Raw genomic sequence first — 56,893 nt, 5'->3', positions numbered from 1 at the left:
CGGGTCGATCGCGCGGATCGCGGCGGTCAGGTCACGGTAGAGGGCGACAAGCTCCGTTGGGTAGACGTGCTGCCACTCGTTCGGCAGCGGCTCGTTCAGCAGGTCGTACCCGAGCACCACGGTGCTGTCCCGGTACCGCCGGGCGATCTCCTCCCACAGGTGGATCGTCAACTCCCGGTTGCGGTCGTCCATGAACAGTTCCGGCTTGCCGTTCGGGGAGTCGTCGATGTTGGTGCCCGTCTGCCCGCCCGGCGCTCCGTGCAGGTCGAGCAGCACCCACAGGTTGTGGGTCTCGCACCAGCGCAGCAGGTCGTCGATGTGCGCGAAGCCGTCCAGGAAGACCCCGTCCTCGCTGACCAGGCCGCGGGAGTTGAGCGGCAGCCTGACATGGTCGAACCCCAGCCGGGCGATCTCGGCGATGTCCTCCTCCGTCACGTAGCTGCCGCGGAACCTGGCCCAGAACTCGGCGGCCCGGCCGGGCCCGACGAGGGATTCCACCCGCCGCTCGATCTGACGGGCCGAGTTCATCTCGTCACCGAACTTCCACATGTAGCCCTCGGCGAGCAGCCAGTTCCCGAGGCCGATGCCGCGCAGCAGCAGCGGGGCACCCGAGCCGTCGATCAGCCGGGAGCCGCTGGCATGGACGAAACCGGCGAAACGATCAACCATGGACTTACCTTGCTTTCTAACTTGAGGCTTTCTTACTTGAGGCCGGACAGGGTGAATCCGCGCACGATGTGACGCTGGAACACGACGAAGACGATCAGGACCGGCACCACCATGAGGGTCGACCCGGCCATCTGGAGCGACGGGCTGGTCGCGATCTGCCGGTTCAGCAGCGACACCGCGACCGACAGGGTGTAGAGCCGGTCGTCGCCGGCGATGATCAGCGGCCAGAGGAAGCTGTTCCAGGCGCCGATGAAGGTCAGCACGATCTGGACGGCCAGGATGGGCCTGGCCAGCGGCAGCACGACGCTCCAGAAGATGCGCGCCTCACCGGCCCCGTCGATCCGGGCCGCCTCGACCATCTCGGTGGGTACGGCGGACATGAACTGCCGGAGCAGGAAAACCCCGAATCCGGACACCAGCCCCGGGATCGCGATGCCGACCAGGGTGTTGGTCAGCTTCAGGCCGTTGAGAAGGAGATAGGTGGGGATCATCGTCACCTGCACCGGGATCATCATCGTGGCGAGCACCAGGAAGAACAGGAATCCCCGGCCCCGGAAGCGGAATTTCGCGAAGCCGTACCCGGCCATCGCCATGAACACCACCCCGGCCATGCTGATCAGCACGACCGCGATCGTGTTGACCAGGTAGCGGCCGAAGTCCAGCTGCCCGAACAGCTGCGTGAAGTTCTCCAGGGTGGGCGCTTGTGGCAGTAACCGGGGCGGGTACTCCACCGACTCGGACCGCGGCTTCACCGAGCCGAAGATCATCCAAAGGAACGGGAACGCCGTCAGCAGGGCCCCGGCACCCAGGACGCCTCCGACGATCGCGGGGCTAGCGATCCGCATCGGACCTCCGCGCGCGCAGTTGAAGGAGAGTCACTCCGGCGATGATCAGGAACAGCACGAGGGTTCCGGCGGAGGCGTAGCCGAACCGGCTGGCGGAGAATCCCTCCTGGTAGAGGAAGAGGGACACGCTCGTCGACTCGCCGAGCGGCCCGCCCTTGGTGAGGACGAAGGGCTCGTCGAAGAACTGCAGCCAGGCGATGACCGTGGTGACGGCGACGAAGAAGAACGCGAACCGCAGCAGCGGGATGACGATCGACACGATCTTGCGCAGCCCGGAGGCGCCGTCGAGCTCCGCGGCCTCCAGATACTCGCGGGGAATGCCCTTCAGCGCGGCCAGGAAGATGATGATGTTCAATCCCGTGCCACGCCAGACCGCGACGAGCGCCACCGAGAGCTTCACCAGCACGGGATCGCTCAGCCACTGCGCCGGCGGCAGCCCCACGGTCGACAGCAGGTGGTTGACCAGGCCGAACTGCGTGTTGAGCAGGTAACCCCAGACGAGCGAGACCGCCACGATCGCGGTGACGGCCGGGGCGAAGTAGAATGCCCTGAGCGTGCGGAAGAAGCGGTTCTCGCTGCGGTGGAGCAGGAGCGCGACCACGAACGAGACGACGATCACGGTGGGGACGCCGAGCAGCGCGAAGATCCCGGTGTTGGTGAGGGCCTGCCAGAAGGCGCGGTCGGCGAACAGCTCGCGGTAGTTCTCCAGGCCGACGAAGTCGATCCTGGACCAGTCGGCCAGGCCCGCGAGGTTCATGTCGGTGGCGCTGACGGGCAGGGCGATCAGAATCGGAAGTACTCCGAAGGCGAGCAGCAGGATCATCGCCGGAGCGATGAAGGCGTAGGGGGCGAGATGCCGTCTCAATTGACGGCCGTGCCGTCAGTCGCCGCGTACAGGCCGCGGAGGGCGGTGTCGCGGTCCGCGCCGGTCAGCACGATGGAGTTCAGGGTGTCCAGGAGCGCCTTTCCGGTCTCGCCGTCCCAGTTGGGCACCAGCGGCAGGGGTACGGCGTCGCCCAGCTGCTTGACGTACACCGAGACGAGCGGGTCGGCGGTGAGTTTCGGATCGGTGAGCGCGGCCTTCGTCACGGGCAGCTGGCCGTCGAGCTCGAACCAGTGCAGCTGGGTCTGCGGCTGGGCGAGGAAGTCGAGGAGACGCAGGGCGCCGTCCCGGTTGTCGCTGGAACCCCACACGCCGAGGTTCGAGCCGGCCAGCAGGGAGGTGTGGGCGGCGTCGCCGGGGATCGGTGCGACCGACCACTTGCCGTTGAGCTGCGGGGCGGCCGAGGCGACCGCGCCGGCCAGGTAAGGGCCGGAGACCAGCATCGGGGTCGCGCCGGAGACGAAGCCCTGAATCTGGTCGAAATCGGCGTTGGTGGGCACACTCCCGTCGGCGTACAGGCCGACGTAGATGTCGACGGCCCGATGGAACTCGGGGGTGTCGAAGTCGACCTCGCCGCTGTCACCGACGATGCCGCCGCCCTGGGTCCAGGTCATGATGACCGGCAACGCGCTGTCCCACTGCGGGACGTAGTAGCCGTAGGAGCCCTCGCCCCGGCCGGCCAGGATCCTGGCGTCGGCGCGGACCTCGTCCCAGGTCACCGGTGGCCTGCTGATGCCCTGCGCGGCCAGGATGTCGGTCCGGTAGAACAGCACGCGGGTGTCGCCGACCCACGGAACGCTCACCTGGTCGCCGCCGGGCCCGGCCATGCCGTCGAGGAACTCGGCCGCGGCGAGACCGGGATGGTCCCGCAACGTCTGGTCGTCCAGCTTGAGCAGGGCCCCGGAGTCGGCGAAGGTACGCAGCTTCGACAGGCCGATCTGGAGGACGTCGGGCCCTTCGCCCGACGCCACGGCGGTGGTGAACTTCTGGTCGATGGAGTCCCACGGGATGGCGACGGGGTCGACCCTGATGCCGGTCTGATCCGCGAACGGCCGGACGAGTCGCTGGAAGGGGACGGCGCTGTCACCCATGATCCACACGGTCAGCGCGCCGGTGTCGCCGGCGGCGGACACCGAACCGGAGCAGGCGGCGAGCACGAGTGAGCACGCCGCGACGATGGGCGCGGCGAGCGCCAGGCGAGGTCTTCTCATCAGAGGTGATCCCTCTCAGACAGCGGCGCCAGAGTGTTTGGAATTGACTTAGCCTAAGACATAGACAAAGTATCTCCGAGGACGGACCATCGCAAGTGTCAGCTTCGAGGAGGTCCGAATGAACCGTCGATGGCCCGCCGCCGCCCTCGTCTCCGTACTTACCGCCACCACTCTCGTGATGACCGCGCGACCCGCGTCCGCCTTCGACTCGGCCGACTTTCTCAAGGTCAGCGGCTCGGTGCTGAAGAAGGACTCCGGCGCGGGGGCGACCGTCAACCTGCGGGGCACCAACCTCGGCGGCTGGCTGACCCAGGAGGAGTGGATGTCACCCCTCGGGGAGTTCGCGCTCGACCGTACCGGCTGGACGGCCACCGCCTCGGCGGGGAACGCGGCGCTCGCCGTCGACGGCGACGACGGCACCCGCTGGACCACGGGGGCCGCCATGAACGGCGGCGAGTGGCTGAGGGTGGACCTGGGCGCGCTGTCGCGCTTCAACCGGGTCACCTTCAACTACACCGGCTTCGCGGGCGGGGACTTCGCCCGCGCTTTCACGGTCGAGGTCTCCACCGACGGCTGGAACTGGACTCCCACGTACACCGGCGCGGGGAGCCCCGCGAACACGGTCACGACCGCCCGCCTGTCTTCGGTGACCGCCCAGTACATCCGGGTCAGGCAGACCGGGAGCGCCGGAGACTGGTGGTCGGTCGGCGAGCTCAACGTGTTCAACGACGCGGATTCTTTCGATCGAACGCAGTGGACCGTGTCGGCGTCGGGCGGCTCGGGTGCTCCCACCGTGCTCGACGGCAATCCCGCCACCCGGTGGACCTCCGAAGCCGTCCAGGCGCCCGGCCAGTGGGTCAAACTCGACCTGGGCGCGCGGATGACGATCAACAACGTCTGGCTCGACACGGCGAAGAACACCACCTCCGAGGACGACTATCCCCGCGGCTACACCGTCGAACTGTCCAACGACAACACGACCTGGACGCAGGTCGCCGCCGGCGCCGGGACCTTCAAGGCCACCAACATCAACTTCCCCGCCGCGAGCGCCCGCCACGTCCGGGTGACCCAGACCGGCACCAGCTACCGATGGTGGTCGATCGGCGAGATGTCGGTCGCGCTCAACAGCGACGACTACAACCTCCAGCTCAGCCTCGACCAGCGCTTCGGCCGCGCCGGCGCGCAGACGATCCGGGACACGCACGAGGACACCTGGATCACCACGGCCGACTTCGACAAGCTCGCCGCCATGGGGCTGAACTACGTCCGCCTGCCCATCGGCTGGACCACGCTGCTCAACACGGACGGCACCTGGAAGTCCGACCCCTGGAGCAAGATCGACTGGGTTGTCGATCAGCTGTCCAGCCGCGGCATGTACACCCTGCTCGACCTGCACACCGTCCCCGGCGGTGGCTGCCCTTGGGCCAGTTGCGGCCGGATGGGTCCCAGCCCCGGCGGGTTCTGGGGCAGCGCCGCCTACCAGGACTGGACCGAGGACATCTGGCAGGCGATCGCCACCCGCTACGAGGGCAACCCGGCCGTCGCGGGCTACGACCTGATCAACGAGCCGCTGCTGGACATCCAGGAGGACGCCGACGACGTCACGCAGAAGAGCGCCTACTACGACCGGCTCTACGACGCGGTCCGCGCGATCGACTCCGACCACGTCATCGTCATGGGCGCGTTCTTCGGCTACAACGGCATCAGCCCGCCGTCGGTGCACGGCTGGAGCAATGTGGTCTACGAGCTCCATCCGTACGACATGGACCACGCCACCGACTGGGACCGGCAGAACCAGCTGGTGACCGACAACCTGAACACCCTGACCGAACTGCTGTCCGATCCCGGCGTTCCCGTACTGTACGGCGAGTACTCGCTCTACTACTACGACGACGTGTGGGCCCGGTGGATGGCCGGCCTCAACGCCCAGCAGCAGTCCTGGTCGAACTGGACCTACAAGGTCCGGGGAACCGACGCCGACGGGCAGGGCTACTGGGGCTTCTACTACAACCGCCCGGCCCCGATCCCAGTGATCAACAACGACGGTGCCGCCACGTTCGCCGGGAAGCTGCTGCGATTCGGCACGAACACTTTCACCGAGAACGAGCGTCTCGTGGCGACCGTCGCCAAATACGCCGGGGGCCTGTCCACCTTCAACCCCGTCGCCATCAGCAGGACCGGCTGGACGGCCACCGCTTCCTCGACCGGGCCGGGCGGAACGTTGTCCGGTGGCATCGACGGCAACAGCGCCACCCGCTGGAACACCGGCGCCGCGCAGGCCCCGGGGCAGTGGTACCAGATCAATCTGGGCTCACCGCGGACGATCGCCCAGGTCACTGTGCAGACACCGACCGGCGCCCTCGACGACTACCCGCGCGGCTACCAGTTGCAGTTCTCCATGAACGGCACCACCTGGACGACGGTCGGCACCGGAATCGGCTTCGGCTGGAAACGCCCGATCACCGTCACCCCGCAGAGCGCCCTATACGTCAAGATCACCCAGACCGGCGCGACACCCGAGAAGTGGTGGTCGATCGACGAGGTCACGATCTACTCGTCGTACTGACGGCGGTTCCCCGCAAAACAAAGAGAACCTAGCTCACCGCATGTGTGAGCTAGGTTCACCTGAGTGCGCCGCCAGGGACTTGAACCCCGGACCCGCTGATTAAGAGTCAGCGGCCCCGCGTGATCAACCGTCCGCCAGCCCGCCTGGGCGTCCCGTGTTGTGCCGTTTCGTCCCCGACTCCGCTGATTTTCATGCCGGTCCGTCCGCACCCGTGCCGGATAGGTTCCCGACATCCGAGCACACTACGAGCACACTGAAACCCACCTGATGTGGTCGTGATCTGTCACCGAACGTAGGGATGCAGCTTTCGCCCGGCCGCCGCCGGCCCGATGGGGCGTGACAGACACTCCATCGGCCTACCGTCAGGCCCAGGGCTGTGGACTGGACGAAACCCTCGGCCACACCTCCACCACCTTCACCCGCGACACCTACACCAGCGTGTTCCCCGAGGTCGCCAAGGCCGCCGCCGAATCCACCGCCGCCCTCCTCACCCCGCTACGAGGCACACCGTGACCAGCATCGACACGCTCATCCACACCCGCAGCAAGCTGACCCGGACCGAACTCCTCCGCGAACTGGCCGACCTGTCCGACACCGGGGCAGGGTCGCCGACCAGCTCAACACCGCCGTCCACCACGCCGAGAACCTGGAACTCCTGCTCCGGCAGGCAATCACCCAGGCCATGAACGACCTCACCTACGCCCGCGTCGCCCTCGACGAGGGACGGACCGTCAACGAACTGGGCGTCCTGCAGCGCAACGGGCAGAACGTCGACCTGTACGCCGCGAAGCTATCCGAAGCACGCATCCGCATCCAGGCTGTCCTCGCGCTCAGCCTCCAGGTCCTCGGCATCGAGTAGCCCGGTCACCCCACCACCAACAATGAGGTCGAGCCCCTTCGAGCCCTGGCCCGCCGAGCCGGGGCTCCTCTCGTTGAACGAGGTGATCGGCTGCGATATCACCGCCTTGGCGCAGACCTTGCCCCCGCCCGTGCTACACGAACTCCTCACCAGGTTCCGCGAAATGCGCGCCGAACAAGCGATCGAGCGAGACGAACCACGCCGCGAGATCACCGATGTCACATTCGGCAGGGGGGCGAGAAACCCTGACCGCCCAAGCTCGACCGGGGATCTGGAGGGCAATCTCTTCCCCGAACATAGCTGCTATTCCGTTCATGTCCAGCCTGGCCCGGACGGACGAACGGACGCCCTGGTCGGCCTTCCGCGTTTCAGCAATAGAGCAGCTCAGATGATCGTCTGCCCGGATATCATCTGGCCTTATGACCGGAAGCGTTGCCGTCCTGCTCGGCGACGACGCTGACCGGGAGGCGGGTGACCGTGCGGGGGCAACACTTACCGGCGCGGGCTGTCATCGACTGAAGGCGCGTTGGAGGCATCGTTGGTGGCCATAGCGCAGACGATCGCGCTTTACCGTCGCGCGGAGACGTTATGCCGGAAGGGCATCGGTTTGGGGGTTGCACTACTCTGCGCCATCGCCGCGCTGACAGGGTGTCGTGATCGTGCTGGTGACGCGCCCGCACGGCCTACGGCGTCGGTGGTGTCCCAGGAGATACGCAAGGTCGACTTCTCGAATCTTGAGTGGTTCGATTCGGTGACGGCTTCGACTGTAAAACTGGTCGATGGTGCCGCCAGACGCGACGCGGATAACGAGTCCGGAGGATTCAGCTGGCAACTGTCGGGACCGCCCCGGTACGCCGACGCCGACGGGGACGGCCATGAAGACGCCGCAGTGGGCCTGCGAGCGAATGGCGCTCAATTGGGAGCGGAGGCATGGTATGTCTGGCTGTGGCGCAACGGCCAGGCCCAACAGCTACGGTTGCCGATCGCCACGACATCACGGTGCGACCGGCCCATCGAGGCGGTGACGGCCGTCCCGCACGGCTTCATGGTCCAGAAGTTCATGTCCGTGAGCGAGGACAGCTGTGCTGGCGGCGGCTCCGTGCCGATCACGCATGTGGTGGGGGTGCGGCATGGCTGGCCCGTGCGCATCCACCCCTACTACGGACCGATAGCCTCGTGCGATCCCCGGGACCTCTCCGTAGCGTTGTACCCAGCGGGCAAGGTCTTGCTGTACACCTCGCCGGACGTTCGCTCTCCCTCGGTGGAGCCGACCGCCACCTATGACAAGTTTCTTGTGGACGAGTACAGCGCCGATCCTGAGCTGACCCCCGAATGGGACTGGATTCTCGGCATCGCGGTCAGTGGCGCCCGCAGAGTGTGCGGGTGGGCTCGTGCGGATCAAGTCCGAGCGTCGTCGAGATGAGTCGGCGGTGGGTGGCACCGGGTTGGCGTTGCCGCTGGACGGCACTACCGGGGTCGGTACCTCGACCATAGCTCGACGAGGTCGGTGCGTGGGCTGTCCGTGACGGCGACCGCGATCAAAAACGCCCCGGCATCCGTCCACACCAACGCCCGTTGGGTGGGACTCCATGCGAAGACGTGAAGCCCTGGTGGGGGTGTCTTCTCGCCACCCACCGGCTGGACAGGTGGTGCGGCATCGAAGTAGGCGCGCGCGACCTTGTTGTAGCCAGCCGGTCTGAAGTCGGCGAACAACATCGTGAGGTTCCCGTCGTTGGTGCAGTAGCTGCTGTGGACTGGTAGCCCGGCTTGGGTCTTGTGGGCTGGGAAGCTACCGGTGAGGGCAGTGTCTCCAGAGCCGGACCGGCATCGACTCCAGCTCGGATAAAGATCCCACGCCTCAATGAACTCCCGCATAGTCGACGAGTCGGCCAGCTCGCTGGGGACACCGGGAAGGCCAGCGAGGGGGTTCTCGCTGGGGACACCGGAAGGACTAGCGATGGAGTTCTCGCTGGGGCTCGCGGTGGGGTCTCCTGGTTGGTTGGATGCGTCGTTCAGAAGCGTAATGATCAGGATTAGTACGGCGGCGATGACGCCGACGGCGGACAGCAGTGTCGCTCGTCGTCGTGCCACTGGCCGGCGCTTGCCGACGTGGTCCCGATTGTCGGCCTCAGGATTGCCGCTGGCGCTTATGGGGGTTTCGGCTGGTGGCCGCGGGCGCAGTGCCAGGCGGATCCGATGGTCCAGCGCGTCGCCGTCCGTCAGGCCGGCCAGATGCGGACGGGGCGTGTAGCGACGCAGCACCGCGGCGATGACGGAGGCAGCGGTTCCCGTTGCGGAGGTCAGCCACGCGATGACTTTGCCGTGGACATCTGGACTCACCTGTTCGTTTGCGTCCAGGTGCAGGATGGCGTCGGAGGCGTCGTCGAGCAGATCCCATTGGGCCAGGCTCTCCGCGTGGTCAGCGATGGCCAACAGCCAAGTGGTGGCACGACCGTAGTCGTCGAGTTCCCGCCCGGCCGATCCGTTCGTCGAGTCCAGGAAACGGATCGCGCGCACCACCTCCCCGACGGCCTGCGGATCGGCCGACACCGCAGCCCGTAGCCAGTCATCGTCGAGAGCGACGAGAACGTCTTGGAAGAAGTCGTGATCAAGGTCGGACCGCGCCGCAAGCCGGAACAGCTCGACGAGTGCTGCCCGGTCCCCCGCGCGTACGGCGGGGAGAAGCCGCCCACCACGGGCCGCCAACTCCGTCGGCGCGTCGAACTCTGCCGCGACCATGGAAAGAAGCTCATCGACCGTCCCGATACGTCGATGGGGGTCGTGCATTGTCGCGGCCCGGACGATGGCGCGCCACGGCCCGGACGGAGGCAGCAAGGGAAGGTTCGGCTGCGGCCATGCACCCTTGAGCGCCCAGCCGATGATCTGCCCGATGCTGTAGATGTCGGCTGGGGGTCCGGCCACGTGAGCGTCGACCGCGAGCTCTGGTGCCGCGAATCCCTCGGTCCCGAACTGGACACCCACCTGTGTACGGCGAGGATCCGTGGTCTGGCCACGGGGCCGCCTGCCCAGCCCCCAGTCCGCGACCACCCACCGGCCAGCGAAACGCAGAACGTTGTCCGGCTTGAGGTCTCGGTGAATCCAGCCCTGCCGGTGCGGTTCACGCAACGCCCTGCATACGGCCGTCACCAAGGCACGCACTACCGCCGATTCTGAAGGCCCGGCAGCGAGGATTCGTGCCGTGCCATCCGCCAGCGGCATGACGAACCAGTCATACGATCGGCTCCAGTCCAGGACAGGAAGCACATGTGGATTGCCCCCGAACAGGCGAGCCGCCTCCACCTCGCGCCGCATCCGCGCGAGAGCATCGGGGGAGCGCCAGTTGAGTCTCTTGAACGCGACACGCACACCGGTGGGTTTGTGGACGGCGCCGAAGACCGTCGCCTGACCGCCCCCGGCGATCGGCCTAGGGTCGAGGGCGAAGTCCCTACGCGAGCCCCGAGCCGCGAGTCGGACCACCTCAAGCGCGGCGGTCAGGCCAAGACTGGCCACGTCGTCCGTCCCCGGCCCCTCCGATTCCGAGGCCTTGCCGTTGGCGTGTGCCGACATCAGCGGCAGGCGACGGATTCGCCGTACTGACAGCCGATCTGCCTCACTCCGAGCTACCTCCATGCCTGTGCTAGAGCGGGACCTAGGGGCCGGGTCACGGGGCCGATATCGGCAACAAGGTGATCCGGTCGCTTCGTGGCAAGACGACCGACATTGACCAGCATTGCCTAGCCAGCAGACGGAGACTATCGCGAGTCATACGAGCAGTTTCAGCTCAATCGCAAGCTCGTCGGCAAGTCCCGCCCCCGCATCGGTAGCGAAGCGGGGAGGGTTATGGGCTCTCGTTGGCGATGCGTAGCCAACGCCGGGTGTGGTGATGATGGCGGGGGTTGGCCGAGTTTGCGGTGGAGGCGGCCGATGGTGACGGTGACGGTGTTGGTGAAAGGGTCAGCGTGTTCGTCCCAGACCTGTTCGAGTAGGGCTTCGGTGCTGAGGTGGGCGGGGTTGACGCGGAGGGCTTCGAGGAGTGCGAATTCCTTTACCGAGAGGTCCAGCGGGCGGCCGTCTCGGGTGGCGGTGCGATGGGGTTCAGTTCGATGCCAGCCACGCACAGCGTACGAGCCTGGACGGAAGGCTGGTGGCGGGCCAGGGAGCGGATGCGCAGGATCAGCTCGGGGAAGTGGAACGGTTTCGTCAGGTAGTCGTCGGCGCCGACATTTCGGCTGACGGAGATCTACACCCCGTGAGGCCCTACCTATCACGTAGCGTAACTATGCTGGTGAAGATCAACGATCTCCGTGAATACGGCGCCGATACGGCCGAGCACACACGGAGCACACCGAAGATCAAAAACGCCCGCAGGAGCCCGATTCGGCCACGCAAATTCGATCACGAAGCAAAGAAACCCCAGCTCACAGCATGTGAGCTGGGGTTCTTCCAGGGTGCGCCGCCAGGGACTCGAACCCCGGACCCGCTGATTAAGAGTCAGCTCCCTGACGTGCTAAACCGCGCGGGACGTCGACATCCTCAAGCGGGCCACGGCTTTCTTCGCACCACGCCTCGCGCGGCACGACGAGTGGGAGCAGGTCGTTCTTGGCCTCCTGACGGCCGCTTCGACGTCCCCACCACCATCGCCCCCTTCCGCGACCGCCTCTACCTCCCCAACGCGCGTTTCACCACAACGCCCACCCCGACGACCACGTACAACGTGGTGGCCATTAGCGTCACCGATCGTTCTTTCATGATCGGTCATTGCTGATCGTCGTGCCCGCGGTGACGGCGGGCACGCTCTCATACGTCCATGGTCGCGGGTCCCTGCCGGGGAGTCCTGCCCAAGCCAGGGACTCCCTGGTGGCTTCGGATTTTGCCGGGCGGCGGGCGGATGTGCTCGTTTGGTGTCTCGCGGGAGCTTGAACTTTGGCGTCTCATCTCAGGAACCGGGCGGCTGCTAGCGCAGTGTCATCGAGCGCGGCATCGAGGTCGAGTGATCCGCAAAGACCCTACCCGGAAGGGCTTCTACCCCACGATCGCCAATTGGCCCGAGACTTCGAGGCTCTCCAGAACACTTCCGGACGATGATCCACCGGGCGATGATTGACACTATGAGCCGACCCGAAGTTCCTGTGTCATCGTCCATCTTCCTCAGTACTATGTTCCATGGTACGTATCGACGATAAAACTTGACGGAACGCTGCAACAGCGGACGGGACGCGGCCCCATGCGAGTTCTGAAGCAGACCAACCTCCGGGAGCAGGCCAAGGAGGTGATCCGCGCCAGCATCGTCGGCGGGGAACTCGTATCGGGACAGGTCTATTCGGCCACGACCCTGAGCGGTCGCCTCGGCGTCTCGCCGACCCCCGTCCGGGAGGCCCTGCTCGACCTGGCCAATGAGGGCCTTGTCGAGCCGATCCGCAACCGTGGATATCGGATCCTCACCATGGCCGACAAGGATCTCGACGAGATCAGCGAGCTGCGGAAGATGCTTGAGATCCCGGCGATGCGACTGGTGGTCCAGAAGGCCGGCGATGCCGACCTCGCGGTCCTGGAGAGCAGCGTGGTCGCGATAGACGAGGCCGCTGCGGACAAGGATCTGGTGGCCTTTCTCAACGCCGACCGCACCTTCCATCTCGCGCTGCTCGGCCTCACCGGAAACAGCCGGTTGGTACGGCTTGTCGGGCAGCTGCGCGACCAGACCCGGCTGGTGGGGCTGAAGCGGATGGCCGACGTCGGCAGTCTTGCCGAGTCTGCGGCCGAGCACCGCCCGATCCTCGAAGCGCTCCGCGCCCGCGACGCGGACCGGGCCGAGTCCCTGGTGCGTCATCACCTGGATCAGACCCGGGGGATCTGGGCCGGGCGAAGGGAGACGTAACCCGCTTCTACCCGACCACCCGTCACGGCGCTACCCGCCCGTCGGCCGCGCGCCCGGCCAGCCGGCGCAGCGCGGTTCGGGCGACGACCAGGTCTTTCAGCGCCAGCCCCACTTGAAGACCGTCACCGTCTCGTCGGTGCGGCGACAGGCCGGTCCACACACGACATCCCGCAGCTCGACCTGCTCGCCGGCGCCGGAGACGACAAGGCGCCGGGCATCCGCGGAAGAGGTGTCGCGTCGCGAGAGCCGACACGGCGGCGGTACGCATCGCGGTCGGCGCGAGTGCCCGGGGCGAACCTGACGTAGATGCCGTGTATCAACGGCAAGGCCTTGGCCCCGGTTGGCCGGGTTGAGCGTGACGCCGACGCCCTCCGGGCCGTGCGTCGGCACGAGCAGAGATCGCCGTCGGGCACGGGAGATGCTCCCGGCGTAGCGAGTCGTAGTCACCTAGCCATCCGAAGGCCGCCTCAAGGGCGATGACCGCGTCGCGATAGTGAGCCAGATCGAACTCCGACGCCGTCGATGTGGCGGGGTGAGGTCGTGGTCATCAGGCGGCTCGTTGGTCGCGAACCCCAGTACCACCACCATGTCATGTGTAGCATATTATATGTCCTCGACCCGTGCGGGCGGGGCAGCATCCTGAGACAAGGAGCAGGCAGATGGCCGAAATGCCATACACCGGTGGGCCGCTGGAGCACGGCACGCAGGCGCAATACGACGAGTTCATTGCCAACGGCACCGGGAAGGCGGAGGCGTGGCGCGAGGAGCCGGCTCCCGTCCCGGTGGAAGGCGTAGCGGCATGAGCGCGGTGGACCTCACCAATGTCACGGCTCCGCTCGACCCGGATCTGCTGGACTACGTCCGCGAGCAGATGACCGAGCTGCAGATTCCCGGCGTCGCCATCGGCGTCGCCCACGGCGAGGCGGTGGCGGTCGGCGGCCTCGGTGTGACGAGCATCGAGAACCCGCTGTCGGTCAACGGCGACACCACCTTCCAGCTCGGCTCGATCACGAAGACGATCACCGGCACGGCGATCATGCAGGAGGTCGAACGCGGCCGGATCGACCTGGACGCCACCGTCCGCACCTACCTGCCCGACTTCGCGGTCGCCGACCCCGACATCTCCGCCCAGGTCACCGTGCGCCACCTGATGACCCACACCTCGGGCTGGGAGGGCGACATCTTCGAGGCCGCCGGATGGGGCGACGACGCGCTGGCCACATTGGTCGGACGGCTGAAGAAGCTGCGGCAGGTCACCCCGTTCGGCACGATGTGGTCATACAGCAACGCCGCGTTCTACCCGCTCGGGCGAATCCTCGAAGTGCTCTACAACGAGTCCTACGAGACGATCATCCAGCGTGAGCTCTTCGAGCCGCTCGGCATCAAGCACGCCGGCCACTTCGCCCACGACATCATCCTCGGGCGCTTCTCCGTGGGCCACGCGATCGGTCGCCACGGCCTGCAACTTGCACGGCCGTGGGCGATGGAGCGCTCGGCTTCACCGGTGGGGACGACCATGATGAGCGTCCGGGAATTGCTGCGCTACGCACGGTTCCACCTCGGCACGCTGGAACCGTCGCGGAACATCCTGACTCAGGAGACCCGGGAGCTGATGCGCCGGCCCGGCATGCCCGGCGTACGCAACGGCGAGCCGAATGGTCTGAACGGCGGCATGGGGCTCACGTTCATGCTCGGCAACCGCGGCGGCCTACACATCGCGGGCCACGGCGGTAGCGCCAACGGCCAGCCGGTCGACCTGTCGATGCTGCCTGACCACGGGTTCGCCATCGCCATCTTCACCAACCTGCAGAACCCCGGTCACACGCTCGCCAAGCGCGTGATCCGGTGGGCGCACAAGCAGTACTTCGGCATCGATGAGCCCGCGCCCGAACCGGCCTCGTTCGGAAATCTCGACGAGGCCGTGGGCACCTACGACACGTACGGGGGCGTGGCGCATGTCCGCCGTGAGGGCGACGAGCTGCGAATCGACAGCTTTTCAACCAGGGACTGGCTGGACAACATGGATCCGTCGAAGCCGGCCTCGCTCAACCAGCGATTCACCCCGGTCGGTACCGACACGGTCGCCGCCGAGCCGCTCAACGACGAAAACAAAGCGGTGTTTCTGCGCGACGACACCGGGGTCATTCGCTGGTTCCTGTTCAACCACCGGGCTGCGCTGCGCCGGGACGCATAAGGGCGCTTGATCCCAAGTTCCGGTTTGATGCCACGCCAGATCGAGGGATCCGCTGACGAGACGGCGGGGCCGTGATTCAGCCCCGGCTGCCGGGATCATATTCCCGCATGTCAGATGGATCGCTGAGATGGGCCGGCGCTCGGTTCGGCCCTCCAGGCCGGCGGCACGGTGCGTCGGCCGCCCGGCCCCGGAGGGTACCCGCCCCAATGTCCACATGATCGTCGTCCTTGCCCTTGGGTTCGGCACGAACGCCTTCAAGGAGCCGGTCACCTGCCCGCCCATCGGTGCTAGCCAGCACGGCCCAGTTCGTCGCGAAACAGCCGCACCACGTTGGCCCCGAGCACCTTTACCACGTCCGCCGCCGCCCAGCCGCGGCGGACGAGCACCTCGGTGACCAGGGGTAGCCCAGAGGGGCCCTCCAGACCGGGAAGGTAGGGGATCGGACCGTAGTCGTCGGGCTCGCAGCAGGGTGGGGTCGTGTCGGCGAACACCTCCTTGATGAAGTCGGGGCCGAGACCGACGTGGTCGATGCCGGCGACGGCGACCACGTGCTCGAGGTGGTCGACGAGCCGGTCCAGGGTGTGATCGGTCTCGTGCAGGTAGGGCGCGTAGAAGTTGACGCAGACCACACCACCGAGCCGGGCGATGCCAGCGATCTGGTCGTCGGTGAGATTGCGGTGGTGGTCGCGCAGCGCTCGGGCGGAGGAATGGGTGGCCAGCACCGGGCGGGTCGAGATCTCCAGGACGTGCTCGACGCCCGTCGCCCCGAGATGGCTGACGTCGAAGATCATACCCATGCGCTCCATCTCGCCGACGGCCTCGACCCCGGCCCGGGTGAGCCGGCTGCCGGTGCCGTCTTCGGCGCTGCCGTCGGCGAGGGCCGTACGGCCGAAGTGTGCCAGGGAGGCGACCCGGACACCGAGCCGGTGCAACGTCTCCAGCAGTTCGATGTCGTCACCGACTCCCGGAGCGCTTTCCAGCGCCAGGACGAGCGCGATCCTGCCGGAGGTCAGGGCGGCGTCCAGCTCGGCGCCGTCCCGGCACAACGCGACGGAGTCCTGGTTTCCATCGGCCAGCCGATGGGCGGCCTCGATCATCCGCAGCGTCTGGCGGAGCGCGCCCTCGGGCCGGTATGCGTCGGCGATGAACACCGGGAGCACCTGCAGGTCCACACCGCCTGCTCGCAGTTGGGGCAGCCAGCGCTCACGGAAGTAGGACGCCCATCGCGGCACCGGCCGAGCGACCACGGCCATGAGCAGATCATTGTGTGTGTCGGCCACTACGGCACCGCTGTGCAGGCCATGCCAGTCGTTCCTGGTGTCCACGGTAACCTTCACTTCCTTCGACAATGACTCACAAGACCGGGACGGCTTCGGCGAAGTGACACGCCACCGGATGGCCCTGCCCACGTTCGGCGAGTTCCGGCATCTCCCGCTGGCAGCGCGTCCGCTCAGTTTCGTCAAGCCGGTTGGCGAACAGCGGGCAGCGAGTCCGGAACCGGCACCCGGACGGCGGGTCGGTCGGACTCGGCATCTCCCCGCTGACGACGATTCGCCGGCGTGCCCTTTCCTTGCGGGGATCCGGGATCGGGATGGCCGAGATGAGCGCCTGCGTATAGGGGTGCGCCGGGTTGGCGAACACCTCCTGGCACGCGCCGGTCTCGACGATCCTCCCGAGGTACATGACCGCGACCCGGTCCGCGACGTGACGCACCACCGACAGGTCATGCGCCACGAACAGGTAGGCGAGGCCGAGCCGGTGCTGCAGATCTTCGAGCAGGTTGACCACGCCGGCCTGGATGGACACGTCGAGCGCGGACACCGGTTCGTCGAGGACCAGGAGCTTGGGTTCGAGCGCGAGAGCGCGGGCGATGCCGATGCGCTGCCGCTGCCCGCCGGAGAATTCGTGCGGGTACCGGTTGCCGTGCTCGGAGTTGAGCCCGACCGTCCGCATGAGTTCGGCGACGTACCGGGCCCGGTCCGCGGTGTGCAGCCCGTGGATGCGCAGCGGCTCGGAGATGATCTCATGGACCGTGAGCCGGGGGTCCAGCGAGGCCATCGGGTCCTGGAACACGATCTGCATCTGCCGGCGCAGCCGCCGCATCCGGTACGTGGACAGATCCGCGATGTCCTGGCCGTCGAAGACAACCTGACCCGAGGTCGCACCGCGCAACCCGAGCACGGCGCGGCTGGCCGTCGACTTGCCGCAGCCGGACTCCCCGACCAGGCCCAGCGTCTCGCCCGGATAGATCTCGAACGAGACGTCGCACACGGCGTGCACCGTGCCAGTCGTCCGGCCCAGCAGGCCCCGGCCGCGCACCGGGAAGTGCACCACCAGGTCCCGGACCGACAGAATCGGCTGAGAAGGGCCGGACCGCCCAGACGGTGCGGCGTCGGGGACGGTCACATCATGATCGAGCGAGGTCACGGGAGGTTCCCTTTCCCGGTAGGCGCCTCGGCCGGCGGCCGATCGGGGCGGTCTGGGGTCCGCGCGTCCGCCGAGGTGGGCGCGTACAGGTCGTGCGGCCGCACGCCGGCCAGGTTCTCGGAGAAGTGGCAGGCGGCGGAGTGCCGGGGCGAGGTCGCGTCCATGAGCACGGGCTCCTCGGTTTCGCACCAGTCCTGGGCGATCGGGCACCGGGGGGTGAAGGGACAGCCGGCGGGCAGGTTGAGTAGCGAAGGCGGCGACCCGAGGATCGGCAGTAGCCTCTGCGACCTGCTCGCGTCCAGGCGGGGCACGCTACCCAGCAGGCCCAGCGTGTACGGCATCCGCGGCCGGTAGTAGATGTCCTCCACGTCGCCGATCTCCACCGGCTTGCCGGCGTACATCACCAGGACCCGGTCGGCCTGCCCGGCGACGACACCGAGGTCGTGCGTGATGAGGACCATGGCCGCGCCGGTCTCCTGCCGCGCGGTCCGGAGCGCGTCGAGGACCTGCGACTGCACCGTCACGTCGAGCGCCGTGGTGGGCTCGTCGGCGATGATCACATCGGGCCGGTTGGCCATGGCGATGGCGATGACGACCCGCTGACGTACCCCGCCGGACAGCTCGTGCGGGTAGCTGTCCACCCGCTGCCCCGGGTTCGGGATGCCGACCGCGTCGAGCAGCTCCACCGCCCGCCTGCGGGCCTGCGCCTTCGGCACGTCGTTGTGTGCCCGTATGGCCTCGGCCACCTGGTAGCCGATCGTGTGGACCGGGTTCAGCGAGGTCATGGGGTCCTGGAAGATCATGGCGATCTTGCTGCCGCGGAACCTGTTGAGCTCTTTCTCCCGGAGGCCGAGGAGCTCCTGCCCGCGGAATCGGATCGAGCCGGTGATCCGCGCCGACCGGGGCAGCAGCCCCATGATGGCCATCGACGTCACTGACTTGCCCGACCCCGACTCGCCGACGATGCCGAGGATCTCGCGCTCGCGAAGGCGGTAGCTCACCCCGCGGACGGCCTGGACGAGCCCGTCGTCGGTGGGGAAGCTCACCGTGAGATCCTCGACGACCAGGACGTCCGCGGTCTCGTCCGCGGTCTCGTCCGCGGCCGGTGTCGCGGCGGTTGCCTCAGTGCTCATGAGCGCACCCTCGTCGTGGTCGGGTCGAAAGCATCCCGCAGGCCGTCACCGATGAAGTTGATACTCAGGACGATGAGGATGATGAAGGCTCCGGGGAAGTAGAACAGCCATGGCCGGGTCGACACGGCGGTCTGCGCCTGGCTCACCAGCAGGCCCAGGGAGGTGTCCGGCGGCAGCACCCCGAACCCGATGAAGGACAGACCTGTCTCGGACAGGATCGCCCCCGCGACCAGGATCGTGACGCTCACGATGACCGGGCCCATCACATTGGGAACGAGGTGACCGAAGATGATCCGCCGATCCCGGGCTCCGAGCGCGTGAGCGGCCTCGATGAACTCCTTCTCCCGCAGGGACAGGACCGAGCCGCGGACGACTCGCGCCACGATCGGCCAGGTGAGCGCCGCGAGGATGATCCCGATGAAGAACCAGCTGCCGGCGGACGCCCCCACCTGGGCGCCGAGGATGGCGGCGACCGCGATGGTGGGGAAGGTGAGGACCAGGTCGACGAACCGCATCATGAACGTGTCGAACACGCCCCGGTAGTAGCCGGCGATCGCCCCGTAGACGGTGCCGACGCCGGTCGCGGTGAGGGCCACGAACAGCGCGATCTCCAGCGATCGCTGGGTCCCTCGCATCACCATGGCCATCAGGTCCATACCGGTCGAGTCGGTGCCGAACGGATGCCGCAGCGAAGGTGGCGCTGAAATGTCCGGTGTCAGCTGATCGTAGGAGTAATGCCAGAACGCCCCGCCGGCGAAGGCGAACAGCACCACCGCGATGAAGACGAACAGGCTCGCCACCGCGAGCTTGTGCCGCAGGAAGCGGCGAAGGATCAGGTGTCCTTGCGACCGTGCCTTGACGGTGAACTCGCGGTCCAGGCGGGCGGGCCCGTGGGAGGCGCCGGTGGTCGACGTCACCTCCGCCCCGTGTGGCACGTGATCCTCCCGCGGCTGGGAGCTAGGCATAGCGGATCCTCGGATCGAGTGCGGCATAGAGCAGGTCGGCTATCAGATTCATAAGGATCACTGCGCTACCCGCGATGAGCAGCCAGGCCAGCACCGGATAGACGTCACGAAGCCGGATGGAGGTGAGCAGGAGGTCCCCCATGCCGTGCCACTGGAAAACGGTCTCGGTGACGATCGCGCCGGAGAAGAAGGCCGCGAAGTCCAGCGACATCACGGTCACCATGGGCGCGAGCGCGGTGCGAAGCGCATGGCGCACCAGTACCTGCCGGCGGGGCAGGCCCTTGGCCCTGGCCAGCCGGACGTAGTCGCTGCCGAGCACTTCAAGCATGGATGCGCGGTTGAATCGGCTCCATGAGGCGAACGAGGTGATCGCCAGCACGATGGTTGGCAGGATGAGATGCCCGGCGATGTCGGCGATCCGTGCTCCCAACCCCCCGGTGGTCTCGATCGACCGGTCGCCGATCGTGTAGAAGATGGAATGACCGGTCTGCAGGTTGATGTTCACCGCGAGTTGCTTGAGCAGGATCGCGAACCAGAAAACCGGCATCGCAAGGAACAGGAAGCCCAGCCCGGTCAGGGTGTAGTCGAGTGGCGAGTACTGCTTGGCCGCGCTCACGACGCCGACCACGCCCGCGATGATGGCGGCGAGCAGAACGGCGAGGAGCACCAGCCGGATCGTCACCCCGAAGCGGACCCACATCTCGGTCCCGATGTTGATGTTCTGTACGGACGGACCGAAGTCGCCGTGCGGGATTCCGCTGATCCAGTTCCAGTAGCGCTCCAGCAACGGCTGGTCCAGCCGGAGTTCGTGAGCCTGGGCGAGCAGGACCGACTCCGGCGGGGGAGGTTGTCGCGCGCGCAGATCATCGAGCGGGTCGCCGGACAGCGACACCATGAGAAACACCAGAAAGGTCGAGATCAGCAGCACCGGAATCGAGATGAGCAGGCGCCGAACGGCGTAGGCGGACATTGAGTGGTCTCCTTCCCACCGTCCGAGACGGGGGCGACTTCGGGGTCACCGGCACCGGGTCCTGGCCCGGTCACACCCCTTGGCGGGGTATGGCCGGGCCGACGAACCGTGACTCTTCGTGGGGTGGGCTGTTCGTGACAGCCAGGGCGCGTTGCCCGTGATGGCCCCGGAACCACCCTCTGACGAGGACAGGTGGCCAGCTCGGACAGGTCGTGATGCCCGTCCGGTGACATACCGGGATTCGGCCGCCCAGCGTACTACCGGCAGCGTCCTGTTGGACGGCACCGCTGCAGGTAGAAGGCTGGATCGGCCTTCATCGGCCCGGTGACGTTCCGGACAGAAGGCTAGCTGCCGGACGCCAGCAAGCCCCACTCGGCGACGTTGTACGTCGGGCCGATGTAGTTGGCGTTGGAACGAATGCCGCCGTACTTGCTGTCGTAGGCGAGCAGGGAGGGCCGCTGGTAGATCGGCAGCGAGAAGGCGTCCGCGGAGATCTGCTTGTCCGCGTTGTTGAGTGCGGTCGTCACCGCCGCCGGGTCCAGGTTGGTGACCGAGTCCTTGAGCCACTTGTCCACGTCGGCGTTGCGGTAGTTGTTGTGGTTGGAGCCGCAGTACGTCACGCCCTCCGGGCACGACAGGTAGAGCGGAGCGCTGATCGCCGCCGGGAACGCCGAGCCGACCCAGGCGAACACGATGATGTCGTAGTCATAGCGCGAGTCCTGGTGGATCTGGCTGGCGCCCAGGTTGTCGGTCGGCTCGATCTTGATGGTGATCCCGAGCGGCTTGACGTACTGGGCGAACAGCGTGCCCTCGGTCTGGCGCAACTGGTTGCCCGCCGTGTAGACGAACCGCAGCTCGGGCACCGCCTTGCCGTCCGGCGCGACCAGCTTGGTGCCGATGCCGGTGTAACCCGCGGCCTGCAGGATCTGCGTGGCCTTGGCGACATCACCCTTGCCGAAGCCCAGCGCCCCGACGTTGTCCTGGTAACCCTGCTGCTGGGGCATGAAGAAGTGGTTGTTCAGCGGCTTGGTGTCGGGAGCGATCTGGCCGACGGTCCTGTCGATGATGCCCTGGGTGTCGACCGCGATGAACATCGCCTGGCGCAGCGCGTCACCGGCCGGATTCTGCCCGAGGAACGGGTTGTTGAGGTTGAGCCCGAAGTGCTCCCAGAAATAGCTCGGGCCGACCTGATAGTCGACACCCTGGAGCTGCTTCAGCTGGTCGAGCAGGTCCACCTGGGGGGCCGGCTTGATCACCTGGACCTCATGGTTCTGCAGCGCCGGCACCGTCTGCGTGGTATCGGTGATGATGCGGAAGATCAACTGGTCCAGGTTCGGGCCACTCCCGTACCAGGCGGCGTTCTTGGCTAGGACGACAGCCTGGTTGGGCTCGAACCGCTCGATGGTGAACGGCCCGCCGGACCATGTCGGCGGCTTGTCGGCGAACCCCTCATTGAAGCTGGTCGCCAGCCCCGCCGTCGTCGTGATGTCACCGTAGGTGGCGGCGATGTGCGAGGGGAACAGGAACGAGAACAGCGTCTGCCAGGCGGCGAAAGGCTTCTCGAACACCACGGTCACGGTCTTGCCACCGTCGGATCCGGTGACAGACTTGATCTGGTCATAGCCGGTGGTCGACGATACCTCGCACGTGGGGCAGTCCTTGGCGTTCGAGGTCTTCCACACGTAGCTGAAGTCGTCCGCGCTGATCGGCGTCTTGTCCGACCAGACCGCCTTGGGGTTGATCTTGTAGACGATGATCTGCGGGCTCGTCGACGTCTGCGTGGCGCTCAGCATCAAGTCGGTGTTGAGCTTCATGGTCTGCATGTCCGGCTGGGGAATGTAAACGCTGGGCATGACGGCCGAGACCGCCGTCATGGACTCCACCGTGCTTCCGAGGGACGTCAGCGGATTCCAGCTGTCAACGTTCTTCTCCAGCACGAAGCTGAGGCTCCCACCCGCCTTGACCGGAGCGTTGTTGACCGTGTTCGCATCGCCCTGGATCTGCTTCGCGGCACCCGTATCACCACCGCCCGCGGCTTCGGTACCGGAGCCGGAGCCACCGGTGGCACCTGAGCATGCTGACACCGCAAGGCTGAGCGCGAGCGCGCCGACCACCATGTGGAGGCCCGTTGCCGGACGCTTCCCACCATTTCTCATCTCGTATCCTTCATCGATCTTCCGGGCCCGGGGGCAAACGGCGAACTGGAGGTTGGGGAAAGGGGAACTTTCGGGTGAACCGTGACGGAGCCGGTGCTATCTGCTCGTCCCGCCCACATGCCGCGGGCATGCCTGAGGTGCTGGGCCATTAGACGAGCGGCCCCGTCGGCATCACCCGCTTCGATGGCGTCGAGCAGCTTCTCGTGCTCGCGCGCGGAGTCGATCAGATCGGGGGAGCCGATCATCTGCTGCAGACCATGCAAGCGGGTCTGGTTGCGGAGCCGCCCCACTATCTCCACGAGGTAGCGGTTGCCCGTCCTGGCGAGCAGGCCGAGGTGCAGGTCGTGGTCGTGGGCGATGAAGGCCACCATGTCACCGGCCAGAGCGTGCTGTTCCGTCTCCTTGGCCAGCACCCGCAGGTCCGCCAGTTCCAGGAGCGGTCGGCTAGCCGCCAGGTCCCGGACTGCCGGCACCTCGAGCATCGTACGGATACTGACCACCGAGTCCAGGTCCTCCTCGGTGAGGGTACGGATCCGGAACCCGCGGTTGCGCACGAGCTCGACGAGCTCCTCCTTGGCCAGATCGAGCAGCGCCTCGCGGACCGGGGTCACGGAGACCCCCAGCTGCGCGGCGATGCTTCCGATCGAGTACAGGTCACCGGCGACCAGAGCGCCGGTGATGATCTGCGCCCGGAGCAGCCTGGCCGCTTCGTCTCGCAGGCTGGTCCGGGAGAGAACACCGAGCTCCGTCGGGCCGGACTCGGCGCCCTCGCCGAGCCCGCTACCGGCCATCACGACCGTTCTTCGGCGCTGCCGGGACGACGCAATCCCGGGTACAAGGTGTTAGGCATGAGGTGTAAGGTACTACACCGTAAACCCACAGTACAAGAAGGGAAAAGTAGACAAAAACCTCGTTTCCGCCGTAATGCCGATCCGACCCCGCAGACCGATGCTCCATAGCCCTTGATCGAACGCAGAAGGACAAGCAGCCAATGACCTCGCCAAACGCGGAAAACGCCAAGAACGCCGTGATCAATGTGCAGCAAGAACTCAACATCCCGGTGGCCATGCGTGACGGCGTGGTGCTCGTCGCCGACGTGTACCGGCCCGACACCGGCGCTCCGGTACCGGTCATCGTCGCCCGCACGCCGTACGGTAAGAACACCGAGTTCTCCTACCGCAAAGCAATGTGGTGGGCGCGGCGCGGATACGCCTTCCTCTGGATGGACGTGCGGGGACGCGGCGACTCGGAGGGGACCTTCCGGCCGCACCTCGACGAGCCGCTCGACGGCTACGACACCATCGAGTGGGCCGCCAAGCAGCCCTGGTGCGACGGCCAGGTCGTCACCTGGGGCCAGTCCTACCTCGGCTACGTGCAGTGGCTGACCGCGGTCGAGCAACCACCGAGCCTGAAGGCGATGATCGTCTACGTGCCACCGTCCGACCCCTTCGTGGAGTGGCCGACCGGCGTGCACCTGCCCATGGAGGTCTGCTGGTTCCGGCTGATCGACGGCCGCTCCCTCCAGTACGTCGAGGGGATCGACTGGGACGCGGTCTACGATCACCTGCCGCTGCTCAGCCTGGACGAGCACGCGGGGTTCCACAGCGAGCACTGGCGAGACGATCTCTCCCACCCGCCATCGGACACCGATTACTGGGGTCCCAAGGACTACCAGCACCGGTTCGACCAGGTCGACATCCCCACCATGCACGTGACCGGCTGGTATGACGACGTCCAGCCGGCGACGTTCATCAACTTCGCCAGGATGACCAGGCAGGCGCCGACCGAGCGGACCCGGCGCGGCCAGCGGCTGGTCGTCGGGCCGTGGGACCACGGCCTCACCCGGCGGCGGGAGCGGACCCTCGGACCCATCGATTTCGGCCCCGGCGCGGACTTCGACCTCGACGGCCACGAGCTGCGATTCCTCGACCACTTCGTCAAGGGTCAGAGCAACGGCGCCGACGCCGATCCCCGTGCCCAACTGTTCGTCATGGGCGACAATCAGTGGCGTGGTGAGGACGAATGGCCGCTCGCGCGCACGGAGTGGAGCTCGCTGTACCTTTCCAGCGGCGGTAACGCGAACACCCGGTTCGGTGACGGCACCCTGACCTGGGAGCAGCCGGGCACCGACGAGCCCGCCGACACCTTCCGCTACGATCCCGCCGATCCGGTGCCGTACCTCACCTCGCCGACCTCACACCAGATCGGCGGACCCGACGACTACCGCGAAATCGAAGAGCGCGCGGACGTTCTCGTCTACGCCACCCCCGTGCTGGAGACCGACCTGGAGGTGACCGGCCCGGTCAAGCTGGAGCTGTTCGCGTCCAGCGACGCGGTCGACACCGACTTCACCGCCAAACTCGTGGACGTGCACCCCGACGGCTTCTGCCAGCGGCTGACCGACGGCATCGTACGAGGGCGCTTCCGTGAGGGGCTCGACCAGGAGAGGTTCCTGCAGCCCGGGGAGGTGTACGGCTTCGAGGTGCACCTGTGGAGCACCTCGCAGGTCTTCCGCGCCGGCCACCGTATCCGGCTGGAGATCTCCTCGAGCGCCTTCCCGAAGTACGACCGAAACCTGAACACCGGCGGGCCGCTGGCGACCGGAGTGGAAAGCAAGGTCGCCGAGAACAACGTCTGGCACAGCCCCGGATACCCGTCTCGGCTGATCCTGCCCGTCATCCCCGCAGCCGATGCGACCGGCTGAAACAGCGATCCATTACAAGGAGAGACCTGTGCTTGAGATCTGCACCGTCGATTACCACACCGCCGGAGAGCCTTTCCGGATCGTCACCGGCGGCGTGCCCGACCTGACCGGTTCCACCGTTCTGGACCGCCGGGATAACGCCGCGTCCGCCGAGATCGACCGAGTCCGCCGGCTGCTGGTCCACGAACCGCGCGGGCACGCCGATATGTACGGCTGCTTCGTCACCCCGCCCGACGACGACGGCGCGTCGTTCGGGGCAGTGTTCTTCCACAAGGATGGCTACTCCACCGCATGCGGGCACGGCACCATCGCGCTCGGTGCCTGGGCGGTCGAGACCGGACGGGTCGACGCGCCGCCGGACGGCGAGGTGACCATACGGATCGATGTGCCGTCCGGCCGCGTCAGCGCCATCGTCCGGACTGTCGGCGGGAAGCCCCGGTCGGTACGGTTCCGCAACGTGCCGGCCTTCGTACAGGCCCGAGACGTGATCGTGGACACCGAGGCGGGTGCCGTGACAGTCGGCATCGCCTACGGCGGCGCGTTCTACGCCTCAGTCCGTGCCGACCGGCTCGGCATGGCCGTCACCCCGGGCGACCTGCCACGCATGATCGCATTGAGCCGCCAGATCAGATCCGCGCTCGACTCCCGCCAAGCCGCCGAGCACCCCGCGGATCCCCGCCTGTCCGGCATCTACGGCGTGACGTTCTACGAGGACCTGCCCCAGCCGTCGGAGGGCGGCGTGCACCAGCGCAGCTGCACCGTCTTCGCGGACGGCGAGGTGGACAGGTCACCCTGCGGCAGCGGCACCTCCGCCCGTCTCGCCCTTCTCGCCGACGAGGGCCGCCTGATCGACGCCACACTGATCCACGACAGCGTGGTGGGCACGAGGTTCTTCGGACGCGTTCTCGGCACCACCAGCGCGCCGGGTCGGAGCGGCTACCACACCGAAGTGGAGGGGAGCGCGTTCCGCACAGGAGAGCACCGGTTCATACTCGACAGCGAGGATCCACTAGGCGAAGGCTTCACACTGCGATGACCCATCCCCCCTACGTCGACCTGCCAACCCTTACCGCGCTCGTGTCCCTCCCCGCCGCGATCGACGCGTTGGAGGGCGCGTTGCGCGCGGGCTGGCCGGGGCAGGACCCCCTGCGCACGTCCGTGCCGACGCAGTCGGGCGAGTTCCTGCTCATGCCCAGCGAGGGGCCGCGCTACGTGGGGATCAAAGTCATCACCGTCGCGCCGGGCAACCCCGCCCGGCGGCTCCCCCGCATCCAGGGCACCTACATCCTGCATGACGCGGCCACGCTGACACCGCTGGCGCTGTTCGACGCCGCCGCGCTCACCACGCTGCGGACACCCGCGATCTCGGCAGTCGCCACCAAGCATCTCGCCCGGCCGGACGCCACCGAGTTAGTCGTGGCCGGCACCGGACCGCAGGCGCTCGGCCACGTGCTCGCCATGCGTGCCATACGCGACATCCAGCGCGTCGGTGTCCTCGGACGGACCCCGGAGTCGACAGACACCTTTGTGAAGACGTTGGTGGATATAGGAATCTCCGCCTACCCGGCCGGGGCCGGGGACGTGGCACAGGCACACATCCTGAGCCTGTGCACGACCGCCCGCAGCCCGGTCGTGCCGGACGCCTGGATCGGCGACCGGGCACATCTCAACGTCATAGGCTCGCACAAGCTCACGGCCCGTGAAGTCGAGACCGCGACCGTGGCACGGAGCCAGGTCGTCGTCGAGTCCCGGGAGGCCGCACTCGCCGAAGCGGGAGACCTCGTGATGGCGTTCGCGGATGGCGTGCCGCCTTCGGTCATCGTCGCCGACCTGGCCGAACTCGTTGGGGGCGCGACCATCGACCCCGCCCGGGTCACGTTATTCAAGTCAGTCGGAACAGGCTGGGAGGATCTCGCGGTGGCCGCGCTCGCCTACGAGCGACTCTCCCGATGACAGCCCGGCCCCGGACCGCCGCGCGTCGGCTCTGTGAACCCTTCGACAGGGATCAGGACCAGGCGAGTCCGTCCGGGTCAGGGTTCATCGCGCGGAGCTTCCCTCTGCGCCAAGCCCAACTGGGACATATGGCGATGGAGCTCCCAGAGTTGCATTAATAGGGCGAGACTTGGTGTATCAGACTGCGACGATGGCGAAGCACGACCTGGAGGCCGGCGGGCCCCGGGCTGATCGGCCGAAGCGCCGGCACTTCACCGCGGAGTACAAGTTGCGGATCGTGGAGGAGTACGACTCGGCGCCGGCGGGCGAGAAGGGCGCCATTCTCCGGCGCGAGGGGTCGTATGACTCAAGCGTTCAATTGTGGCGTAGGCGATCGACATCACAGAGAGCAACCGGGGTCATCAAGATCAACGATCTGATGGATACGACGCCGATACGCAAGAGCGCCCACGGAGCACACTGGAGATCAAAAACGCCGCAGGCAGGCCGATAGGACTGGGCGCCAAATAAAGTAGCCCCAGTTCACAGCATGTGAGCTGGGGCTACTTCAGGGTGCGCCGCCAGGGACTTGAACCCCGGACCCGCTGATTAAGAGTCAGCTGCTCTGACCAACTGAGCTAGCGGCGCTTGAACTCTTAAAGATTAGCGCACTGCGCGGAGCAGTCGAAACCGGTTAAAGTAGAACAACATTCGGTCTGGGACGGGAGCTTGAGGATGGGCTGGTTTGGGGCGCCTGCGGAGGTTGGGGAGCGGCTGCGGGGGGTGGACTACCTGGCGGATGAGGGGATCGTGACGTCGGTGTTCCTGGCGGGGGCGTTGGAGAAGCCGCTGCTGGTCGAAGGGCCGGCGGGGGTGGGGAAGACGCAGCTGGCCAAGGCGGTGGCGGGGGCTACGGGGGCCGAGTTGGTGCGGCTGCAGTGTTATGAGGGGCTGGATGAGGCTCGGGCGTTGTATGAGTGGAACTACAAGAAGCAGTTGCTGCGGATTCAGGCCGAGGATGACGCGTGGGAGGACATCTTCTCGGAGGAGTTCCTGCTGGAGCGGCCGTTGTTGAAGGCGATTCGCAATGACGCGCCGACGGTGCTGCTCATCGACGAGATCGACAAGGCGGATGTCGAGGTCGAGGGGTTGCTGCTGGAGATTCTCTCGGATTACCAGGTGACCATTCCGGAGCTGGGGACGATCTCGGCGGTGCGGAAGCCGTATGTGGTGCTCACGTCGAATGCGACGCGGGAGTTGAGTGAGGCGTTGAAGCGGCGGTGCCTGTATCTGCATCTGGGGTATCCGACGCCGGAGCGGGAGCGGGATATCGTGCTCGCGCAGGTTCCGGGGCTGGCGGGGAACCTGGCGGAGCAGCTGGCCAGGACCGTGGCGACGTTACGGAGTCTGGAGCTCAAGAAATCGCCGAGCATCGCGGAGACCATTGACTGGGGGCGCACGTTATTGGCGCTCGGGCGGGCGGAGTTGGATGAGGACACGATCGGGGAGACGCTCGGGGTGGTGTTGAAGCACCATTCGGATCAGGCGCGCGCGGTCAAAGAGCTGGGACTGTCGTGATGATCGAGCGGCATGTCGGGTTCGTCGCGGCGCTGCGGGAGGCGGGGATGCCGGTCTCGCTGGCGGAGGGGCTGGACGCGGCCAACGCGCTGATGGTCATCGATCTGCTGGATCGGGAGAGCCTGCGGGAGGCGTACGCGGCGACGCTGGTGAAAAGGCCGGTGCATCGGCCTGGGTTTGATGTGTTGTTTGATCTGTGGTTTCCGCCGGTGCTGTCGAGCGAGATGAGCGCTCCGGAAGAGGCGGAATACGATCCGAATTCTTCGGCCGAGCAGTTGCGAAGGGTGTTGCAGGGGCTGTTGCTGGGGGATCCGGACAGTCCGGCGTTCCGGGAGTTCGTGCGGGCCGTGGTCGAGCGGTTCGGGCGGGTGGAGGCCGGGCCGGGGCGGCAGTCGTGGTTCTCCTATTCGGTGTTGCGGGCGCTTTCGCCGGATACGTTGATCGCGCGGATGCTCAATCAGATGCTCACCGAGCGGGGTGGGCTCCCGGAGAAAATGGCGCGTCAGCAAATATCGGCAAATATTCGTAAATTTGAGGAAGCGGTGGCTTCTGATGTGCGGCGGCGGATCGCGGAGGAGTCCGGGATCGAGCGGATCGCGCGGTCCGCCCTCCGGCCGCCGATCGATCGGCTTGATTTTCTGCGGGTGACGAAGGCGGAGCTCGCCCAGCTGCGTCGCGAGGTGTATCCGCTCGCCCGGCGGCTGGCCAGCCGGTTGACCATCAAGCACAAACACGGACATCGGGGGCGGCTCGACTTCCGCCGGACCGTACGGGCTTCGCTGTCGACCGGTGGGGTGCCGCTGACCACCCACCTACGCCCGAAACGACCCCACAAACCGGAACTCGTCATTCTCTGCGACGCGAGCGACTCGGTGTCCAGCTTCTCGCAGTTCACCCTGCTGCTGACCTTCGCCCTCCGCGAGCAGTTCACGAAGGTACGGGCCTTCGCCTTCGTGGACACCGTCGACGAGATCACCAAATACTTCGCCCCCGGCACCGACGTTCTCGACGCCATCACCCGGATGACCAAAGAAGCCGACATCACCCGCTTCGGCCGAACAAACTACGGCAACGTCTTCACCCGCTTCGCCGACCGGTACGGCGACGCGATCGGCCCCAAAACCTCCCTCCTGATCCTGGGCGACGCCCGCTCCAACTACCAGCCCCCGGCCGTGGACACCCTCAAACAGCTGGTCGCCAAAGCCCGGCACGCCTACTGGCTCAACCCCGAGCCCCGCCCCCAGTGGGACACGGGCGACTCGGTCGCCACCGGCTACGGCGCGGTCATCCCGATGTACGAATGCCGCAACATCACCCAACTGGCAGCCTTCATCGAAAGCACAGACGTAGGAGCCCGCTGACCGAACGCTTCCCCACGTCTCTCGCCGTTATCCGGCGCCGTTCACGCCGACGACAGTTCTCGCCATACCGGCGCCAAAGCGGGGCCGGCGTCGCTACGCTCGCGATTCCCGAGGGGGCAGATCGCTCCGTTCGGGTTCCTGAGGGGCCGTTCGGGATTCCTAAGGGAGCTGACATCGCTCCGTTCGGGATTCCTGAGGGGGCTGGTGCCCTCCGGGTTACGTGACTCGGGTGACCGGCATCCTTGGGACGACTCGGGCAGCCGTCCGGGCCAGGAGTTCGACCTGTTCCTCCGTGAGTTCCATGACGACCTCGGAGCGGATCAGGCCCGCGATCTTGCGTGGGTAGGCGACCGCCAGTCCCTCACCTGTGACGACTCCGCCGCGGCCCTCGATCCGGCCGCCGTGCAACGCGAGCACGGGGGCGATCGTCACCTCGATGCCGGTTTCCTTCGTCAGTAGCTGGGCCAGCGCGGTTCCGGCGGAGATCAGGCCTTTGGCGACGGTCGTGCCGTACTTCTCGTCGAAGAAGAGGCGGCCGCCGTAGCGGGCGACGACCGTGTCGGGGCCCCAGGCTTCGTTGTCGATAAGCCAGAGGCCGCCGGGGCCGATGACCAGGTGGTCGATCGAGGCCTGGCCGGGGACGGCGCGGCCGTCCATGACGCGGTAGCCGTACCGGCGGAGGGTGAGGCGCAGCAGGCGGCCGGTGCGGACTTCGCCCCGGCGTTTGCCGCGCCAGACGGCGGTGCGTTCGTGGGCGCGCCAGGCGATCAGGAGGTCGACGCCGCCGGCCGCGAGGCCGGTGAGTAAGCCGAAGCCGAAGGGGTTGGCCCAGCCGTAGCGGTAGGCCAGGAGGTTGCCGAGCAGGAAACCGACGGCGGTGATGGCCGCGCGGACGCGGAGCCGGTTCTTGCGACCGGCCATCCAGAACGTCAGATAGAGGTTCTGGGGGGAAGAGCCGGTGAACTTCTCATCGCGCGGGACATAAATGGACCCACTTGCCACCTTGTGCTCCCCGAACATTAGGTCTGCTTTACCTAAGTTGTACCCAATCAGGAGTTCCAAGTCTCGCAAGGTGATGTAATTAACACACTCCCGCCATCCCGGATCGGTTTTGCCGCCAACATGGTTCACCGGCGTCAACTCCGAACTTCTTGACCGACCAGTCGGTATGCTTGTCGTTGGCTAAGGAGGCTGCACATGGCGCGCACGGCATCGACCATCGACGAACCGGTCCGGCAACGACTACTCTCCGTGGCGACTCGGCTGTTCGCCGAGCGCGGTTTCGAGGGCACGTCGGTCCAGGAGATCGTCGCGGCGGCCGGCGTCACCAAGGGCGCCATGTATCACTATTTCGACTCCAAGGATGATCTGCTCCGCGAGATCTACGGCCGGGTGCTGCGGATGCAGATGGAGCGCCTCAACCGTTTCGCCGAGGGCGACAGCCCGATCGAGGAGCGCCTGCACGCCGCTGCCCTGGACGTGGTGGTCACCACGGTCGAGAACCTGGACGATTCCAAGATCTTCTTCCGCTCGAACCACCAGCTCGCCCCGGACACCCGCAAGGTCGTCCGCGCCGAACGCCGCCGCTACCACGAACGTTTCCGCGAACTGGTCACCGAAGGCCAGCGCAGCGGAATCTTCCGCGCGGACATCCCCGCCGAGATGGCGGTCGACTTCTTCTTCGGCTCGGTCCACCACCTGGGCACCTGGTATCACCCGGAAGGCGAGCTCTCCGGCCAGGAAGTCGGCCGCTACTTCGCCGACCTCCTGCTCGCCTCCCTACGCCCCGAAGCCAAGTGACCTCACGCCCGAACCGGCGGCCTCACGCCCGAACCGGTGACCTCAGGTGACCTCACGCCCGAACCGGCGGCCTCACGCCCGAACCGGCCCCGGTAGATCGACCAGCCCCACCAGAGCCTCCCGATGATCACCCGGCGTCCCCAGCGCGATCTCATCGGTCTTGGCCCGCTTGAGATACAGATGCGCGGGATGCTCCCACGTCATCCCGATCCCCCCGTGCAACTGCACACATTCCTCCGCCGCGTGTACAGCTACCGCCCCGCAGTGCGCCTGCGCGACCGCCACCGCCACCCTGGCGCTGTGCGACCATCCCGCCGCCAGCTGATCGGCGGCGTTCCGCGCGGCGGCACGGGCCCCGACGATCTCCAGCCAGAGATCGGCCAGGCGGTGCTTCAACGCCTGGAACGACCCGACCGGCCGAGCGAACTGAGTACGTTCCCGCAGGTAGGCGACCGTGCTGGTCAGGCACCATTCGGCGACGCCGAGCTGCTCCGAGGCCAGCAACCCCGCGCCGAAGGCGAGCGTGTCCCGCACCGCACCCGGCTCGACGGCGACGAACCGGGCGGCGGCCGAAGCGAACTCCACGGTCGCGATCGGCCGGGTGAGATCAAGTGAGGTCACCGGGGTCACGGTCACACCCGGATCGTCCGCGGCCACGATGGCGAGCCCGGTCCGCACCGGAACGACGAGGACGTCGGCCACATCCGCGCCGGCGACGGCGGCGATTTGGCCGCTGATCGCCGAACCCGCGATGCTGACGGCCTGTGCTCCGTCGCCGAGCGTGGAGAGCGGCGACCGGTAGGGCGAGGACCCGAAAGGCACCGCCAGAGCCGCGGTGATCTCCCCCGCCGCCAGCCGTTCCAGCAGGTCCTCTGCATCGGGAACACCGAGCAGCGCACGGGTGGCAAGCACGGCGCTGGTCAGATACGGCACCGGCGTCACCGCGCGCCCGAGCTCCTCCAGCACCACCGCTGCCTCCCGGGCCGAGGCCCCGGCGCCGCCAAGCTCCTCCGGAATCAGCAGCCCGGCAACGCCGATGTCCCGCGCCAGCGCCTTCCACAGCTCCCCGTCGTCGGCCGCGCCCGGCGAGGCCTTGTCGGTGAGCAGGTCCCGGACCGCGGCCCGCAGCTGTTCCTCGATCTCGGTGTACAGCAGGGTCACTGGAGCACCCTCTTTCCTGCGGGCACGATCACGGTCATCGGGGCAGGTCCTTCCACGGCACGTCCTTGTCGACGCGAGGCTCGGAGGGCAGGCCGAGCACCCGCTCGGCCACGATGTTGCGGAGGATCTCCGAGGTGCCGCCCTCGATCGAGTTGCCCTTCGCGCGCAGGTAGCGGTATCCGGCGCCGCGGCCGAGGAAGTCGACGCCGTCGGACCGGCGGAAACTCCAGTCGTCGTAGCCGAGGCCCTCGTCGCGGAGCAGCTCCACTTCGAATCCGGACGCCTCCTGGTGCAACTGGGCGAACAGGAGCTTCATCCCGGAACCCTCCGGCCCGGGGTGACCCGCCGCCAGCTGTTCCCTGAGCCGGGCTCCGGTCAGGCGCATGATCTCGCTGTCCACCCAGAGCTTGAGCAGCCGCTGGTGCAGGTCGTGGCTGCGCAGTTCGGGCCGTTCCCGCCAGGTGTCGGCGAGCAGGCCGATCATGCTCCGGCGGCCGCGCGGCGTGCCGCCGCCGATCGCCACCCGCTCGTTCATCAGCGTCGTCTGGGCGACCCGCCAGCCGTCACCGATCTCGCCGAGCCGCAACTCGTCGCTGAGCCGCACCCCGGTGAGGAAGACCTCGTTGAACTCGGCCTCGCCGGTGATCTGGCGCAGCGGGCGCACCTCGACACCGGGCGCGTGCATGTCGCAGATGAAATAGGTGATGCCCCGGTGCTTGGGAACGTCCGGGTCCGTGCGGGCGACCAGGATGCCCCAGCGCGACAGATGCGCGCCCGAGGTCCAGACCTTCTGCCCGTCGACGACCCATTCGTCACCGTCGCGGACCGCCCGGGTGGCCAGTGACGCCAGGTCGGAACCGGCGCCGGGCTCGCTGAACAGCTGGCACCAGACCTCCTCCCCCGTGTAGAGCGGGCGCAGAAAGCGTCGTTTCTGCTCCTCGGTGCCGAAGGCCAGGATGGTCGGCGCGGCCATGCCGAGGCCGATGGCGATCCGGCCGGGGTCGTTGTCGGGGGTGCCGCGCAGCAGCTGGTCCGCCAGTGACTGCAGGTCGCGGGAGGCGCCGAGGCCGCCCAGCCCCACCGGGAAGTACAGCCAGGCCAAGCCGGCGTCGAAGCGCGCGCGCAGGAATTCCGTCGGGTCGGTCGTCGCCGGGTCGTGCTCGGCCAGAAGCGCGGACACCCGCTCCCGTACCGCTGTCGCATCCACCTATTTCCCCTTTTGTTGAGCAGGAACCCAGTCGTACCGCATGATCAACCGGGCGGACATCGGTGCAATCACTAGCCCATGTACTTCTTCAGCTCGCGGTACGCGAGGGAGCGTTTGTGGACCTCGTCGGGGCCGTCGGCGAAGCGCAGGCTGCGGGCGCCCGCCCACAGGGCGGCCAGCGGGAAGTCCTGGCTGACGCCGCCGGCGCCGTGCACCTGGATGGCCTTGTCGAGGATCCACTCCACGGCGATCGGTGTGGCGATCTTGATGGACTGGATCTCGGTGTGGGCGCCCTGGTTGCCGACGGTGTCCATCAGCCAGGCGGTCTTCAGGACCAGCAGGCGGAGCTGCTCGATCTTGACGCGGGACTCCGCGATCCAGTCCTGGACCACGCCCTGCTGGGCGATCGGCTTGCCGAACGTGGTCCGGCCGAGCGCCCGCCGGCACATCAGCTCGACCGCGCGCTCGGCCATGCCGATCAGGCGCATGCAGTGGTGGATCCGGCCGGGGCCGAGCCGCGCCTGGGCGATGGCGAAGCCGCCGCCCTGCTCGCCGATGAGGTGATCGGCCGGAACCCGGACATCCTCGAAGAGGATCTCGGCGTGGCCGCCGTGGTCACCGTCGTTGTAGCCGAAGACCGTCATCCCCCGCCTGACCGTCAGGCCGGGGGTGTCGCGGGGGACAAGGATCTGGCTCTGGCGGCGGTGGGAGGGCGCGTCCGGGTCGGAGCGGCCCATCACGATGAAGACCCTGCAGTTGGGGTTCATCGCGCCGGTGATGAACCACTTGCGGCCGTTGATCACGTATTCGTCGCCGTCGCGGACGATGGAGGTGGCGATGTTGGTGGCGTCGGAGGAGGCCACGTCGGGCTCGGTCATCGCGAACGCGGAGCGGATCTCCCCGCGGAGCAGCGGTTCCAGGTATTCCTTACGCTGCCATTCCGTGCCGAACTGGGCGAGCACCTCCATGTTGCCGGTGTCCGGAGCGGCGCAGTTGGTGGCGGTCGGGGCGATGGCCGGGGATCTGCCCATGATCTCGGCGAGCGGCGCATACTGCAGGTTGGTCAGGCCGGCGCCGCCGTGGTCGCCGGGGAGGAACAGGTTCCAGAGGCCGCGCCGGCGAGCCTCCTCCTTGAGATCGTTCAGCAGCGGCGGAGCGCTCCAACCGCTCTCGGCGGCCTGCTCCTCGAACGCGGCTTCGGCCGGATAGACGCATTCGTCCATGAAGGCCGACAGCCGCCCGGCCAGCTCCCTCGTCGTCTCGTCGTAGCCGAAATCCATTTATTCGACCTCTCTCAGACCGCGCTCGACCAGCGGTTCGACCGTGCCGCCGATCTCGGCGAAGCCATCTCCGACGGTGAGCCCCTGGGTGTAGCGGAAGTGGATGCCCTCGGCGATCACCGCGAGCTTGAAGCAGGCCAGGCCGATATACCACCCGAGTCTGGACAGGTCCCGGCCGGAGGCCTTGGCGTAGTGGGCGGCCAGGTCGCCGGTGTCGGCCGCGAAGCCGGTGTCGAGCATGGCGAAGTCGCCATACAGCAGGAAAAGGGCGAGGTCGGTGAACGGGTCGCCGAGCGTGGACATCTCCCAGTCGAGGACGGCTTTGAGGCGGCCGTCCTCGATGAGGGTGTTGCCCAGTTTGAAGTCGCCGTGCACGATCGCGGGCGAGCCGGAGTCGGGCACGGCTCGGGCCAGCCGGGCGTGGAGTTCGTCGATTCCGGCGACTTCTCTGCTGCGGGACGCGTCGAGCTGGCGTTTCCAGCGGGTGACCTGCCGGTTCAGGAAGCCGTCGGGGCGGCCGAAGTCGGCGAGGCCGACAGAGGCGGGGTCGATGGAGTGCAGGGCGGCGAGGACGTCGGTCAGGTCTCGGGCCAGGGCGGGGGTGATGGGCGGCTGGCCGCCGGACACGAACTCCATCACGTAGAAGTCCGCGCCGATGACGTCGGGGTCCTGGCACAGGTGGTAGGTGGCCGGGACCGGAACCGGGGTGTCCTGCAGAGCGGACATGACCCGGTATTCGCGGCTCATGTCGTGGGCGGTGGCGAGGACATGCCCCAGCGGGGGGCGCCGCACCACCAGGGTGCGGGATTCGTCCCGGACGATATAGGTGAGATTGGACTTTCCGCCGTGGATGACTTCGGCGGTGAGCGGACCTCTGGTCAGGCCGATCCGCTCCAGATGATCGGCGAGACGAGGGAGATCGAGTCCGGGAACGTTCACCCCCGCAGCGTACCGACCAGCCGGTATGCCTGTCGAACGCTACCCTGGCGGTATGGAACCTATGTTCTTTTCTTCCCCCGAAAACTGGCGTGATTGGTTGGTCGCCAATCACGATGCGCAGACCGAGCTGTGGGTCGGGTACTACAAGGTGTCCACCGGGAAGCCGAGCATCACATGGCCGGAGTCGGTCGACCAAGCCCTCTGTTTCGGGTGGATCGACGGGGTGCGGAAGAGCGTGGACGACGACTCGTACAAGATCAGGTTCACGCCGCGGAAGGCGCGGAGCATCTGGAGCGCCGTGAACATCGCGCGATTCCAGGAGTTAGTCGAGTCCGGGCTGGTGCATCCGAAGGGGCAGGAGGTGTTCGATCAGCGGACGGCGGATCGGTCGGTGGTCTACTCCTACGAGCAGGGGCAGGCGGCTGAGCTGCCCGCGGAGTACGAGGAGAAGTTCCGGGCCGAGCCGGCGGCGTGGGAGTGGTTCCAGGGGCAGGCACCGTACTATCGGCGGGCGGCCACGCACTGGGTGACCAGCGCGAAGAGGGAAGAGACGCGGCTCAAGAGGCTCACCCAGCTGATCTCCGACTCGGCTGAGGGGCGGCGCGTGGCCGTGCTCACGCCGCCGGGGAAGAAATGAAAGTGGTCTCTCCATTCGGGGCGATAGTGGCCATCCAGAAGTGACCACTTCGCGTTTAGGCTGACGCTCATGACTGCCACGATGCCTCCGCCTGTCGTCCTCGAAGGTCGTTATGTACGGCTTGAGCCGCTCACTCTCGATCATGTTCCTGAGCTGTTCGCGGCGGGAGGCGGCGATGACGAGGTGTGGCGGTGGATGCCCGCCTCGACGCCGCGCACGGAGGCGGAACTGGCCGCCGTGGCATCGAGTTTGATCGACGACCCGCACGCGCTGCCGCTGGCGGTGATCCGCGACGGGAGCGCGATCGGCTGGAGCACCTACCTGGGGTGCCCCGGCTTCGACAGCAGCATCGAGATCGGCTGGACCTGGTACGGGCAGGCCCACTGGCGTTCGCCCGTCAACACCGAATGCAAGCTCCTGCTCGTCGGCCACGCGATCGACAAACTCGGCTTCAACCGGGTCCAGCTCAAGACCGACATCATGAACGTCCGCTCCCAGACCGCCATCCGCAGAATCGGCGGCGTCCACGAGGGCACCCTGCGCCGCCATCGTCCCCGCCCGGACGGCACCTGGCGCGACACGGTCTACTTCAGCATCCTCGACGACGAGTGGCCCGACCACCGGACCCGCCTCCAGAACCGCCTGCTGACCGCCCAGTAATGGGTCTTCCATCGTCACGCGGCTGTCCCGGCGGACTCGGCGCCGCCGACGTGTTAGTTCGCCGCCGGCGTGTTAGTTCGCCGCCGCGCCTCCACGATCAACGCGCCAGAATCCCCGCGAGGAACTCCGCGAAAGCCGCCTTCAGGTCCGCCAGCGACGGAATCGAGCCCGCCCCCACCGCCGCGTCGAAAAGCATCCCCTCGCCGAAGGCCACCACCTGACGCCCGTGCCGTACCGGATCGGAGGAACCCGCGGCGGTGAGGAGGGCGACGGCGGGGTCGCGGAAGCGGCGGCCGATTTCGTCGTAGACCTTGCGGAGTTCCGGTCGGCGGGTGGCTTCCAGGGCCAGTTCGTAGCGGGCGATGGTGCGGTTTCGGTCGACGGTGATGGCCAGGTGCATGGATTCGGCCATCACGTCGGCCAGGCCAGCGAGCAGGTCTGGGCCGGGTGGGGCGGCTCGGTGGATCAGGGCGGCGAAGTCGGCTTCCTCCAGTTCGGTGAGGCGGGCCAGGGTCAGTTCGAGGAGCGCCGCGCGGGTCCTGGCGAGGTTGGACGTCGAGCCGGGCGGGAGTCCGGCGGAGTCGTCGATGGCGCGGTGGGTGAGGCCGCGCATGCCGCGTTCGGCCAGGATCGCGATGGCTGTGTCTCCGACGAGTGCGGCGCGTGCTGTCGTCATTCCACTGATACTACATCTGTAGTACAGTGACACTACAGATGTAGTGGAGGATGTCATGGCACACGTAGCGGTGGTCGGAGCGGGAATCGGCGGACTGGCGGCAGCCGCCGCCTTCCAGCGGAAAGGCTGGGAGGTCACGGTGCTGGAGCGCGCGCCGTCGATCGAGCCGGTGGGATCAGGGCTCGCGATGGCCCCCAACGCGCTGCGCGCGCTGGACACGATCGACGTCGGCGATCAGGTGCGGAAACTCGCCGCGATGCAGGGATCCGCCGGAATCAGACGGGCAGACGGCCGCTGGCTCTCCCGAACCAGCGCGGAAACCGCCAACGCCAGGTATGGCGACCCGACCGTCCTCCTCCGCAGGTCCTCGCTGGTCGAGTTACTGGCCGGACGCCTCACCGAGGGAACGATCCGGCTGAACACCTCCGTCTCGTCGATAACCGAAACGGCGGACCGGCCGGTCGTGACAACCGCGGACGGGGACGAACTACCGGCCGACCTGGTGGTGGCAGCCGACGGGATTCACTCGGCCACCCGCGCGCGCCTCTTCCCCGACCATCCAGGACCGGTGTACGCCGGAGTCACCAGCTGGCGGCTCCTCGCCACCGGCAGCGGCCTGACCACATCCGAATCCTGGGGTTCCCCCGGCCTCGTCTTCGGCGTCATGCCGTTGGTCGACGACCAGGTCTACTGCTACGCCACCGCTCGCGTCCCCGCAGGCCGGCAGGCCGAGGACGGCGAACTGGCCGAACTCGTCCGCCTGTTCGGCACCTGGCACGATCCGATCCCGAAACTCCTGGCCGAAGCCGACCCCGCGAAGGTGCTACGGCACGACATCTACTCATTGGAGCAACCGCTCCCCGCCTTCCACCGAGGCAGGATCGCCCTGCTCGGCGACGCGGCACACGCGATGACCCCCAACCTCGGCCAAGGCGCCTGCCAGGCCATCGAGGACGCGATCGTCCTCGCCCACCTGGCCGACCCGGCCCACCCCGAAAGCCTCGAAGCCTATTCCGCGACCCGACTCCCCCGCACGACCCCCATCGTCGCCCGATCCAGAACGATCTGCCGAATGACCTCGTGGCGCAACCCTCTGGCCGTCACCGCCAGAAACACCATGATCGCCCTACTCGGAAAACTCGGCCCCACCGCCGCCCTACGCCAGATGGACCCCGTCTTCGACTGGCACCCACCGCAGAACTGAGCTCTCCCACATGCCCGCGAGCGCCATCGTCGACATCGCCCATCCGAACGCGGACGGCGGGCAGATCCCGAAAAGTCAACAAAACCGGAGCAGATCCGAAACGTCAGCCGACGTGCGCGGGAGCCGGAGCGGGGGCCGGATGGGAATGATCAGGTGTCAGTCGGCTCAAGGTGATCGTTCCGCCGATGAGTAAGACGGTCGCGATTATCGCCGGAATCACATGCCCCACCCCCGTGGGCACCGGCTCACCAAGCAGCAGCGCCCCCGCCATCACCGACGTGATCGGATCGACAATCTGCACCCCGGCATACGCGATCCCGAAATATCCCACCGCGTAAGACTTCTGCAGCAGCACCACCGCACAGATCAGCAGCACCGGAATCGCCACCGTGAACCAGTGCAGCAGCCGGGCCATGTCCCCACCCAGCCCACCACCGACAACCCGCACGAACGTCGACACGGTAGCCGTGACCGACCCCGCCCCGACCGCCATCGCGAGCGCCTTCGCCGGCCCGCTCAGAAACCGCGCGATCGTGAAACAAATCCCCGTGAACACCCCGACCACCGCGAGCAGCCCGATCGCCGCCCCGTTGGACAACGACGGCACCACATCATGCGACGGAATCAGGAGCATCAAGCTGAGCAACCCCACCGCCACCGCCACCGAGCCCGTGATCTCACCCCGATGCGGACGCCGGCCGTGCAACCAGGCCGCCAACGGCACCGCGAACACGAGCGTCGCCACGCTGATCGGCTGAATCACGATGAGCGGCGCGAAACTCAGCGCCACCGCGTGCAGGGACGCCCCCGCAAAGCCGATGACCCCGCCGACCCACCACCGCGTCCGGCCCATAAGCCGCAACGTGGCCCCCAGGGCAACCGCCTCGCGCTGCTGCAAGGCGGCACCCAGCGCGTATCCAAGCGCCCCGACCAGGGCGATCGTAATCCCCACCCAGGTCATGGGCACCGGCCGAGGCTTAACGTGTCGGAGGTCACCCGTTTAGCTTAGGGACAAAGTGCGGTGCCCCCGACATCCATCTTCTGACCCGATCTTTACCCGTTCCATCCAGAACAACCACAAAACACCACAATCCACTCACGACCAGCAGACATCACCGACGAACACCCACCAACAACCGCCGCACCCGCCACCCAGGCAGCCGGCTGTCACCTCTCAGCGACAATTACGTCCGATTCACCTGGACGGCGGGCCGGGTTCAACCAGCGGGCGGAACGACCATGCTCCGAAGCGTGACCTGCCCTTCAGCAGGCCACGCCGACCCGCCCCCGGTTACCCGTCCTCGCGCGGCGGGCACACGTCGAACAGATGCCCCTCCGGGTCGGCCAGCGTCACCCAGCCCGTCCCCGCCTGGAACTCCGGCTTGGTCGCACCCAGCGCGACGTACTCCTCGACGGCCTTGTCCACATCCGCAACCCTGAAGTCCAGATGGAACTGCTTGTCCGGCCCCGGCCAGCTCGGCGCTTTCCGATCCGGTACGCGCTGGAAGTAGATACTTGTCGACCCGTCCCCGATCCCCGCGTACTCGTCCTCCGCGTACTGGACCTCGAACCCGGTGATCTTCGAATAGAACTCCGCCAGTGTCTTCGGCTCGGCGCAGTCGATGGTTACCGCTATCAGTTTCGCGATCGTCGTCATGTCACCGAGTCTCGCGCAGATACCTGTCAGGCCATGTCAGCTATAACAGCCATCGCCGCGTTCTTCCCGTTGAGCGCGATCACGCTGCCCCCGGGATGCGTCGCCGCACCACACAGATAGACCCCCGGAATCGGCGTGCGCGGAGTGAGCCGGTTCTCCCACATCTGATCGGGCCGCACCTCACCCTGGAAGATGTGCCCCCCGGTCAGCCCGACCCGGGCCTCGATGTCGGGCGCACCCAGCACCTCGTAGCTGATCAGGCAATCCTCGAAGTCAGGGGCGTACCGCCCGATCAGATCGATGAACTGCCGGGCCACTTCTTCCCGCCGTGTGTCCCAGTCCATCCCGTACGGCGCGTACTGCCCGAACACACTCACCAGGTGTTTGCCCTCAGGCGCCGGAGTCGGATCATGCGACGTCTGGAAGTAGATCTCCCCGAACCCCACCGCCGGCTCCCCGGCCGCGCAGCGTTCGAACGCCGACTGCGCCTCGTCGAGCGTGGAGATGACGTCCACCACGCCCCGCGCCATGAACGTCTCACCGGGCGCGGCGTTCCACGACGGCAGCCGGTCCAGCGCGGCGTTGAACTTCACCACCGGGCTGCGGATGTCCCATTCGTCGATCCTGCGGCGATAATCCGCAGGAACGTTACCGACCATGGTCATCAGGCGCTTGGGGTCGGCGTTGCTGACCACGGTCCTGGCCGCGATGAAGGTGCCGTCGTCGAGCCTTACCCCTTCGCCGGGCAGCACTTCGCCGACCGGGACCCCGGCGGCGAGCACCGCGCCCGCCTCGCGGGCGGCGTCGGCGATGGCGAAACTGACCATGCCCATGCCGCCTTTGACGTAGCCCCAGGCCGCGCCGTGGCCCTCGACCTCGCCGATGAAGTGCATCAGTTTGACGGCGGCCGTGCCGGGATCCTTGGGCCCGGCCCAGGTGCCGATGATGCCCTGCCCGTAAAGCGCGTCCCTGAGCCGCGTGTCGGACACGTACTCGCTGAGCACTTCCTCGATGGATGCCCGGAACAGCACGTCGATGAGGTGCTTGTCCCCGCCCAGCATCGCTTCCAGCTCGTCCCTGGACGGCGAATCCCCGGCCCAGGAGTCGCGGCGACCCTTCCTGAGCTTGATCCGCATCTGATCGAACATCTCTTCATAAGCGAAATATCCGGCGATGTCTTTGGGCGACACGCCCAAGTCCCGCAGCCCGGCCTCGGTGCGGTCGGGGTCCATCCACTGCGCGAACGCGGTGCCGTCGTCGAACGGGATCCACAGCTGCGGGTCCGCGAGATAGACCTCCAGGCCGCGCCGGTGCAAATCGAGTTCCCGGATGACGGTCTCGTCCAGCAGCCCGATCACGTACGCGCACGGGCTGATCACAAAACGCTGATCCGGGAATGGGCGCTCCAGCGTGGCGGCCCCGCCCAGCCGCTCCTTGGCCTCCAGAACCAGGACCGACTGCCCGGCCCTGGCCAGGTACGCGGCGCAGGTCAGCCCGTTATGTCCGCCCCCGACCACAATCGTGTCCCAGCGCCGCGCCGCCAGCGCGGACACCGGCTCCGGCAGGCCCACCCGGCCCAGCTGTGCGGCGATCTCATTCATACTCAATAGACTGACTGAATAGCCAGTCAAAGCGCAAGGGTCGCCTTGCGGCTAGCATCGGATCTTCCAGGGTTTCGCGAAATCGGACATCCTGGAACCGACCAATCGTGCGGCTCGTTGGAGCGGGCGTGGCCTCTCTACCACAGTTGATCAGGCGCTTCCTTGACAAACCGGGAAGCGTTGATCTTGCGCGCTTCGAGCGCGTTGTAGCCGGGGCCGCGGAGCACGAGCCCCGGATGCGCGATTTGTCATTCGATGAGCTCCGGACGGCCGCCCTCGCCGAAGCCACCTTCTGCGCCGCCGTGCGCGAGGTCGCCCACCGCACGATCGGCGAACGCCCCTACGACGTGCAGCTGCTGGGCACGCTCGCCATGCTGGCCGGACATGTCGTCGAAATGGGTACAGGCGAGGGCAAGACCCTCTCCGGTGCCCTGGCCGCCGCCGGGTTCGCGCTGCGCGGGCAGGGCGTGCACGCGATGTCCGTCAACGACTACCTGGCCCGCCGCGACGCCGAGTGGATGGAGCCGTTCTACACCGCGCTCGGCCTCACCGTCGGCTGGGTCTCGGAGACCTCCACCCCGGAGGAGCGCCGCGCCGCCTACGCCAAGGACGTCACCTACGCGGCGGTCAGCGAGATCGGCTTCGACCTGCTGCGCGACCGGATGCGGACCGACCCCGCCGAACTGGTGCAGCCGGTCCCCCAGGTGGCGCTGGTCGACGAGGCCGACTCGGTCCTGGTGGACGAGGCCAGGGTCCCGCTGGTGCTGGCCGGCGCCGCCGACCCCGGCGCCGCAGTCCCGGAGATGGCCGCGCTGGTCCGGCGGCTGTCCCGCGGCTACCACTACGAGATCGACGACGAGGGCCGCGCCGTCCACCTCACCGCCAAAGGCACCGACACGGTGGAAAAGGCGCTGAGCATCTCCTTGTACGACCATGCGGCCACCGTCACCGAAGTCAACCTGGCCCTGCACGCGCACGCCCTGCTCACCCGCGACGTCGACTACATCGTCAGGGACGGCCGCGTCCACCTGATCAACGCCTCCCGCGGCCGGGTCGCCCAGCTCCAGCGCTGGCCCGACGGTCTGCAGGCCGCCGTCGAGGCGAAGGAGAAGCTCTCCCCGTCGGAAACCGGCGAGATCCTCGACTCGATCACCATCCAGGGCCTGCTCACCCGCTATCCCACCATCGCCGGCATGACCGGCACCGCCGTCGCGGTCGGCGACAACCTGCGCGAGTTCTACGACCTCAAAGTGGCCGTCATCCCCCCGAACAAGCCGTGCGTCCGGATCGACGAACCCGACCGCGTCTACGCGACGACGATCGACAAGGAGATCGCGCTGGTCGAGGAGATCGCCGCCCAGCACGCCACCGGCCGCCCGATCCTGATCGGCACCCTGGATGTGGCCGAATCGGAGGAGCTGGACGCCCACCTCCGCGAGCGCGGCCTGGCCCCCGTCGTCCTGAACGCCAAGAACGACGCCGAGGAAGCCTCGATCATCGCCCAGGCCGGCGAACGCGGCGCGATCACCGTCTCCACCCAGATGGCCGGCCGCGGCACCGACATCCGCCTCGGCCCCGACGGCGTCGCCGAACTCGGCGGCCTGCTGGTGATCGGCACCGGCCGGCACACCAGCAGCCGCCTGGACAACCAGCTCCGCGGCCGGTCCGGCCGCCAGGGCGACCCCGGCGCGTCGGTCTTCTACGTCAGCGGCGACGACCAGCTCCTCACCGCGTACGCGCCGGACGAGGCGCTGCCGACCCCCGGCAGGGACCGCCAGATCCGCGACCGGCAGGCCGACTACCTGATCGGCCACGCCCAGCGCGTCGCCGAAGGCGTGAACGTCGAGATCCACCGCAATACCTGGCGCTACACCCGGGTGCTGGAGCAGCAGCGCCGCCAGATCCTGGAACACCGCGACAAGATCCTCTACGGCGAGGCCGGCGCGGAGGCCCTGGCCGAGGCCCGCCCCGAGCGCTACGCCGAACTGGTCGCCGCCAGCTCGGAAGCCGAGATCGCCGAAGCCGCCCGCCAGATCGTCCTGTTCCATCTCGACCAGTGCTGGACCGAGCATCTCGGCTTCCTCGGCGACCTGCGCGAAGGCATCCACCTGCGCGCCCTCGGCCGCCTCAACCCCATCGACGAGTTCAACCGCGAAGCCATTCCGGCCTACCGCAAACTCCTCCAGGAGATCGAAAGCCGCTCCACGGCCAGCTTCGCCGCGTACGACCCTGACCAGCCCCTGTCCGAACAAGGCATGAAACGCCCGACGGCGACGTGGACGTATCTGGTCTCGGACAACCCCTTCGGCTCCGACTGGGACCGAATCCTCAAGCGGGTCTCCAGCGCGATCAAGGGCACCCGCCGCCGCAAGGGCTGAATTATCCAGCAAAAAGCAGCATCACGGCGTCCGGTGCGTCTCTGAGATATGGAAGTCGAACTGCTCTCCGTCGGGGAGCCTGGCGTCCGAGCCTCGGTAGACGTGGCCGCGATCTTCGCGGCCCACCAGCTCGGACTGGTACGGCTGGCCTTGATGATGGTCGGCGATCGGGCCACGGCCGAAGACGTCGTGCAGGAGGCGTTCGCGCGCACCCACGCCGGTCGGAAGCGCCTGCGCGATCCGGACAGAGCGCTGGCCTATGTGCGATCCGCCGTACTCAACGGGTGTAGATCGGTGCTCAGAAAACGCAGGGTGGCGGTTCGGCGGGTGGTGCCGTACGAGCCGCCGATCTGGTCGGCCGAGAGCGCCGCGCTGGTCGGCGAGGACCGGCGGGAAGTGCTCCTGGCCCTGCGGGAACTGCCGCGACGCCAGCGTGAGGCGCTGATTCTGCGCTACTACTTCGACCTCTCCGATCTGGAGATCGCGGAGACCATGGGGATCGGCGCCAGCGGCGCGCGGTCCACGATCGCACGAGGTCTGGCCGCGCTCGGCCGGGCGCTGGGGGAGGACGCATGAGAACCGAGGACCGGCTGCGCGACGCGCTCGACGAGGCAGGCCGGACGGTGGGCCCCGCCACCCTGCGGACGCTGGTGGCTCCACGACGACGCCTGATCACCGGGCGGACGCTCGCCGTCGCCATGACGACGTTGCTACTGGCCGGCGGAACGGCCGCCTTCCTCCAGGTGAGGGAGACGAACGAGCAGCTGCGCACGATGACGATGGGATTCCCCATGCTCGTCCACGAACATCGCCCCGGCGACCCGGAGCTATCCGTCTACCTCTGTCCGGAAGAATCACCCTTCCCCGTCTGCCAGACGAACGGAGCCGCGACGTCCGAGCAGAAGGTGAACATCGAGCAGGCGCTCAGGGCGATGCCTCAGGTCGCATCAGTCACCTTCAAGGATCACCAGACGTCCTACGACGAATTCATCCGCAAGGAAGCCAATGCCACGCTGGCCCGCGTCGTCGAGCCCTCCGACCTTCCCGAGTCGTTCTGGCTGAAGATGAAAGAGGACGTCGACTGGACGCCCACCATCCAAGCGGCCAAGGGTCTGCCCGGCGTGTCCAATGTCGTCAACCAGAAGTGCTTCAACGACTTCGGACCCGATGACCCGCGAATCCTGCGGTGCCAGACGCTTCTGTACCTGGAGGACGGGTCGTTTCTGGTGTCCTGAGACACCTCGCTCAGGGCTTGCGGGCGACGCCGCCAAGGACGATTCGTTCCCAGGGGGCCAGCTCGTGGGGCTCGTCGGGGTGCCAGCCCGCGAGGTGGACGATGCCGGGTTCGACCAGGTCCAGGCCCTCGAAGAAGCCCTCGATGGCGGTGCGGGTGCGGAACCAGCCGGTGCCGACCGCGAGCTGGAAGGCCTGCTGGAGGGCGATCGTGGTGGCCTCGCCGGAGGCGTGCATGTTGGTGGCGACCAGGTGGCTGCCGGGGGCGAGTTTGTCCATGTAGCCGCGGACTATGCCCTGGGGGTCGTCGGTGTCCGGGTAGAGGTGCAGGATGCCGGCGGCCAGCAGGGCGACCGGGCGGGTCAGGTCGAGCAGGGTGCGGACCTCCGGGTGGCCCAGGACGAGTTCGGGGCGGCGCATGTCGGCGCGGATCAGCGCGGTGGTCTCGCGCAGCGGGGTGCCGGCTTCGTCGACCAGGAGGCGGGCGTGGGCGAGGACCATGGGGTCGGTGTCCACGTAGGCGACCCTGATTCCGGGGTCCATCACGCGCAGCGTGTCGTGGGTGGCGCGGACGGCCGCCAGGCCAGCCCCCGAGGAGACGTCGAGGAACTGCCGGATGCCCGCCCGGTGGAGGTGGTGGAGCGCGCGCCCGACGAACGCCTGATTGCTCAGCGCCATCTTGCCGATGTCCGGCAGGATCTGCGCGAGCCGGTCGGCCACCGCGCGGTCGACCTCGAAGTTCTCCTTGCCCCCGAGCAGCGCGTCGTGCACGCGGGTGGCGCTCGGCGTGCGGGGCCCTGTTCCAGCCGGAATCATCGCTGACACCTCCGATACCCAGCGGATCGTATCTCAGCGAACCCACAGTGTGACGACGCACCATAATTCCACCCGGATGCTTGACACCTCGTCATATCACGATCTTCAGATGGTCAGAACCATTCGATCGCGTGTTCTAAGATTCAGGCAGGCCATCGCACGACGGGAGAGCAGCGTGATGCGGAAGATCGTTCTTTGGATGTCGGTGTCCATCGACGGGTTCTTCGAAGGGCCGAACCATGATCTGGACTGGCATCTGGTCGATGACGAGCTGCACTGGTTCTTCAACCGGGAGCTCGCGAAGATGGGCGCCTTCCTCAATGGGCGGGTCACCTACGAGCTGATGGCCGAGTTCTGGCCGACCGCCGACCAGGCTCCCGACGTGTCGCCGCCCATGGCGGAATTCGCGCGGATCTGGCGGGAGATGCCCAAGATCGTCTACTCCACGACACTGGACCGGGTCGACTGGAACTCCACCCTGGTCCGCGCGGTCGTTCCCCAGGAGGTCCTGGAACTCAAGGCGCGACCGGGCGGCGACCTGGCGGTCGGCGGAGCCACCCTCGCCGCCGAGTTCATGCGCCACGACCTGATCGACGAATACTGGCTCTTCGTCCACCCGATCGTGCTCGGCGAGGGAACACCCCTGTTCCAGGTCCCGGAGACGCGGACGAAGCTCCGGCTGACCGAGACCAGGGCCTTCGGCAACGGCGTGGTCCTCCTCCGCTACCGGCGGCCCGCGGTCGACTGAGGGGCTGACCTGCATCGACAAATCCGGCCGCGTGAAAGTTTCACGGCCGGTTGACGGGCGGGGCGTCAGCTCGCAAGATCGTGGTGCCTTCTGGTCAGGAGCGGGCTTCGAGTGAGAACCATCTTCGAGGCGAGGACCATCGATGCCGAAAACGCTCCTGCGATCCGCGGCGGCCGTCCTGCTGACGCTGACCGCCCTGCACGTTCCCCCGACGTACGCCGATGAGATCCCCCCGGTCGCCGTGACCGTCAACGCGCGGGCCGCGCTCGCGACCGTCCCCGACACCGGTATCGGCACCAACCACGCGATCTGGGACAGCTATCTGGGCACCAACGAGACCGCCGACCGGCTCAAGGACGCGGGCATGCAGCTGCTCCGCTACCCCGGCGGCTCCTACTCCGACATCTACCACTGGGCCGACCACACCGCCCCCGGCGGCTACGTGGCCCCCGGCACCGACTTCGACACCTTCATGAGCGCCGCCCGCCGTACCGGGGCGAAGCCGATGGTGACCGCCAACTACGGCACCGGCACCGCCGCGGAGGCCGCCGCCTGGGTCCGCTACAGCAACGTGACCAAGGGTTACGGCGTGAAGTACTGGGAGATCGGCAACGAGATCTACGGCAACGGCCACTACGGCTCGGCCTGGGAGGCCGACGACCACGCCGACAAGAGCCCGGCCGAGTACGCGCGCAACGTGGTGGCGTACGCCGACGCGATGAAGGCCGTCGACCCGACGATCAAGATCGGCGCGGTGCTGACCACGGCCGCCAACTGGCCCGACGGGATCGTCGCGGGCGGCGACGACGGGACCTGGAACAAGGTCGTCCTGTCCCTGGCCGGATCGAAGATCGACTTCGTGATCCTGCACTGGTATCCCGGCGCCTACGACAAGGCCGCCCAGATCACCGACATGATCCAGCTCACCCGCCGGCAGATCACCGCCCACGCCGGGGCGGGTTCCGACCGGATCGGCATCGCCGTCACCGAGTTCAACACCGGGACCAGCGGCAACGGGGAGAACACCCAGCCCGGCGCGCTGGCCGCCGCCGACGCGTATGCCACGCTGCTGGCCAACGGCGTGTTCACGGTGGATTGGTGGAACGTCCACAACGGCATCGGCAGCGTCCGGCAGATCGAGGGGCAGACCGACTACGGCGACTTCGGCCTGCTGTCCAACGCCACCTGCACGGCCGACGGCAGCACCTGCGAGCCAGCGGTGAACACGCCGTTCGCGCCGTACTACGGGCTGCAGATGATGAGCCGGTTCGTCCGTCCCGGCGACCAGTTCGTCAAGGCCGCCACCGGTCAGGCGAAGGTCACCGCGCACGCCGCCCGCCGCCCCAACGGGGACCTGGCGGTGCTGCTGATCAACGCCTCCACTGACACCGCCTACCCGGTGACCATCGGCTACGCCGGGTTCAGCCCGGCCGCCGGAGCGCCCAGCGTGCTGACCCACGTCAACGGCGGCACCGCCATCACCACCTCGGCCGCGGGCAGCGCCACCAGCCAGACTCTTCCGCCGCTCTCCCTGACCACGATCATCGTCCATCCCTCTTCTGCCCAGACCGGTCTGCCCGGCGCGCCGGGACAGCCCGCGGCCTCCGCCGTGACCGACACGGCCGCGACCATCTCCTGGCCCGCCGCCACCCCCGGCAGCCGCCCGATCGTGAAGTACGAGGTCCACCGCCAGAGCGGCGGCCAGTTCGGGGAGACCGCCGGCACGTCTTTCACTGTGCACAACCTCACGCCCGGCACCCGCCACACCGTCAACGTGATCGCCCGCGACTCCGGCGGCGGCGTCTCGTGGGCCTCCCCGCCGCTGACCTTCACCACCGGCACGCCCGCCACCAGCTCCTGCTCGGTGAAGCTGAGCGACCAGTCCAACTGGGGCAGCGGCTACGTCGGCTCGATCGACATCACCAACAACGGCGCGGCGGTCAGCAGCTGGACCCTCGGCTTCAGCTGGCCGAGGACCTGGCAGAGCCTGGACGGCGGCTGGAACGCCACCTGGACGCAGACCGGCTCCAACGTCCAGGTCGTCGGCGGCGCACTGGCCGCCGGCGCGTCCACGAACATCGGGTTCGTCGGCAGTTACAGCGGCCCGAACGTGCTGCCGTCCGTCTTCACGCTGAACGGAACGGTCTGCACGACTCTCTAGGAAGAGCGATCGTCCCTGGGACCTGAGGTGGTCCCAGGGATGATCAGCGGTGCCGGCCGCGGGCGGGGCGGCTGACGCGCCGGACCCCGGCGGTCGCGACGGCGAACAGGAGCAGCACGCTGACGACGCCGGCGACGGGGACCTCGTGGGTGGGCGTCTCGCCGGCCGCGTTCTGGAGGGCGGGGGTAGCGGTGCCCACGGCCGTCGGGTGGGCCTTCTTGGTGGCCACCGCTTTCGCGGCGGGCGCGACCGCGCAGATCTTGGTCACTTCGGAGAGATCGGCGGTCGGAAACTTGGGGGTGGGGGCTTCGGGGGCCGAGCTGTCGCGCATGTTGTAGGCGCCGCTGGAGAAGGGCGCGGGGGCGCCCTTCTTGCCCAGGCCGGGACCCCACTTGGTGATCACATAGTCGATCTTGATGTGGCCCTGGCCACCGCTGACGGTCAGGCTGGAGTGGTTCCAGTCGCCGCCGGTCAGCTCGGCGAAAGTCTGGCCGTCCAGATCGAGCATGATCCCGCTGCCCGACGGGTTGCCCGGTCCCCGGTCGCCGACGAAGAAGTCGGCTTTGCGGCCGTTGTAGATGACGTAGCCCTTGGTGCCCATCGGCCAGCTGGGGCTGGCGGCCATGCCCTTCTGCATGGGCTTGCCGGAGGCGGGCATGCCGGTGTCGCCGTTGACGCCCGAGCCGTCGTCCCAGAAGTAGGAGGCGACGGTGTTGCCGTGGAACAGCGGGGTTTCGACCTGCTTGGGCACGCCGTACCCGGCGAAGTCCGATTCGGGGCGGGTGACCCGCTGGACCTTGCCGTGCAGGGCTTCGATGGTGGTGACCCGGCCGTCGGCGGCCTGCTCGACGATGCCGACCTGGGCGTCCTGCTTGAGGAAGGCGACGGCGCCGGGCTGGGGCTGGGCGGACCAGGCCTTCTGGGTCTTGAACCAGGCCTGGTGGTCGGGGGTGTGGGCGAACTTGCCGACGGACTTGGTCACGCCGGCGGTGCTGGCTGCCCATGAGACGAAAGAATCGCACCAGGGGGCGTGGGCGAAGCCGGCGGAGGCGCCGGCCGCGTACCAGGTGCCGTACTTGCTGTTCTTACCGTGTGCGACTGTGTAGCCCAGCTCCTGCCGGGCCGCATCGAGCAGCTTGTCCGCGATGCTGGAAATGGGGGTCTCCTGGGGGGTTGGGTCACGGCCGAGTAACCGGACATTAATCACAACACCCCCCAAAACACAAAAAACCGTGACAAACTTTACTTTTGGTTTGGAATGCATGCGGGAGAGCAGTGGACAGGGGCACCCCCGGCCTGAGGAGGAGCCCATGGTCAGCACGAGCCCTGTACACAAGATCGCCAGAAGCGTGGCGGAACACCCGGTTTTGGACCGGGCCGCGAAGATTGGATTTGCCGCGAGAGGCGTGCTTTACGGGCTTATCGGGTTGGTCGCGCTGCAGATCGGCCTGGGCAGCGGGACCGGTGAGGAAGCCGACAAGAGCGGCGCGATCCACCTGGTGGCGAGCCGCCCGCTGGGCGAGCTGCTGCTGTGGATCATGGCGTTCGGGCTGGCCGGACTCGCCCTCTGGCAGGTCGGTGAAATGATCTTCGGCTCACCCGAGACGATGGAACGCGTCGAGGCGGCCGGCCGGGTCGTCATGTACGTCGCCCTGGTGATCTCGCTACTCGGCCTGCTGCTGTACGGCAAGAGCGCGACCTCGACCGACGACCAGTCCAAGGACCTCACCCGGCTGCTGTTCGACCTGCCGGCCGGGCCGATCCTCGTCGGGCTGCTCGGGCTGGGGCTGGTGGCGCTCGGGGTGTACTCGATCCGGGAAGGCTGGACCGAGCGGTTCATGCGGCACATGAACGTCACCGAGGCGCGAGCGCGGTCCACCGTGGTGCGGCTCGGCAAGGCTGGATATATCGCCCGTGGGATGATCGCTGTCGCGGCCGGCGGCCTCATCTGCCAGGCCGCTCTCACCTACGACCCGGACAAGGCGGTCGGAATCGACGGCGCGCTGCGGGCCCTGGCGGACACGCCCGTGGGGCCGTGGCTGCTCGTCGTGGTCGCGATCGGCGTGATGCTCTTCGCGGTGTACTGCTTCGCCGAGGCACGCTGGTACCGGACCTGAGTCAGACCAGCAGCATGATCTCCCAACTGCCCGGATCATCGGTGTACGCGGCGAGTGGCCGGCCGGTCAGCGCCTCCAGGAACTCGAGGTCGATCGGGCACACGCTCGGCGAGAACCCGCGGAAGCTCTGCACGCAGTCGGCGCCGAGGAGTTCCTTCAGGCGGGCGCGGTAGGCGAGAATCCGGTCGAACGGGATCTCATCGTCGTCCGGTACGGACCCGGAGAACTCGGCCGCGAGAGTGGCCACGCCTTCGGCGAGGGCGGGCAAGGGCCCCAGAACGGTGGCGAAACGCTCGCGGTCATGATCGATGGCGTACCAGGTGTGTTCGCGGCTGACCGAATCGTCCAGGTCGCCGTACGTCGCGAGGACCAGCACGGGGAGGGTCAGCCCGGCCTCGGTCACCGGACGGTGCTCGGGTTCTTCCTGGTCGGCCACCTGCCGCTGGTATTCGGCGATGGTGACGAACGGCCCGAACTCAAAGCTCGCGGGCGCCGGCTCGTAGGCTGGCTCGAGCTCGGGCTCGCGGTCGTCGGAGTTGGCGGCGATGACGAGGAGCCGCACGTCGTCCGCTTCGGGGATGGCGACCTGTTCGTCGGTGAGCGCGGCCAGGCAGTCGAGGTCGATCGGGAAGCGGGCCTCGCTCCACCAGCGGTAGCTGACCGCGCAGTCGGCCCCGAGGAATTCGCGGAGCCTGTCCCGGTATTCGATGGTCTGATTGAGGTCCGCGAACGCGATGTTAGAACGGTGATAAGCCGCCGCCAACTGGGCCAGACCTTCCGGGGAGCGGGGGCGCAGGATGGTGAGAATGTCAGCGTTGTGGGAGCAGAAGATCCCGTCGGAGAAGTTCTTCGCGGCCAGCCATTCCCGGTCCTGCGGCAGTTCCTGCGGGTCGTAGACGACCAGGGCGAGCACGGGCAGCTCGATGCCGTAAGCCTCAAGCGGCTGGTAGGGGCCTCGGTCCCAGTCGGCGGCCGGGCTGTGGCGGACTCCGAGGGCGTCCAGCCGGATGATTTCTTCGGCGGAGATGGCGGAGTCGTCATCGCCCCAATCGGGATAATGCTCATGAGCGATCGCACGCCAGTCGGTCACCAGCCCACGCTATCTACCGCGGATCGGGCGGAACAGGGCTTGCGCTGAGCAGGGTATGGCTGGCCGATCGTTCCAGTTCGGTAATGCGGACGTCGGCGCATCCGGCTTTCATCAGCCAGCCGGACAATTCCTCTGTTGGGTGGAGGCGTCCGCCCTGGGTGAGCCACAGGTTGAGCGCGAATCCGTCCGTGAAGGCCGCTTCGGCGACACCGCCGCGTGGCTGGCTGGTCGTTTCCAGGATATGGATGACGCCGCCGGGCTGAAGTGCGCGGACCGCGGTGTGGACGATGGTTTCGGCTTGGTGGGCGGGGAATCCGTGGAGCACGTTGAACAGCAGGATCACGTCGGGACTTAGTCCGGAAAAATCGGGATTCGCGAGGTCGATTGGGTGGGTGGGGTTTTCTCCGTAGGGGTCGAGTGCTGAGGGGAGATCGGCGATTGTCGCCGTGAGGGTGGGGTGCCGGTCGCGGAAGGCGGTCGCGTACCAGCCGTGGCCGCCGCCGACGTCCAGGAGGTTGCGGGCATTCTCCGGAACTGAGGCGAGATTGAGCACTTCCGGGATCATCCATTCGGCCAGGCCACGTTGCAGCGACTGGAACAGCCCCAATTCGAACGGCCGGTCGCCGAGCCAGGTGTAGAAGTCCGCCCTCGGGCCGCAGGCGATGGATTCCGCCAGGTCCGACCAGTATTCGGAGACTATCGCCGACCAGAGCCGGAGCGCGGTGCCGTACCCCGTTCCGAGCCACGCCTTGGTGGTCGGCAGGACGAAATATCGGCCTTCGGCGTCGCATGTCAGATATCCAGCTGTGGTCAGGAAGGCCAGCAGCAGCTCCAGCCCGTCCTGATCCGCGTTGAGCGAATCGGCCACCTCCGCCGCCTTGTACGGCTTCGCGCACAGCATCGGGAAGACACCCAGCCGGAGCGCGGTCACGGCCGCCTGGTTCGCCATCGACCCGACGAGATCGAGCAGGGCGGCGGGCGCTTCGCCGGTGGTGTGGAAACGGGCGGCTTCGTCCGGAGGAAGATCGAGTGGCATGTCAGGCCACCGCCGGGGCCAGGGTCTCCACCCGGCGAAGGCGGGGAACGGTGAGGACGGCCACCGCGACGGCGGCCAGGACGAGGGCGTCCAGCAGGATCAGGAACGCGATCCCGCGCCCGGGTCCGGTTCCGATCAGCGCGCCGATATTTCCGGATAAAGCGCCGCCGGGACTGAGCAGGGGTTCCGTCACGTATTCGGCGAGGGGCCCCGCCAGCAGGTACGCGAACGGGGTCGCCGCGCCGCCGATCGTGTGCGCGGTCCCCATCACCCGGCCGAGCGCGTCCGGTTCGACCTTGCTCTGCAGCACCGCGTTGCCGGTGCCGTGCACGACCGGAAGCGTGAACAGGAAGCAGGCCGCCGCGACGCCGACCAGCAGCGCCGACGGCTGGATCGTGTGCAGCACCAGGAAGGCGCTGCCGAGCAGCATGAACAGACCCATGCCGCGGATCCGGCGTTTCGGGCCTCCCCACACGCCCATCACCAGGCCGCCGACGAAGACGCCGGCCCCGCCCGCGAACATGAGCACGCCCAGCACCCCCGGTGACCCGAACGACAGGATCAGCGGCTGGATCAGCACCCCCGCGATCGCGAAGGTGAAGTTGAACCCCGTGAACGCCAGCACGATGGCAAGCAGATCGCGCCGTTCCCTGAGGTAGCGCCAGCCGTACGAAAGATCGGCCAGAGGCGCGTTGACCGACCCGCCGCCCGGCGGTCTGAGCACCGCGGCCGGCAACCGCAGCACGACCAGCGTGCCGACCGCGATCGCGAACGTGACCAGATCGAGGACGAGCACCCCCGCCATCCCGATCGCCGCCAGCAACGCCCCCGCCGCCAGCGGCGCCGCGATCTGAGCCGCGACGTTGATCTGCATGAATCCGTTGGCCCTGGCCAGATGCCGCTCCGGAATGAGCAACGGCGTCATCGCCTGATAAGTCGTCATGTGTACGGTCCCGCAGATCGCCCCCACGAACGATCCGACGCAGATATGCCAGACCTGAAGACTGCCCGAATACAGCAGCAACGCCTGAACCCCGGTGCTGACCGACGTCAAGCAGTCGCTCACGATGAGCACCCGCCGCCGGTCGAACCGATCGACGATCACCCCCGCGAACGGCCCCACCAGAATCGCCGGAATCAGCCCCGACAGCATGACCAGGGCGAACAGCGTGGTCGAACTCGTCGTCTGATAAACCCAGACGCCCAGCACGAACCCCGTCAGGCTCGACCCCACCCCCGAGAGCAGCGACGAGCACCACACAATCCCGAACCGGATCAGATCAGACACATCGCCTCCAGGTAGGCACGAATGAGCCCCCGATCGGCAGGCGGGCAGACAATCCCCGCCTCAGCCAGAACCCGCTCCGTACGCGAACAATCGAACACCGGCCGAGAGAACACCGGCGTCTCCTCCGAAAGCACCGTCGCGAACGGCGCGATAGGCAATTCCGCCAACCGCCCGACAACGGCCTCCCGCCACTCTCGCCACGGAACCAGCCGCGCCCCCAAGACCTCGGCTATCTCCCCATAGCAAATGGTCGCGGAATTGTAATAGTGATAATCCTCCCCCGCCGGCCGGCCCAGCAGATACACAATCGCATCCGCGACATAATCCACCGGCGCGACATCCTCCTCATACGGAAGATCAGGCACCATCGACACCCGAGCACAAGTAGCAAGCAGCCGCGAGAAATAATCCCCATCATTCCCCACCCCGGTACGGCTGTCGCCCCCAATCCGCGCCGGCCGATGCACAGAAACCGGAACCCCCCGCCGCCGCGCTTCCGCCATCAACCGATCCGCCACCCACTTACTCTGGTTATACCCCCCACGCACCCCCGCCGGATCCACCGGCTCATCCACCTCGGTAACCCGAACCCCCCGATACGCATCCCCCAAATGCACCCCCAACGTCGAAACATAATGCACCGGAATACCACCCCCCAACGCAGCCAACCGAAGCACCTCAACGCTCCCCCCAACATTGACCGCCTTCAACGCCCCATAACTCTCGGCAAAATTAATCACCCCACCGTTATGACAAATAACATCAACCTCCCCCGCCAACTCCGCAAACCTCTCCACCCCCAGCCCGAACATCGGCAACCCAAGATCCCCCACCACCACATCACATCCCTCAGGCCGCCCCGACCCACCCCTAACC

Annotated in this window: 52 protein-coding genes, 2 tRNA genes and 1 pseudogene (1 of these 55 cut by a window edge); 26 read left to right on the top strand and 29 right to left on the bottom strand. The window is 67.4% G+C overall.

The genetic code is table 11. The annotated features are described in order from the left end of the window. The 4 genes in view from Acor_RS08760 to Acor_RS08745 are tightly spaced (at most 32 nt apart) and all read right to left on the bottom strand, a layout consistent with a single transcriptional unit that may run on beyond the window. Window positions 1–669 carry the beginning of a glycoside hydrolase family 5 protein gene (locus tag Acor_RS08760; RefSeq protein ID WP_155336064.1) on the bottom strand. Its footprint begins 762 nt before the window's first position, so the window shows 669 of its 1,431 coding nt (coding positions 1–669); its start codon is at window positions 667–669; its stop codon lies beyond the left edge, outside the window. Window positions 670–701: 32 nt separating this feature from the next. Continuing rightward, entirely contained in the window at window positions 702–1,514 is an 813-nt protein-coding gene (locus Acor_RS08755; protein WP_155336063.1) for a carbohydrate ABC transporter permease, read from the bottom strand. Beyond that, complete coding sequence (locus tag Acor_RS08750; protein WP_155336062.1) at window positions 1,501–2,379, bottom strand: carbohydrate ABC transporter permease; 879 nt, start codon at window positions 2,377–2,379, stop codon at window positions 1,501–1,503. Before Acor_RS08750 ends, Acor_RS08755 begins: the two co-directional genes overlap by 14 nt. After that, window positions 2,376–3,608 carry an extracellular solute-binding protein gene (locus Acor_RS08745; protein WP_155336061.1) on the bottom strand — a complete coding sequence of 411 codons (1,233 nt, stop codon included), beginning with the start codon at window positions 3,606–3,608 and terminating at the stop codon, window positions 2,376–2,378. Before Acor_RS08745 ends, Acor_RS08750 begins: the two co-directional genes overlap by 4 nt. Window positions 3,609–3,726: 118 nt before the next feature. Between Acor_RS08745 and Acor_RS08740 the strand changes: the two genes are divergently transcribed. Continuing rightward, the gene (locus Acor_RS08740; protein WP_155336060.1) at window positions 3,727–6,174 is read left to right on the top strand and encodes a discoidin domain-containing protein; all 2,448 of its coding nucleotides are present in this window, start codon (window positions 3,727–3,729) and stop codon (window positions 6,172–6,174) included. A 64-nt stretch (window positions 6,175–6,238) separates the two neighbouring features. On the opposite strand, the gene Acor_RS08735 is transcribed toward Acor_RS08740, so the two are convergent. Then, window positions 6,239–6,317 (bottom strand) — tRNA-Lys (locus tag Acor_RS08735). Between the two features lie 193 nt (window positions 6,318–6,510). Here Acor_RS08735 and Acor_RS08730 point away from each other — a divergent pair. The 5 genes from Acor_RS08730 (at window position 6,511) to Acor_RS08710 (ending at window position 8,456) form a co-directional block, all read left to right on the top strand. Beyond that, complete coding sequence (locus Acor_RS08730) at window positions 6,511–6,687, top strand: hypothetical protein (protein WP_155336059.1); 177 nt, start codon at window positions 6,511–6,513, stop codon at window positions 6,685–6,687. Then, entirely contained in the window at window positions 6,684–6,860 is a 177-nt protein-coding gene (locus Acor_RS08725; protein ID WP_155336058.1) for a hypothetical protein, read from the top strand. Before Acor_RS08730 ends, Acor_RS08725 begins: the two co-directional genes overlap by 4 nt. After that, window positions 6,857–7,033 (top strand): hypothetical protein, encoded by a 177-nt coding sequence (locus Acor_RS08720; RefSeq protein WP_155336057.1) that lies wholly within the window; start codon window positions 6,857–6,859, stop codon window positions 7,031–7,033. Before Acor_RS08725 ends, Acor_RS08720 begins: the two co-directional genes overlap by 4 nt. A 73-nt stretch (window positions 7,034–7,106) precedes the next feature. After that, on the top strand, window positions 7,107–7,493 hold the full coding sequence (locus tag Acor_RS08715) for a hypothetical protein (protein WP_155336056.1): 387 nt from the start codon (window positions 7,107–7,109) through the stop codon (window positions 7,491–7,493). A gap of 78 nt (window positions 7,494–7,571) precedes the next feature. Then, window positions 7,572–8,456 (top strand): hypothetical protein, encoded by an 885-nt coding sequence (locus Acor_RS08710; protein ID WP_155336055.1) that lies wholly within the window; start codon window positions 7,572–7,574, stop codon window positions 8,454–8,456. A gap of 44 nt (window positions 8,457–8,500) precedes the next feature. On the opposite strand, the gene Acor_RS08705 is transcribed toward Acor_RS08710, so the two are convergent. Beyond that, entirely contained in the window at window positions 8,501–10,600 is a 2,100-nt protein-coding gene (locus Acor_RS08705; protein ID WP_170316853.1) for a serine/threonine protein kinase, read from the bottom strand. Between the two features lie 209 nt (window positions 10,601–10,809). Next, on the bottom strand, window positions 10,810–11,151 hold the full coding sequence (locus Acor_RS46170) for a winged helix-turn-helix domain-containing protein (protein ID WP_218034194.1): 342 nt from the start codon (window positions 11,149–11,151) through the stop codon (window positions 10,810–10,812). Window positions 11,152–11,312: 161 nt separating this feature from the next. On the opposite strand from Acor_RS46170, the gene Acor_RS08695 reads away from it, so the two are divergent. The 4 genes from Acor_RS08695 to Acor_RS08680 all read left to right on the top strand — a co-directional run bounded on the left by Acor_RS08695 (window position 11,313) and on the right by Acor_RS08680 (window position 15,102). Beyond that, the gene (locus Acor_RS08695) at window positions 11,313–11,798 is read left to right on the top strand and encodes a hypothetical protein (RefSeq protein WP_155336053.1); all 486 of its coding nucleotides are present in this window, start codon (window positions 11,313–11,315) and stop codon (window positions 11,796–11,798) included. Between the two features lie 459 nt (window positions 11,799–12,257). Further along, window positions 12,258–12,908 carry a GntR family transcriptional regulator gene (locus Acor_RS08690; protein ID WP_155336052.1) on the top strand — a complete coding sequence of 217 codons (651 nt, stop codon included), beginning with the start codon at window positions 12,258–12,260 and terminating at the stop codon, window positions 12,906–12,908. A gap of 659 nt (window positions 12,909–13,567) precedes the next feature. Beyond that, the gene (locus tag Acor_RS08685; RefSeq protein WP_155336051.1) at window positions 13,568–13,711 is read left to right on the top strand and encodes a hypothetical protein; all 144 of its coding nucleotides are present in this window, start codon (window positions 13,568–13,570) and stop codon (window positions 13,709–13,711) included. Further along, a complete protein-coding gene (locus Acor_RS08680; protein ID WP_155336050.1) occupies window positions 13,708–15,102 on the top strand; it encodes a serine hydrolase domain-containing protein in 1,395 nt (464 codons plus the stop codon). The genes Acor_RS08685 and Acor_RS08680 overlap by 4 nt, the downstream gene beginning before the upstream one ends. 287 nt (window positions 15,103–15,389) lie before the next feature. Here the strand turns inward: Acor_RS08680 and Acor_RS08675 are convergent, their stop codons facing one another. From Acor_RS08675 to Acor_RS08645, 6 genes and pseudogenes are all read right to left on the bottom strand, one after another. Beyond that, complete coding sequence (locus Acor_RS08675) at window positions 15,390–16,439, bottom strand: dipeptidase (protein WP_246238510.1); 1,050 nt, start codon at window positions 16,437–16,439, stop codon at window positions 15,390–15,392. A gap of 16 nt (window positions 16,440–16,455) precedes the next feature. Then, window positions 16,456–18,662: pseudogene (locus Acor_RS44145) on the bottom strand (ABC transporter ATP-binding protein). Continuing rightward, window positions 18,659–19,597: an ABC transporter permease gene (locus Acor_RS08660; protein WP_246238509.1), complete on the bottom strand. Its 939-nt coding sequence runs from the start codon at window positions 19,595–19,597 to the stop codon at window positions 18,659–18,661. The pseudogene Acor_RS44145 and the gene Acor_RS08660 overlap by 4 nt, the downstream one beginning before the upstream one ends. Window positions 19,598–19,619: 22 nt before the next feature. Next, window positions 19,620–20,597, bottom strand: coding sequence for an ABC transporter permease (locus tag Acor_RS08655; protein ID WP_155336047.1), 978 nt, complete (start codon window positions 20,595–20,597; stop codon window positions 19,620–19,622). Between the two features lie 344 nt (window positions 20,598–20,941). Further along, the gene (locus tag Acor_RS08650; RefSeq protein WP_155336046.1) at window positions 20,942–22,753 is read right to left on the bottom strand and encodes an ABC transporter family substrate-binding protein; all 1,812 of its coding nucleotides are present in this window, start codon (window positions 22,751–22,753) and stop codon (window positions 20,942–20,944) included. Next, window positions 22,750–23,544, bottom strand: a complete 795-nt coding sequence (locus Acor_RS08645; protein ID WP_155336045.1) for a GntR family transcriptional regulator — start codon at window positions 23,542–23,544, stop codon at window positions 22,750–22,752. The genes Acor_RS08650 and Acor_RS08645 overlap by 4 nt, the downstream gene beginning before the upstream one ends. Window positions 23,545–23,744: 200 nt before the next feature. On the opposite strand from Acor_RS08645, the gene Acor_RS08640 reads away from it, so the two are divergent. From Acor_RS08640 to Acor_RS42760, 4 genes are all read left to right on the top strand, one after another. Further along, window positions 23,745–25,457: a CocE/NonD family hydrolase gene (locus Acor_RS08640; RefSeq protein WP_155336044.1), complete on the top strand. Its 1,713-nt coding sequence runs from the start codon at window positions 23,745–23,747 to the stop codon at window positions 25,455–25,457. Window positions 25,458–25,485: 28 nt separating this feature from the next. Then, window positions 25,486–26,493 (top strand): proline racemase family protein, encoded by a 1,008-nt coding sequence (locus Acor_RS08635; RefSeq protein WP_246238508.1) that lies wholly within the window; start codon window positions 25,486–25,488, stop codon window positions 26,491–26,493. Next, window positions 26,490–27,410: an ornithine cyclodeaminase family protein gene (locus Acor_RS08630; RefSeq protein ID WP_155336042.1), complete on the top strand. Its 921-nt coding sequence runs from the start codon at window positions 26,490–26,492 to the stop codon at window positions 27,408–27,410. The genes Acor_RS08635 and Acor_RS08630 overlap by 4 nt, the downstream gene beginning before the upstream one ends. Window positions 27,411–27,600: 190 nt before the next feature. Next, on the top strand, window positions 27,601–27,903 hold the full coding sequence (locus Acor_RS42760; RefSeq protein WP_174876121.1) for a hypothetical protein: 303 nt from the start codon (window positions 27,601–27,603) through the stop codon (window positions 27,901–27,903). Window positions 27,904–27,963: 60 nt separating this feature from the next. Here the strand turns inward: Acor_RS42760 and Acor_RS08620 are convergent. Next, window positions 27,964–28,037 (bottom strand) — tRNA-Lys (locus Acor_RS08620). A gap of 87 nt (window positions 28,038–28,124) precedes the next feature. Here Acor_RS08620 and Acor_RS08615 point away from each other — a divergent pair. Together Acor_RS08615 and Acor_RS08610 are read left to right on the top strand one after the other, a co-directional pair. Further along, a complete protein-coding gene (locus Acor_RS08615; protein ID WP_155336233.1) occupies window positions 28,125–28,967 on the top strand; it encodes an AAA family ATPase in 843 nt (280 codons plus the stop codon). Continuing rightward, window positions 28,967–30,328: a vWA domain-containing protein gene (locus tag Acor_RS08610; RefSeq protein ID WP_155336041.1), complete on the top strand. Its 1,362-nt coding sequence runs from the start codon at window positions 28,967–28,969 to the stop codon at window positions 30,326–30,328. Before Acor_RS08615 ends, Acor_RS08610 begins: the two co-directional genes overlap by 1 nt. 216 nt (window positions 30,329–30,544) lie before the next feature. Here Acor_RS08610 and Acor_RS08605 read toward each other — a convergent pair whose 3' ends face one another. Then, the gene (locus tag Acor_RS08605) at window positions 30,545–31,330 is read right to left on the bottom strand and encodes an NERD domain-containing protein (protein ID WP_155336040.1); all 786 of its coding nucleotides are present in this window, start codon (window positions 31,328–31,330) and stop codon (window positions 30,545–30,547) included. Window positions 31,331–31,525: 195 nt separating this feature from the next. On the opposite strand from Acor_RS08605, the gene Acor_RS08600 reads away from it, so the two are divergent. Beyond that, complete coding sequence (locus Acor_RS08600) at window positions 31,526–32,128, top strand: TetR/AcrR family transcriptional regulator (RefSeq protein WP_155336039.1); 603 nt, start codon at window positions 31,526–31,528, stop codon at window positions 32,126–32,128. A 72-nt stretch (window positions 32,129–32,200) separates the two neighbouring features. Here the strand turns inward: Acor_RS08600 and Acor_RS08595 are convergent, their stop codons facing one another. From Acor_RS08595 to Acor_RS08580, 4 genes are all read right to left on the bottom strand, one after another. Next, on the bottom strand, window positions 32,201–33,289 hold the full coding sequence (locus tag Acor_RS08595; protein ID WP_155336038.1) for an acyl-CoA dehydrogenase family protein: 1,089 nt from the start codon (window positions 33,287–33,289) through the stop codon (window positions 32,201–32,203). 34 nt (window positions 33,290–33,323) lie between these two features. Next, window positions 33,324–34,496 (bottom strand): acyl-CoA dehydrogenase family protein, encoded by a 1,173-nt coding sequence (locus tag Acor_RS08590; RefSeq protein ID WP_155336037.1) that lies wholly within the window; start codon window positions 34,494–34,496, stop codon window positions 33,324–33,326. Between the two features lie 71 nt (window positions 34,497–34,567). Then, complete coding sequence (locus Acor_RS08585) at window positions 34,568–35,776, bottom strand: acyl-CoA dehydrogenase family protein (RefSeq protein WP_155336036.1); 1,209 nt, start codon at window positions 35,774–35,776, stop codon at window positions 34,568–34,570. Beyond that, complete coding sequence (locus Acor_RS08580; protein ID WP_155336035.1) at window positions 35,777–36,715, bottom strand: phosphotransferase family protein; 939 nt, start codon at window positions 36,713–36,715, stop codon at window positions 35,777–35,779. A gap of 97 nt (window positions 36,716–36,812) precedes the next feature. On the opposite strand from Acor_RS08580, the gene Acor_RS08575 reads away from it, so the two are divergent. Next, window positions 36,813–37,352 (top strand): YdeI/OmpD-associated family protein, encoded by a 540-nt coding sequence (locus tag Acor_RS08575; RefSeq protein ID WP_218034193.1) that lies wholly within the window; start codon window positions 36,813–36,815, stop codon window positions 37,350–37,352. Between the two features lie 69 nt (window positions 37,353–37,421). Beyond that, window positions 37,422–38,012: a GNAT family N-acetyltransferase gene (locus Acor_RS08570; RefSeq protein WP_155336033.1), complete on the top strand. Its 591-nt coding sequence runs from the start codon at window positions 37,422–37,424 to the stop codon at window positions 38,010–38,012. Between the two features lie 97 nt (window positions 38,013–38,109). Here the strand turns inward: Acor_RS08570 and Acor_RS08565 are convergent, their stop codons facing one another. After that, window positions 38,110–38,688: a TetR/AcrR family transcriptional regulator gene (locus Acor_RS08565; protein ID WP_155336032.1), complete on the bottom strand. Its 579-nt coding sequence runs from the start codon at window positions 38,686–38,688 to the stop codon at window positions 38,110–38,112. Between the two features lie 55 nt (window positions 38,689–38,743). On the opposite strand from Acor_RS08565, the gene Acor_RS08560 reads away from it, so the two are divergent. Next, entirely contained in the window at window positions 38,744–39,892 is a 1,149-nt protein-coding gene (locus Acor_RS08560; protein ID WP_155336031.1) for an FAD-dependent monooxygenase, read from the top strand. Between the two features lie 103 nt (window positions 39,893–39,995). Here the strand turns inward: Acor_RS08560 and Acor_RS08555 are convergent, their stop codons facing one another. From Acor_RS08555 to Acor_RS08545, 3 genes are all read right to left on the bottom strand, one after another. Further along, a complete protein-coding gene (locus Acor_RS08555; RefSeq protein ID WP_155336030.1) occupies window positions 39,996–40,853 on the bottom strand; it encodes a DMT family transporter in 858 nt (285 codons plus the stop codon). A 330-nt stretch (window positions 40,854–41,183) separates the two neighbouring features. Next, window positions 41,184–41,549, bottom strand: a complete 366-nt coding sequence (locus tag Acor_RS08550; RefSeq protein WP_155336029.1) for a VOC family protein — start codon at window positions 41,547–41,549, stop codon at window positions 41,184–41,186. Window positions 41,550–41,575: 26 nt separating this feature from the next. Continuing rightward, window positions 41,576–43,150, bottom strand: coding sequence for a phytoene desaturase family protein (locus Acor_RS08545; protein WP_155336028.1), 1,575 nt, complete (start codon window positions 43,148–43,150; stop codon window positions 41,576–41,578). Between the two features lie 128 nt (window positions 43,151–43,278). Between Acor_RS08545 and secA2 the strand changes: the two genes are divergently transcribed. From secA2 to Acor_RS08530, 3 genes are read left to right on the top strand one after another with little or no spacing between them, the layout of a single operon-like run. Beyond that, on the top strand, window positions 43,279–45,528 hold the full coding sequence (gene secA2 / locus Acor_RS08540) for an accessory Sec system translocase SecA2 (protein ID WP_155336027.1): 2,250 nt from the start codon (window positions 43,279–43,281) through the stop codon (window positions 45,526–45,528). 48 nt (window positions 45,529–45,576) lie between these two features. Next, window positions 45,577–46,104 (top strand): SigE family RNA polymerase sigma factor, encoded by a 528-nt coding sequence (locus tag Acor_RS08535; RefSeq protein ID WP_155336026.1) that lies wholly within the window; start codon window positions 45,577–45,579, stop codon window positions 46,102–46,104. After that, a complete protein-coding gene (locus Acor_RS08530) occupies window positions 46,101–46,763 on the top strand; it encodes a permease-like cell division protein FtsX (protein ID WP_155336025.1) in 663 nt (220 codons plus the stop codon). The genes Acor_RS08535 and Acor_RS08530 overlap by 4 nt, the downstream gene beginning before the upstream one ends. A 10-nt stretch (window positions 46,764–46,773) precedes the next feature. Here Acor_RS08530 and Acor_RS08525 read toward each other — a convergent pair whose 3' ends face one another. Further along, window positions 46,774–47,577 (bottom strand): SAM-dependent methyltransferase, encoded by an 804-nt coding sequence (locus Acor_RS08525; protein ID WP_155336024.1) that lies wholly within the window; start codon window positions 47,575–47,577, stop codon window positions 46,774–46,776. 178 nt (window positions 47,578–47,755) lie between these two features. Here Acor_RS08525 and Acor_RS08520 point away from each other — a divergent pair, with 178 nt between their 5' ends. Both Acor_RS08520 and Acor_RS08515 read left to right on the top strand, forming a co-directional pair. Next, window positions 47,756–48,325 carry a dihydrofolate reductase family protein gene (locus Acor_RS08520; protein ID WP_155336232.1) on the top strand — a complete coding sequence of 190 codons (570 nt, stop codon included), beginning with the start codon at window positions 47,756–47,758 and terminating at the stop codon, window positions 48,323–48,325. A gap of 142 nt (window positions 48,326–48,467) precedes the next feature. Continuing rightward, a complete protein-coding gene (locus Acor_RS08515) occupies window positions 48,468–50,486 on the top strand; it encodes a cellulose binding domain-containing protein (protein ID WP_155336023.1) in 2,019 nt (672 codons plus the stop codon). A gap of 43 nt (window positions 50,487–50,529) precedes the next feature. Here the strand turns inward: Acor_RS08515 and Acor_RS45865 are convergent, their stop codons facing one another. Continuing rightward, window positions 50,530–51,693: a CHAP domain-containing protein gene (locus Acor_RS45865; protein ID WP_170316851.1), complete on the bottom strand. Its 1,164-nt coding sequence runs from the start codon at window positions 51,691–51,693 to the stop codon at window positions 50,530–50,532. Window positions 51,694–51,748: 55 nt separating this feature from the next. On the opposite strand from Acor_RS45865, the gene Acor_RS08505 reads away from it, so the two are divergent. Continuing rightward, complete coding sequence (locus tag Acor_RS08505) at window positions 51,749–52,603, top strand: DUF1206 domain-containing protein (protein WP_422664794.1); 855 nt, start codon at window positions 51,749–51,751, stop codon at window positions 52,601–52,603. Between the two features lies 1 nt (window position 52,604). Here Acor_RS08505 and Acor_RS08500 read toward each other — a convergent pair whose 3' ends face one another. From Acor_RS08500 to Acor_RS08485, 4 genes are read right to left on the bottom strand one after another with little or no spacing between them, the layout of a single operon-like run. Further along, a complete protein-coding gene (locus Acor_RS08500) occupies window positions 52,605–53,693 on the bottom strand; it encodes a hypothetical protein (RefSeq protein ID WP_155336020.1) in 1,089 nt (362 codons plus the stop codon). 13 nt (window positions 53,694–53,706) lie between these two features. Beyond that, window positions 53,707–54,729, bottom strand: coding sequence for a methyltransferase (locus Acor_RS08495; RefSeq protein WP_155336019.1), 1,023 nt, complete (start codon window positions 54,727–54,729; stop codon window positions 53,707–53,709). Between the two features lies 1 nt (window position 54,730). After that, window positions 54,731–56,017 (bottom strand): MFS transporter, encoded by a 1,287-nt coding sequence (locus Acor_RS08490; protein ID WP_170316850.1) that lies wholly within the window; start codon window positions 56,015–56,017, stop codon window positions 54,731–54,733. Then, complete coding sequence (locus Acor_RS08485; protein WP_246238505.1) at window positions 56,005–56,856, bottom strand: SDR family oxidoreductase; 852 nt, start codon at window positions 56,854–56,856, stop codon at window positions 56,005–56,007. The genes Acor_RS08490 and Acor_RS08485 overlap by 13 nt, the downstream gene beginning before the upstream one ends. Between the last annotated feature and the right edge of the window lie 37 nt (window positions 56,857–56,893).

The organism is Acrocarpospora corrugata, assembly GCF_009687845.1.
In the GTDB taxonomy this organism is placed as follows: domain Bacteria; phylum Actinomycetota; class Actinomycetes; order Streptosporangiales; family Streptosporangiaceae; genus Acrocarpospora; species Acrocarpospora corrugata.
The sequence above is the reverse complement of the archived record's forward strand: the minus strand, read 5'-3'. Positions and strand labels throughout refer to the sequence as shown.

What these genes read in the sequence shown, in the direction of transcription:
- Acor_RS08505 (WP_422664794.1), top strand. Translation starts at nt 51,749, where the DNA reads ATGCGGGAGAGCAGTGGACAGGGGCACCCCCGGCCTGAGGAGGAGCCC.
- Acor_RS08650 (WP_155336046.1), bottom strand. Translation starts at nt 22,753, where the DNA reads ATGAGAAATGGTGGGAAGCGTCCGGCAACGGGCCTCCACATGGTGGTC.
- Acor_RS08570 (WP_155336033.1), top strand. Translation starts at nt 37,422, where the DNA reads ATGACTGCCACGATGCCTCCGCCTGTCGTCCTCGAAGGTCGTTATGTA.
- Acor_RS08610 (WP_155336041.1), top strand. Translation starts at nt 28,967, where the DNA reads ATGATCGAGCGGCATGTCGGGTTCGTCGCGGCGCTGCGGGAGGCGGGG.
- Acor_RS08565 (WP_155336032.1), bottom strand. Translation starts at nt 38,688, where the DNA reads ATGACGACAGCACGCGCCGCACTCGTCGGAGACACAGCCATCGCGATC.
- Acor_RS08545 (WP_155336028.1), bottom strand. Translation starts at nt 43,150, where the DNA reads ATGAATGAGATCGCCGCACAGCTGGGCCGGGTGGGCCTGCCGGAGCCG.
- Acor_RS08645 (WP_155336045.1), bottom strand. Translation starts at nt 23,544, where the DNA reads ATGGCCGGTAGCGGGCTCGGCGAGGGCGCCGAGTCCGGCCCGACGGAG.
- Acor_RS08745 (WP_155336061.1), bottom strand. Translation starts at nt 3,608, where the DNA reads ATGAGAAGACCTCGCCTGGCGCTCGCCGCGCCCATCGTCGCGGCGTGC.
- Acor_RS08585 (WP_155336036.1), bottom strand. Translation starts at nt 35,776, where the DNA reads ATGGATTTCGGCTACGACGAGACGACGAGGGAGCTGGCCGGGCGGCTG.
- Acor_RS08495 (WP_155336019.1), bottom strand. Translation starts at nt 54,729, where the DNA reads ATGCCACTCGATCTTCCTCCGGACGAAGCCGCCCGTTTCCACACCACC.
- Acor_RS08705 (WP_170316853.1), bottom strand. Translation starts at nt 10,600, where the DNA reads ATGTCGGCACACGCCAACGGCAAGGCCTCGGAATCGGAGGGGCCGGGG.
- Acor_RS08555 (WP_155336030.1), bottom strand. Translation starts at nt 40,853, where the DNA reads ATGACCTGGGTGGGGATTACGATCGCCCTGGTCGGGGCGCTTGGATAC.
- Acor_RS08525 (WP_155336024.1), bottom strand. Translation starts at nt 47,577, where the DNA reads ATGATTCCGGCTGGAACAGGGCCCCGCACGCCGAGCGCCACCCGCGTG.
- Acor_RS08520 (WP_155336232.1), top strand. Translation starts at nt 47,756, where the DNA reads ATGCGGAAGATCGTTCTTTGGATGTCGGTGTCCATCGACGGGTTCTTC.
- Acor_RS08680 (WP_155336050.1), top strand. Translation starts at nt 13,708, where the DNA reads ATGAGCGCGGTGGACCTCACCAATGTCACGGCTCCGCTCGACCCGGAT.
- Acor_RS08515 (WP_155336023.1), top strand. Translation starts at nt 48,468, where the DNA reads ATGCCGAAAACGCTCCTGCGATCCGCGGCGGCCGTCCTGCTGACGCTG.
- Acor_RS08695 (WP_155336053.1), top strand. Translation starts at nt 11,313, where the DNA reads ATGCTGGTGAAGATCAACGATCTCCGTGAATACGGCGCCGATACGGCC.
- Acor_RS08600 (WP_155336039.1), top strand. Translation starts at nt 31,526, where the DNA reads ATGGCGCGCACGGCATCGACCATCGACGAACCGGTCCGGCAACGACTA.
- Acor_RS08755 (WP_155336063.1), bottom strand. Translation starts at nt 1,514, where the DNA reads ATGCGGATCGCTAGCCCCGCGATCGTCGGAGGCGTCCTGGGTGCCGGG.
- Acor_RS42760 (WP_174876121.1), top strand. Translation starts at nt 27,601, where the DNA reads ATGGCGAAGCACGACCTGGAGGCCGGCGGGCCCCGGGCTGATCGGCCG.
- Acor_RS08560 (WP_155336031.1), top strand. Translation starts at nt 38,744, where the DNA reads ATGGCACACGTAGCGGTGGTCGGAGCGGGAATCGGCGGACTGGCGGCA.
- Acor_RS08640 (WP_155336044.1), top strand. Translation starts at nt 23,745, where the DNA reads ATGACCTCGCCAAACGCGGAAAACGCCAAGAACGCCGTGATCAATGTG.
- Acor_RS08535 (WP_155336026.1), top strand. Translation starts at nt 45,577, where the DNA reads ATGGAAGTCGAACTGCTCTCCGTCGGGGAGCCTGGCGTCCGAGCCTCG.
- Acor_RS08630 (WP_155336042.1), top strand. Translation starts at nt 26,490, where the DNA reads ATGACCCATCCCCCCTACGTCGACCTGCCAACCCTTACCGCGCTCGTG.
- Acor_RS08530 (WP_155336025.1), top strand. Translation starts at nt 46,101, where the DNA reads ATGAGAACCGAGGACCGGCTGCGCGACGCGCTCGACGAGGCAGGCCGG.
- Acor_RS08655 (WP_155336047.1), bottom strand. Translation starts at nt 20,597, where the DNA reads ATGTCCGCCTACGCCGTTCGGCGCCTGCTCATCTCGATTCCGGTGCTG.
- Acor_RS08690 (WP_155336052.1), top strand. Translation starts at nt 12,258, where the DNA reads ATGCGAGTTCTGAAGCAGACCAACCTCCGGGAGCAGGCCAAGGAGGTG.
- Acor_RS08720 (WP_155336057.1), top strand. Translation starts at nt 6,857, where the DNA reads ATGAACGACCTCACCTACGCCCGCGTCGCCCTCGACGAGGGACGGACC.
- Acor_RS08550 (WP_155336029.1), bottom strand. Translation starts at nt 41,549, where the DNA reads ATGACGACGATCGCGAAACTGATAGCGGTAACCATCGACTGCGCCGAG.
- Acor_RS08685 (WP_155336051.1), top strand. Translation starts at nt 13,568, where the DNA reads ATGGCCGAAATGCCATACACCGGTGGGCCGCTGGAGCACGGCACGCAG.
- Acor_RS08740 (WP_155336060.1), top strand. Translation starts at nt 3,727, where the DNA reads ATGAACCGTCGATGGCCCGCCGCCGCCCTCGTCTCCGTACTTACCGCC.
- Acor_RS08615 (WP_155336233.1), top strand. Translation starts at nt 28,125, where the DNA reads ATGGGCTGGTTTGGGGCGCCTGCGGAGGTTGGGGAGCGGCTGCGGGGG.